We start from the raw sequence: 56387 nt of genomic DNA, 5'->3' as shown, positions 1-56387 counted from the left end.
AGAGCTGCCCCGCGGTCGCCGCCGCGGAGGACGGCGCTGCCGCGCTCGGCCCCCGCGCCGCGTCGCGCGGCCTCGGACCAGGCGCCGCGACCTCCGGCAGCGCCGCCGGCGGCGTCGAGCGCGCCGCCCCGCTCGGCCCCGCCGGCGGCGCGGCGGCCGCCGCGCGCTCGTCCGCAGGCGGAGCGGCCTCCGGGAGCGCCGCCCCGCGCGGACGGGACACCGCCGCGCGCACCGCGGGCTCGATCGCGCGGACGCTCGGCCGCGGCGCCGCCTCCGGGCGCGGACCGACGAGCACCGTGGCGGCGCCGGCCACGCCGCAGGCGAGCACGGCCGCCACGGCGCAGAGCCAGACGCTGCGCCGCAACCCGGCCCCGCGCCGCCCCGCGAGGCCGCCCTCCGGCCGCGCATCGCCGTCTCCGCGCCGGACGTCGTTGTCGGGTCGCACCCCCGCGCCCGCGCGCCACACCGCCGCGCCCTCGCCGCCCACGCCCGCGGGCCACACCGCCGCCCCCTGGCGCCGCAGATCGATCGCGACCCCGCCGAGCGCGGCGTTCGCGATGCGCGCGAGGAGCTCCGCGTCCCCGGGCTCCGCCGCGCCCACGGCGTCGAAATCCTGCGCGAGCTCCCAGGTGATCCGGCACGACTCGCAGGAGCCGAGGTGGGCGTCGAAGGCGAGCCGGTCGGGCTCGGTCGCGACGCCGCGGCGCACCCGCGTGAGGAGCTCGCTCCGGCAGTCCGCGCTCATGATTCCCTCCCGCGGAAGAGCTCGGCGAGCTTCGCGTTGTTGGCGAGCGCGCGCCGCAGCGCCTCCTTGCCGAGCCGGAGGCGGCTCCACACCGTGTTCGGCGACACGCGGGCCAGCGCCGCGATCTCGTCGACCGTGTAGCCGAGCACGAAGTGAAGGGCGAGCGCCTCGGCGGTCGACTCCGGCATCCTGTCGAGCACCTCGAGCACCATCTCGCGCCGCCTGTTCGAGACCGTCTCGGCGAACGGCGACGCGCCGCTCTCGTCGGGCGCGATCTCGACCGGCGCGTCCGGCTCGTCGAAGCGCTCGCGCACGCGGAGGCGCCGGCGCGCGCCGAGCGCGGTCATCACCGCGATACGGCTCGCGAAATGGAGCACGGTGCACTCGGCGCGGAAGGAGGGCAGGGCCTGGAGCAGCGCGAGCACGGCTTCCTGGGTTACATCCTCGACGTCGGGGTGATGAGGGCCGAGCACCTTCCTCACGCTCCTCAACATGGCCCCGCCGAGCTCGGTGATGAGCGTGCGGATGGCCGCGGGGTCGCGCGCCGCCGCGGCCCGAGCGAGCCCGAGCAGGTCGTCCGCCCGCGGAGCTGCTCCCTCCGGCGGCATGGGGAGATCGGTCGCGGGCTTTCGCACGTTGACGACAATGCACGAGGCCAGAACACCGGGTCAAGGCGCACCGAGAGCGCCGGACGCCCGCGGCCCGACGGTGAAGCTCGGGAGCTGCTTGGTACGAGCGGCGCGCGGGGGTTGCACACGGCCCTACTGCCCACCCTCACTCGCCGAATGGAGATGGGATGTCAGCGCTGGTGGCGAGGAGAGCACCGACGTTGGGAGTCTCACCGCTGCTCCAGGCAAACCGCCGTGCTCGCGTGGCGAACGCGGCTCGCACGTCACGGCCCTCCGGAGCGCGGCCAGCCGTCGCTGTCCCATACGAGCTCGGAGATCCGCAGCGTGGGGGCGCCGTTCGCCTGGGCGTCGTAGGCGTGATAGAGGTTGTAGGCCCGGCCGCCGTCGAACACGACCGCGTTGTGTCCGGGCCCCCGCCACCGTGCGTCGCCTTGGACGAGGAGGGTGCCTCCTCCGGACCTCATCTCCCTGCCCTCCTTGTCCACGTACGGTCCGGTGATGCTCGTCGAGCGGCCGACGGCGATCTTGTACGTGCTGTCCGTGCCGCGGCAGCACGCGTCGAACGAGACGAACAGGTAATAGAATCCGCAGCGCCGGACGATGAACGGCGCCTCCAGCGCCCCGCCGGCGTCGGGGCGCGAGGCGAGCGCGTGGATCTCCGCGTCGGCCCGCTCCCCCGACGGGGTGAGCTTCACCATCTTGATGCCGCTCCAGAAGCTCCCGAACACGAGCCACGGCGTCCCCTCCTCGTCGATGGCGACGTTGGGGTCGATCGCGTTCCAGTCGTCCCGCGTCCCGTCGTTCGAGCAGATGGCGGCGCCGCGGTCCGCCCAGGGCTCTCGGGTGTCGAGCGACACCTTCGTCGCGTGCCCGATGCACGACTTGTTGCTGCCGAACGTGGAGGCGGAGTAATACAGATGGTAGGTGTCCCCGAAGCGGGAGATATCGGGCGCCCAGAGGTGGTCCACGCCTGGCACCTTGTTGCTCAGCCAGGCGGGTTTCGCGTCGAACACCCGACCGGCATCCTGCCAGTCGACGAGGTTCGTGGAGACCTTCATGGGGAGCCTGTCCCCCGTCTGGAACAAGTGATATCGGTCGCCCGCCTTGATGACCACCGGATCGTGGGTCCCCAGGTTTCCGGACAGACGCAGCGCCTCGGGCGGGCTCGCCGGGTCGAGCGTCGCTTCTGCGCACCGGTCGCCGACCTCTCCGCCGCCGGTTCCCCCCGCGCCGCCGGTCGCCCCTGCGCCGCCGGTCGCCCCTGCGCCGCCGGTCGCCCCTGCGCCGCCGGCCCCGCCCGCGCCCCCGGCGCCGCCCACGCCCGCCGTCGCGCCGGCGTCACCTCCCGCGCCGCTGGTCGATGAGGCGGACGCGGTCGTCGCGGAGGTGGTGGCGCCGGCAGTGCCGCTGTCCTGACCACCGGAGCCGGCCCCCGGGCCGGGCGACTCCGAACTGCAATGGAGCGACGCGACGACGCTGAGCAGGCCCCACGCGCGCGCAGACCCCCGTCGTACCCGAAATCGGCAAAGCATGAAGCGCATCTGAGACTCCTGAAGACCCCTGACTGACCGATCGTTCATCGACGGACCGCCCGTGGGCGGTCAACGCACGGACCTCGCGTGCTCCCCCGCGGCCCCACCGCGCTCCCCGGCGGAGCGACGGTGAGGTTGGCTCCCTCTCCTGTCCTCGAACGTCATCGGGAACCTGTCCCTCCTCGTTTCCCCGTGGATCGGAGCGCCTGCAATCAATCACCGGTCGCTCGAATTTCTCGCGGTCAGCTCAGAGCATTTCATTACAGCAGCAAAATTGCACCAAGGAAGGACACCGCGGCTCCACGCGGCCGCGCGCGTGTGCCGCGGAGGGGTCGCCTGTGCGCGCGGCTCCTCCAGCGCCGCCCGCGTGCGCCGCGACCGCTACGGGGCCATCTCCGCGATGCGCGGGGCCTGAGCGTGCGGGGTCATGGCGCGACGCGGTGGGCTTCGTAGATATCCGCCACGTTGGTCCGTGTCGACGCGAAGAACAGGACGGAGCCGTCCGGGGAGAGGTGCGGATCGGTGTCGCGCTCCTCGGGGAGGTTCACCGGCTCCTCGAGCGGCGCTGCCTCCTCGAACGCCGCTGCGTCGCTTGCCCGTCGTGCCCAGAACAGGTCTCCCCCTCCCTGGCGGCTCGATCGGAACAGGATCTGCTTGCCGTCGTCGAACAGGAACGGGCCGCCCTCGTCGCCCGGGCCGTCCAGCCCGGCGATCGGGACGAGCGCGCTCCAGTCGTCCTCCGGGCGTTCGCGCGACGCGATCGCGAGGTACGTCTCCGCGTCCGCGGGCGTGACGCCGGTCACGACGACGAGCCCTGGGGGATCGACGTGAGGGCCCATCACCGTGGCGCCCTCGACGGCGAGGGCGTCCACGTGCACCGGCGTTCCCCACGGGTCGTCCCGGCTGGCGCGCTCGGCGAGCCAGATGCCCTCCGGCTCGCGCCTGCTGTAGAACCAGATGCGGAGCCCATTTCCGGAGACGCAGGGGGTATCCTCGATGCTCTCGGCCAGGTTGATGTTCTCCACGGCGTGCGGCGCGTCCCAGGGCGATCCCACCCCTGCCCGCCGCGACGTCCAGATGTCCCGGCTCCCCCCGCGATCGGACATGAAATAGATCTCGAGCAGATCGTCCGTGAGGGTCGGGTCCTCTTCCCTCGCGCTGCTGTTGATCTCCGTCACCGCCGTCGGCGCCTCGAACCTCGGCCGCTCTGGCGCGCCCGCGCCGCCTCCGCCCTGTCCGGGCGAGAGCGCGCCGATCACGACGTGCTGGTCCTCGCACCCCGCCCCGCCGATCGCGAGCCACAGCCCCGCCGCCGCAATCCTCCGGAACCCGCTCATCGATCTCCGCCGACGATCAGAACCCCGCGCTTCCCCATACTCCCCCTTTCACCATGGAAGGCCCCGTGAGGGGGAGCTCGTCGCGCGGAGCCTCACCCGATCCCGGCTTCGCTCGGCGGCGCGACGGCCTTATCGTCGGCCGCCTGGAGGGGCACATGGGGGAACCACAGCGCCACCACGAAGCCGACCAGGCCCATGCCCGCGATGATCCAGAACACCGTCGTGAGGCCCGACGTGAGCGCCTCCCCGAGGTGCTGCAAGATCGACGGATCGAGCCCCCGCGCCCCCTCTGCCGTGAGCAGCCGGCTCGCCGCGTCCGCGGGGATGGTCGGATCCTTGGCGAGCTCAGCCGTGAGCACGCCGCCCATGACACCGACCGCCACCACGCCGCCGAGCAGCCGGGAGAACATCGTGCTCGCCGTGGCGATCCCGCGCTGATCCCAGGCGACGCTGCTCTGCACCGCGATGAGCAGCGCGACGTTGGACAGCCCCATGCCCACGCCGAAGACCAGCGTCGTCGCGCGGAGCATCAGCGGCGTGTCGTGCGTCCCGCCGATCGCGAGCGCGAGCCCCGCCGCCGCGGTGAAGCCGAGGCCGGCCCAGATGAGCGGGCGGAACCCGACGCGCGGGATGAGCCGCCCGCCGATCGCGCTCGCGACCGGCCAGCCGATCAGCATCGGCGCGATCGCGCTCCCGGCCTCCGTCGGCGTGCCGCGGAGCACGCCCTGCACGAAGAGCGGCACGAACGTGATGGTGCCCATCATCGCGCCGCCCAGGATGGCGCCGGCCACGTTGGAGGTGAGCATCACCGGCCGCCGGAAGAGCGGCAGCGGGATCATCGGCTCGGGGGCCCGGCGCTCGACGGCGAAGAACACGGCGAACAGCGCCACCGCCGCGATCGAGGCGAACAGCGTCGTCCCCCCGCCGAGCCTCCCCGTGGCGAGGAGCAGCGCGACCACGGCGGCGGACAGGAGCCCCGCGCCGAGGAAATCGAGCGCGTGAGGCCGCTTGTCGATGCGCTCGTGGAACGCGCTCGCCACGAGCGCGACGGACGCGATGCCGAACGGGATGTTCATGTAGAAGACCCAGCGCCACGAGAAGTAGTGCACGATGAGCCCCCCCACCATCGGGCCGATGATGCCGAACAGCCCCCAGGCGGCCCCGAAGACGCCCTGGATGCGCGCGCGCTCGTTGAGATCGAAGATGTCGCCCGAGATGGTCATCGCCATCGGCTGCATCGCCCCGGCGCCGGCCCCCTGGAGCGCGCGGAAGGCGATGAGCTGCGGCATCGACCGCGCCGCGCCGCTCGCGATCGAGCCGATCAGGAACACGGCGATGCCGAACAGCATCACCGGCTTGCGGCCGTAGATGTCCGAGAGCTTGCCGCAGATGGGCACCAGCACCGACGAGGTGAGCAGGTAGGCGGTGGTGACCCAGGCGTACTGTTGAATGCCGCCGAGATCGCCGATCACGGTGGGCATCGCGGTGGCCACCACCGTCGACTCGAGGGCGGCCATGGCGAGGGAGAGGATCAGCCCGACGACGGTGAGGGCGCGGTGGGTCTTGCGTTCTGAAGCCATGCAGGTGGTTGGGGATGTGGTGTGGACGAGCCGGCGCGGCAAGCGTGACACCGCGCGGCGCCGCTCGTCGAGCCGCGAGGCGCGCGGCGCGCCGCGCGGAGCGCCCGCCCGCCTACGCCGGCATCCGCAGCGCGCGCCGCATCGCGGCCGTGATCTTCTGTCGGACCTCCCCGTAGCCGGCCCACGGGTCCTCCCGCAACGACGCCAGGCGCTCGGGCAGGCTCCTGAGCGTGAATCGGTCCGAGCGCATCTCGGGGCCGAGCTCATCCCAGGAGAGCGGCGCCGACACCGGCGCCCCCGGCCGGGCGCGCGTCGAGTACGCGGCCACCGACGTCGCGCCCCTCGTGTTGCGCAGGTAGTCGATGAAGATCTTCCCCTTCCGCTGCGCCTTCGACACCGCGATCGTGTACCCCTTCGGATCGCGCCGCGCGATGTCCCCCGCCAGCGCCTTCGTGAAGGCGAGGCACTCGTCCCACCCGCTCGAAGGCGTGAGCGGCACCACGATGTGGAACCCCTTCCCGCCGGTCGTCTTCACGAAGCTCTCGAGGCCGAGCTCGGCGAGGCGCTCCCTGAGCAGGAGGGCGGCCGCGATGACGCGCTCCCAGGCCACCGAGGGATCCGGGTCGAGGTCGAACACCACCCGATCCGGCTTCTCCAGCCGCGATGTCGTCGAGTTCCACGTGTGGATCTCCAAGATCCCCATCTGCGCGAGCGACACCAGGGCTTCGGCCGAGTCCGCGACGAGGTACTCGCCCGCCTTCGTCTTCTCCTGGATCGTCACGCGCCGGAGCGCCGACGGCCCCCACACCTTCGCGTGCTTCATGAAGACGCACTCGCTCTCCGCGCCCTCCGGACAGCGCACCAGCGTGAGCGGCCTGCCCTTCACCTGCGGCACCATCCGGCCGGCGACCGACGCGTAGTAAAGCGCGAGCTCGCGCTTCGTGATCCCCTGCGACGGGTACAGCACCCGGTCCGGGTGCGACAGGCGCACCCCCGCGACCGACGCGCCGTCGCCGTCCTCCGCGCCCCGCGCCTGCCGCGAGCGCGCCCCGGCGCTCTTGCTGGGCGCCGCGCGCTCGCTCGCCTTGGGCGCCGCGCGCTCGCTCGCCTTGGGCGCCGAGCGCTCGCTCGTCTTGGGCGCCGTCGCCTTCCCCTTCTTCCCCTTCTTCCCCTTCTCCCCGGCCGGCGCGCTGCTGCACGACGCGCGGACCCAGCCCGGACCGCGGCCGGGCACGTAGGGCGCGTCGACCCGCTTGGACACGATCCCCTTCAGCGACAGCTGGCACCCCTTTTGGACGACCTCCTCCCACGACCCCTCGACGTGATCGGCGTAGCGCAGGGCGCCCCCGCCCTTGCTCGCGTCGCGGAGGAGCCGCTCCAGCGCCTGCTTCCGCGCCGAGAGGGGCGACGCCATGAGATCGTGGCCCTCCAGGTACAGGAGATCGAAGACGAAGTAGACCACCTCGCCCTCCCGGGACGCGGCCTTGGCGCTGGACGGCGGCGGGGCCGTGGTGCCGTCGCGCCGGAGCACCGCCACCTCGCCGTCGAGCAGCGCGCTCTTCAGCCCGAGCCCCGCGATCGCCGCGGCGATGTGCTCGAAACGGCCCTCCTGCTCCTTCCCCTTCTCGTCCACGAGCCGCGCGCGCCCGTCCTCGACCCAGGCCATGATCCGGCGGCCGTCGACCTGGATCTCGTGCAGCCACCCCTCGCCCTCCGGCGCCCCCCTCGGCTTGCTCTTCGCCTTGCTCGCCGCGAGCCGCTCGGGCAGCTGCGGCCGCACCTTCTGCGGCATCGCCGCCTCGCGCGCGCCCTCCACCCGCCCCGCGACGCGCGCCCAGCCGCCGTCCCCCCGCGCCCCGCGCCCGCCGCCCGCCGCCTTCTTGTTCTTGGTCTCCTTCTCGGCCCGGTTCGAGTGCCACACCCGGTCCTTGGCCGCGGCGATCTCCTCGAGCTGCCGCCCGCTCGCCACGCTCTCGGGCCGGGCGTCCACGACGCTGTACTCCTTCGTGGCGCGCGCCTCCGCGTCGTCCTCCTTGATGAGCAGCCAGCTCCTCCCCTCGTCGTCATCCCGCCCGCGGGTCTTCACGAGGGTGAAGCCGCCGCGGAGCTTCTCACCCCGCAGGAGGAACTTCAGCTTTCCGGCGTGATATCCCTTGTGCGGGTTCTCGAGCGGCACCCACGTGCCCCGGTCCCACAGGAGCACTGTCCCACCCCCGTACTGGCCTCGCGGGATGATGCCCTCGAAGTCGCCGTACTCGAGCGGGTGATCCTCGGTGTGCATGGCGAGCCGCTTGACCTCGGGGTCGAGGCTCGGCCCCTTCGGCACCGACCAGCTCTTGAGGACACCCTCGAGCTCGAGGCGGAAATCGTAATGCAGGTGCGAGGCGGCGTGCTTCTGGATGAGGAAGGCCCGCTCCTCGCCCTCGGCGGGCGCGGCGGTGGCCTCTTGTCCCCGCGGCTCGGGTGTGATGGAGAAGTCGCGTTTGCGCCAGTACTCGCGCAGTCCCATGCGCTAGGGTTAGCAGAGGGCTGCACCCGCTGCAGCCGAGCTGCTGAGGACGCCGGGGGCTCCGGCCGCACCTCGGGACACGCATTCGAGCGGTCGACGGAGAAAACAAGGAGCATGTCCGGAATGGAACCCCCCTCGAAGGAGGGTAGGTTGATGGCGACCCTCGGGCGACTGCTCGAGCTCCCCGCGGCCGACCTCCGGCAATCGCTGAACCAGGCGAGTGAGCTCCTCGGGAGCGCGCTCGACGCCGACAAGATCGACATCTTCCTCTTCGATCCCAGCAGGAAGACGCTGTGCGCCGCCGGGACGAGCAACACGCCGATGGGCCGGCTCCAGCAGTCGCTCGGCCTCGATGTCCAGGCGGTGGCCAACGGCGGCTCGATTGCCCAGGTCTTCACGACCGGCGATCCCTACATCACCGGGCACGCGGACCAGACGCCCGGCGAGCTCCCGGGCGTGGTCCACGATCTCGGGGTCCGGTCGCACATCGCGGTCCCGCTCGTCGTCGAGGGCGAGCGGCGAGGGGTCGTCTCCGCGCAGTCCGCCCGGCCGGAGTTCTTCACCGAGGAAGATCTCCGCTTCCTGAGCGCCGTGTCGCGCTGGATCGGCGCCCTGACGCACCGGGCGGAGCTGGTCGAGCAGGTCACCACGGCCGCCGTCGCGCAGGGCCGGCGCCAGGCCGCCGAGGAGCTGATCACGGTCGTGGCGCACGATCTGCGGAACCACCTCGGCCCGCTCATGAACCGCATCGATCTGCTCCACCGGCGCGCGGAGATCGCCGGCCGGGACGACGACCTGCGCGACCTCGACCGGGCGAGCGACGCGGTCGATCGGCTCGGCCAGCTCGTCTCGGACCTGCTGGACGTCGGGCGCCTCGAGCAGGGGCTGTTCGAGATCGCGCCGGCGCCCGTGGATCTGGTGGCGCTGGCGCAGGACACCGCCAGGGCGCTCGGGTCCCCGAGCGTCGAGGTCCGCGTCGAGGGCCCGCCGGAGCTCGCCGTCGTGGCGGACAAGGCGCGCATCCGCCAGGCGCTGGACAACCTCGTCAGCAACGCGATCAAGCACTCGCCCCGGGGGAAGTGGGTCCTCATCAAGCTCAGCAGCGATCTGCGCGAGGGAAAGGAGCGCGCCCACATCGATGTGGTCGACCACGGCTCCGGCGTGCCGCCGGAGCTCCTCCCGAGGATCTTCGACCGCTTCGTCACCGGCGGGAAGGCGCCGGGGATCGGCCTCGGGCTCTACCTGGTCAGCCGGATCGCCGCCGCCCACGGGGCCACGTTGACCGTGAACTCCCCCGCCGGCGAAGGCGCGACGTTCCGGCTGAGCTTGCTCGTGAGCGGACCGCCGGATCACGCGAGAGGAGCGTGACCGGCCCTGCGCTGGCCTAGGCGGCCGCGCGGCGCATGGCGGCGCTCTTCGCCCCGGCGCGCAGCCCGATGTCCTTCATGATGCGCGCCGCGAGGCCCGGCGCGATCCGCTGGAGCACGAGCAGGCTGCGGTTGGACGCGCCCGCGAGGAAGCTGCGCCGGTCCCGGCGGAGCGTCTCGACGAGCTGCTCGGCCACCCACTCGGGCGCGAAGATCTGCGGCCCTTCCAGCGGCCAGTCGTCGCCGGCGGCGGTGCTCGTGTGCGGGGGCGCGAACACGGTCACCCGGACGCCGCGCCCCTCGAGCTCGCCGCGCAGCGACTCGGAGAACGCGACGACCGCGGCCTTCGCCGCGGAGTACGCCGCCGCGGCCGGCATGGGCACCCACGCCACCGTCGAGGCGATGTTCACGACCGTGCCCGAGCCCTGCGCCAGCATCGCCGGCAGGACCGCCCGCGTGACGCGCTCCATCCCGAACACGTGCACGTCGAACATCGCGCGCGTGAACGCCCCGTCCGTCGACTCCCAGAGCGACATCTTGCCGCCGTTGCCGGCGTTGTTGATGACGACATCGATCCGGCCGAGCCGCTCCAGGATCGACGCCACCGCCGCCCCGACCGACGCGTCGGAGGTGACATCCATCTCGACGGCCACGGCGCTCCCCCCCTCGCGCGCGATGCGGTCCGCCTCCGCCGACAGCCTGGCCGCCGACCGCGCGGCCAGGACCACGCGCGCGCCCTCGCGGGCGAGCGCCCTCGCGCTCGCGAGCCCGATGCCCGAGGAAGCGCCCGTCACCACGATCACTTTGCCTTTCGGTTCCATCTCCTCTGTCCTCCTCCCTCTGCCGAGAGCTCGCCGCGGGCGCGCTCGATCCACCGGAGCTCCGTGTCGCACCACGCGAGCCCGTGCTCGACGCTCAGCCGCCACAGGTCGCGCTCGCGCGAGGATCGCGCGAGCGCGAAGATCCGCGGGTCCCCCAGCCTCCCCTCATAATCGCTCTTCGTCGCCTCGAGCTCCCGGGCGTACCTCGCCAGGAGGTCGTCGAGCTTCTTCGGCGGCACCTGCGCCGCGAACACCAGCTTGAGCAAGAGCGGGTGCCGCAGCACCAGCGGCTCGAGCGGCTCCTCGAGCCACGCCTTGAGCGCCGCTCGACCGGGCTCCGTGAGCGAGTACACCTTCCGGTCGGGCTTGCCGTCCCCGGGCATCGTCGTGACCTCGACGAGCCCCTCGCGCTCCATCGCGTGCAGCTCCCGGTAAATCTGGCTCTGGGTCACGGACCAGAACGAGCGCACCGACCCGTCGAACCGCTGCTTCAGCGTGTAGCCGCTCGTCGGCTCGAGCGAGAGGAAGCCCAGGAGGGCGCCGCGGAGTGACATGACACACTCAACATAAGCCACGAGTGTCATATGTGCAATGTGATTTATGGACGCCCGGGCCGCTCTGGCGCGCCCGCGCGCCGCCCGGTGGCGGCCGCCGCGGGCTCGGCTACACCGCGCGGGTGCTCCGCCGACTCCTCGCCTGGCTCGGTCGCGCGCCCGCGCCCCGGGCGCCCGCGTCCCCCGACCTCGACGGCGTCGCCGGCCCGCCCGAGCCGCCCGAGCCCGAGCCGCCCGGCCCCGACGACGTCGTGGTCATGCCGATCGAGGACGCGATCGACCTGCACACGTTCGCCCCGCGCGACGTCGCCTCGGTCGTCGAGGAGTACCTCCACGAGGCGCAGCGGCGCGGCTTCCGCGAGGTGCGGGTCATCCACGGCCGCGGCAAGGGCGTGCAGCGCCGCGTCGTGCGGGGCGTCCTCGCGCGCCACCCCGCGGTCGAGGGCTTCCGCGACGCGCCGGCCTCGCGCGGCGGGTGGGGCGCGACCGTCGTGTGGCTCAAGCCCGCGGGCAGCGACGCCGCGCCGTGAGCCGCCCGCAAGGCCACCTGGAACGGCCAGAGGCTCCCGCGTAAGATGGCGCGCATGTCGCGTCCCCCCGCCACGCCCGACGACCCGAGCCCGACCAGCATCGCGGCCGCCACCGAGCCCCGCATGAAGGCCGAGGTGCTCGCGGTGCCCCGCCTCGAGCTCTGCGTCGAGCGCGAGGCGGGCAAGCCCGCGAGCCGGACGATGGTGCTCGACGGCGACTTCATCCGCATCGGCTCCCACCAGAGCAACGATCTCGTCCTCGCCGATCGCGCCGTCTCGCGCTTCCACTGCATCCTCGAGCGCGTGAAATCGACGTACCGGCTGACGGACGTCGGCTCGCTCAACGGGACGACCATCGCCGGCGTCCGCGTGCGGGACGCCGACGCGCTGCTGCCCGAGTGTCGCATCGAGCTCGGCGAGTCGGTCGTGCGCATCCGCGACGCCGCCGCCGTCGCCGAGACCGAGCTCGCGCGCGCCGTCAGCTTCGGCGCGCTCCAGGGCGTGTCGGTCCCGATGCGGCGCCTCTTCCCCGTCCTCGATCGCGTGGCGAAGAGCGCGCCCGACGTGCTCATCGAGGGCGAGAACGGCACGGGCAAGGAGGTCATCGCCACCGAGCTCGTCCAGCGCGGCGCCCGCGCCCACAAGCCGCTCGTCATCGTCGATTGCGGCGCCATCTCGCCGAGCCTCATCGAGAGCGAGCTGTTCGGCCACGTGCGCGGCTCCTTCACGGGCGCCTCGCGCGACCGCGCCGGCGCCTTCGAGGAGGCCGACGGCGGCACCGTCTTCCTCGACGAGATCGGCGAGCTGCCGCTGGAGATGCAGCCCAAGCTGCTCCGCGCCCTCGCCTCGCGCGAGGTGCGCAGGCTCGGCGAGAGCCGGGTGCGCAAGGTCGATATCCGGGTGATCGCCGCCACGAACCGGCGCCTCGAGCGCGAGGTGAACAACGGCCGGTTCCGCGAGGACCTCTATTACCGCCTCTCGGTGCTCACCGTGCGCGTCCCGCCGCTCCGGGAGCGCAAAGAGGACATCGGCCTCCTCGTCCACTGCTTTCTGAACGAGCTCGGCGCCGTCGACAAGGTGCACCTCTTCCCGCCCGACGTCATCGAGGACATGAAGCGCTACGACTGGCCCGGCAACGTGCGAGAGCTGAGGAACTACGTCGAGCGCCGCGTGGTGCTCGGCGAGGGCGCCTCCATGGGGGCGGCGGCGCCGTCCGAGCGCAGCTCCGCGCCCCCGGGCTCCGGGCCGCCGGGCTCCGGGTCCCAGGGCGCCGCGCCTCCGGGCGGCGCGCACGACCTGCCCGCCGCGAACATCGAGATGCCCTTCAAGGAGGCGAAGGAGGCCATCATCGACAGGTTCGAGCGGGACTACCTCGCCGCCCTGCTCGAGTGGTCGAACGGCAACGTGAGCCGCGCCGCGCGCAAGGCGGGGCTCGACCGGATGTACCTCCACCGCCTCCTCCAGCGCCACGGGCTGCGCCGCGCCGCCGCCCTCGACTGAGCGGCGCCGCGCCCGGGGCCGTGCGCGGCCGCGCGCGATCTTGCGATAGGAGAGGGCGCCGCCGCCTCGCCCATGTCACAGTCGCGGCGCAATGGCGCGACCCGTCCGTGTGCGCAACCTCGCAAAATCCCTAAACATTTCTGAAACAGAGATGCTCGTCTGGCTCGCGGAGAACGCGCCCGCGGCGGAAGTCCGTCACCCGGCGGACTTCCTCCCCGCGGAGATCGCGGAGCGCGCGCAGGAGGCGCTCGCCCGATCGCCGGAGCCCGCGCCGGCGCAGGAGCCGGTCGAGCGCCGCTGCGCCGACTGCATGAGGCTCCCCGCGAAGGCGGGGGTCCGCGCGGTGGAGATCGGCACCGACGCGGTTTGCGACATGTGCGGCAGCTCTGCGAACAAGCGGGCGGCGCTCGCGATGATCGAGGCGTTCCGCACGCGGGGGCTCCGGCGGCTGCTCGTGGTCGGCGGGGGGCCGGGCACGGCCGAGGACCTGCGCCGGCTGCTCGCGGGCGAGGTCGACATCCGCATCGTGGACGGCGAGGGCCACCGCAACGCGGCGAAGGCCGACGCCGATCTCCGCTGGGCCGACGTTGTCGCGGTCTGGAGCTCGACCATCCTCTCGCACAAGGTCTCGAAGCTCTACACCGATCGGCGAGACGCGTTTGGCGGCAAGCTCGTCACCGTGCCGAGGCGCGGCGTGGCCGCGCTCTGCATGGCGGTGACCGAGAAGGTGGGCTTTACTACAGGGTAGTCGCCTTTTCCTTCCTTATCGCCGGCGCCCGCTATCCCGCGCCTGCTTCGCCGGTCGCGCCCTCGTCGGGCCAGCTGCTCTTGTGCTCGGCGCTCGACTCCGGATTCAGCGGCTTGCTCCCGTCGAACACGCCGGGGATCGCCTCGTTGCTCGAGCCGCCCCCGCGCGGCGTATCCACGGGCCCCGCCGACGCGTCGCCCTCCTCGACGTCCTGGTCGCGGGCCACCTGCTCCCGCGCGTCCGGGGCGCCCTTGCGCCCCTCGGGCGCCGCCGGCGCTCCCTTCTGCCCCGCTGCGCTCGGGTCGCCCACGGTCCCCTCCGAGAGGCCGCCGTAGCCGGGCGGGCTCGCAGCGGGGCTCTGGGGCGCTCGCTCATTCATCGTGCGCTCGTCTTGAGCCATGGCGTATCTCCTTTGCGACGAGGTGCAGCAATGGACATGCCACCTTCGGCGCGGAGACGGGCGCGAGGCGGGCGGAGCGGAGAGGAGGCGCGGCGTGGATCGACCGGCGCTCACGCCGGGCGGCTGTTGAGCCGCATGCGGCGGAGGGTGCGCCGCGCGTGGGGCACCCAGCCACGGAAGTGCCAGCGCGCGGACATGGCGAGCCCGCGGACCCACTCGTCGGCGGCGTAGGCCACCCAGACGCCGGCGAGCCCCCAGCCAAGGCGGACGCCGAGCAGCCACGAGAGGCCGACGGCCACGGCGAACATCGAGAAGACGCCGAACCCGACCGGAAAGCGGGCGTCGCCGGCGGCGCGCAGGCCGTTGATCACGACAAGGTTGAGCGTGCGGCCCGGCTCGACGAGGAGGGTGAGCCAGAGCAGCTTGGAGCCGGTGGCGATCACCTCCGGATCGCTCGTGAACAGGCCGAGCAGGCGGGGGCCGAGCAGCGCGGTGGCGAGCACCAGGGTGACGCACACGCCGAACCCGACCGCCAGGCCGCCGCGCACCTGGCGATCGGCGCCGTGCAGCTCGCCCGCGCCGATGTGGTGCCCGACCACGATCTCGGTCCCGAAGCCGATCGCCATGCCGAACAGGAGCAGGAAGTGCACGATCTGCATCGTGTACGTATGCGTGGTGAGCGCCGTCTGCCCCATGTCGGCGACCATGGCGAGGATCATCATGAAGCTGATGCGATAGACCACGTTCTCGCCCGCCCCCGGCAGGCCGATGTGCAGCACCTCGCGGAGCTGCTCGCGGCGAATGCGCCAGAAGTCCTCGAAGGTCGGGCGGATGCCGAGGCGCGCGATCCACAGCCGCCGGTGCATCCAGAAGGAGCACGCGCGCGCGATCACCGCGGCGATCGCGAGCCCGTTCATGCCGAGCCCCGGCCACGCGCCGACACCGAACATGAGCGGCAGGCTGAGCGAGAGCTGCACGACGTACATGACGATGATGAGGCGCAGCGTGTCGCGGCCGTACGTGTGGGCGCGCAGCACCGAGCCCATCGAGAAATTCAGCGCGTCGAAGGCCAGCATCACGCCGACCGCCACCAGGTAAGGCTGCGCGATCGGGAACAGGGACGGCGGCAGGCGCATCAGCTCGAGCAGGGGCCTCGCGCCGACCGCGATGACCGCGCAGCTGGCGAGGCCGAGCCACATGCTGGCCGCGAGCGACGCCCGCGCGACCCGCTCCGCGGCGGCGCGGTCGCGCGCGCCGAGGCACTGAGTGACCACCACGCTCGCGCCGACGCTGACGAAGCGAAAGGTGATCATGAAGGTCAACATGATCTGGTTGGAGAGCCCGTACGCCGCGGCGGCCTCGTCGGACAGGCGGCTGACCAGCCACACGCCGAACACCCCGACGAGCATGTGCAAGAGGTGCTCGCTGAAGATGGGCCAGGTGATCTCGAGCAGGCGGGGGCGAGGAAGAGACGGAGCAGGAATGACCGATTGCAAGGCGCCGCATCCTACTCTGCCGGGCTGCCTCTCGCCATGTCGGAACACGGCTGGGCGAGCGCCAGCCGCCGCGCTGTCGAGCGCCGCCCGCCGCGCTGCCGACGAGCGGCGGTCGCCGCGCGATCGCGCGGCGCTGTGGTCCGCGCGAAGGCGGCTGGGTCCGCTGTCGCCTGTCTCCTCACGGTCCGCTCGGGTCGCACCGGCCGAACGGCGCCGGAGGCGCGGGGCGCCGCCGCCGCGCTCTCGCGGCGACGTAAGCGTGAGAGGGCGAGATCGAGGGGAGACGGCGAGACGTGTCGCCGCTCCCCTTCTTGCAGGGTTATCCCTTCCCGGCTCCCCCTCGCCTCGACTACCCTCGGAATGAGCGGAGCTGGGCGCCCTCGCCCCGCCGCGCCCGGAGGGTTCGAATGGTGAAGCTGCGTAACATCGCCGGATGGCTCCTGGCCGCGGCGGCCGTGGCGCCGGCCGTGGCGGCCGGGTGCTCTTGCGGCGATCCGAGCGGGGCGAGCGCGAGCGGCTCCGGCGCCGGCGGCGGCGGGGGCGCGGATCAGGGCGCGGGGAGCGGCCTCGGGGGCGACCCGTTCCCGGCCGGGAGCGGCGTATCCATCGTCGGGAGCGGCGGGTGCGAGGGGCTCGAGTGCCAGAAGATCGCCTGTCCGGGCGGCGGCAAGACCACGGTGAGCGGCACCGTGTATGCGCCCGCGGGCGAGCTCCCGCTCTACAACGTCATCGTTTACGTCCCGAACAGGGAGCTTGATCCGATCGCCGACGGGGCGAGCTGCGAGCCGTGCAACGTGACGCTCTCCGGGGACCCCATCGCGCTCGCGCTGACGGACACGGAGGGGCGGTTCGTGCTGGAGGACGTGCCGGTCGGCGAGGACATCCCGCTCGTCGTCCAGCTCGGCAAATGGCGGCGCCGGATCACGCTGCCGAAGGTCGAGGCGTGCGTCGACAACCCCACCGTCGACGGGGAGGTCCGGCTGCCGCGCAACACGTCGGAGGGCCATCTCCCGAAGATCGCGCTGACGACCGGCGGCGCGGACGTGCTGGAGTGCCTGCTCTACAAGATGGGTATCGACGCGTCGGAGTTCACGCCGGAGACGGGCGACGGGCGGGTGAACCTGTTCGCCGGGCGCGCCATCGAGGGGGACAGCGCGACGAGCCGGTACCGCGACGGGCTGAACGGCGGGGCGGCCTTCTCCCCTGCGCGGGAGTTCTGGGGGTCGCTCGACAACCTGCAGCAATACGACATGGTGATCCTGTCGTGCGAGGGGTCGGCGTTCCTGGCCGACAAGCCCGAGGCGGCGCTGCGGGCGATGTTCGACTACGCGTCGGCGGGAGGTCGCGTGTTCGCGTCGCACTGGCACAACACCTGGCTGCGGCTCGGGCCGGAGCGGTTCCCCGAGACGGCGGACTGGGACGAGGGCAGCGACCCCGACGACGGGCTCCCCGTGATGGTGGACACCACGTTCCCGAAGGGCGCGGCGCTCCGGGACTGGCTCGTCCGCGTGGGGGCGTCGACCGTGCCGGGGCAGATCGAGATCGACGATCCGCAGCACTGGGTCGACTCGGTGAACGAGGAGATCGCGACGCGGTGGCTCTACAACGACGCCGACCCGGCCTTCGACGCGCGGGCGGGGGTCAAGTACTTCACGTTCAACACGCCGATCGGCTCCCCGGAAGAACAGCAATGCGGCCGGTTCGTGTACACGGACATCCACGTGGCGGCGACCGACGTGGCCGGGGCGCCGTTCCCGAGCGGGTGCGAGGACCGCGACGGGGAGATCCATGAGCTGACGGCCCAGGAGAAGGCGCTGCTCTTCATGCTGTTCGACCTGTCGGCGTGCGTCACGCCGGACGACGAGCCGCCGCCGGTGCCTGTCCCGAGGTGACCCGAGGCGACGGAGCGCTCGCCGTCGTGGCGAGGAGCTCAGTGGCCAACGTGGGCACCGGTCGGCGGGTGGACCAGGACGGCACAGAGGGCCACGACAGGCGCGCTCGAGGCTTGACATCCCGGGCGCGTTCGTCATCGCTTTCACGAGCAATATTGACGCTCTGCGCATGGATGGGCGGTTGACCAGGGTGGTCGCCCGACCACCGAGAGGAGCGCGGTAGCTTGCGCAGCTCCTCGAGGGAAAGCCGAGGGAAAGAGGGAAAGCGGAGGGAAAGACGGCTCGCGCAGGCCACGGACGCACGGCGACACCGCCCGATTCGCGGGTCCAGCGGACTGGCATGCGTCTTGCGGAAATTTTTAGTTGCCTGCACACCACGGCTCGGGCACATCGACGCCCGTGATGGCCCCGCCTCACCCCTCCCCGGTGGCTGACGGCCGCTCACCCACGAGCGCTTCGCCCGGCAGCATGGTATTATGGCCTACATGCCAAGGCTTAGTTGTCTCTATTAACTTTTACCGCGTAGAGGGCTTGCCACCGGCGCTGAGCTGCCCTTTTAATGCCGCGCCATACGGTTACTTCCCTTGGAGGACATGATGAAGAGCGTTTCATTTCGCGGTGTGCTTGGCAGGTCGAAGTGGTCATTCGGCCTTGCGGCGGTCGCCCTGCAAGCAGCCGTGCTGATCGGCTGCGGCGACGCGTCGACGGATGAGGGCGTGGGCGGCGCCGGCGGCGCCGGCGGCGGCGGCGGGGGGACGACGACGGGGACCACGTCGACCTCGGCCAGCTCGACGACCTCGGTCAGCTCGACGACCTCGGTCAGCTCGACGACCTCGGTCAGCTCGACCACGACGGGGCCCGGGACGACCTCGTCGTCGACGACGAGCACGGGCACCGGGATGGTGCCCACGGACGGAACGCCGGTCGAGCGCCACGGCGTGCTCCGGGTCAAGGACGGCAACATCGTCGGTGAGCACGGGGCCCCGGTCCAGCTCAAAGGCATGAGCCTGTTCTGGAGCCAGTGGAGCAACTACTACAACGGGAACGTCGTCAACTCGATCGCCGACAACTGGAAGGCGACCGTCGTCCGCGCGGCGATGGGCATCGAGAACGAAGGCGGGTACCTCGAAGACGCGGGCGGCCAGAAGGCCAAGGCGAAGGCCGTCGCCGACGCGGCGATCGCGAAGGGCATCTACGTGATCCTCGACTGGCACGATCACAACGCGAACAACCACCTCGATCAGGCGAGGAGCTACTTCCGCGAGGTGGCGCAGACCTACAAGAACGTGCCCAATGTGATCTTCGAGGTCTTCAACGAGCCGCTCAACACGCACAACTGGCAGACCGTGAAGTCGTACGCCGAGGCGGTGATCGGCGAGATCCGCGGCCAGGGCGCGAACAACCTCGTCATCGTCGGCTCGCCGAACTGGTCGCAGGACGCGGACATCGCCGCGGACAACCGCATCAACGACCCCAACGTGGCGTACACCCTGCACTTCTACGCCGCGACGCACAAGAACACGCTGCGCGAGAAGGCCCAGCGCGCGATGGACAAGGGCCTGGCGCTGTTCGTGACCGAGTGGGGGACGTGCGACGCCAGCGGCGACGGCGCGCTCGATCTCGGCGAGTCGGGGACCTGGCTCAACTTCCTCGACGCGCACAACATCAGCTGGGCCAACTGGTCGCTGGGCGACAAGGCCGAGGCGTGCTCCGCGCTGAAGCCCAGGGCGAACACCATGGGCAACTGGACCGACAACGACCTCACCGAGTCGGGCAAGTGGGTGAAGGCGAAGATCGCGGAGTGATCCGCGGCCCCGGGCGCTCGCCCCGGGGTCATTCGCTGGTTCGCGCCGTGCAGTGGTTCAATGACAATGGAAGCGGCCAAGAGCGACGTAGCGCGGACGAGGCTCACCAGGAGACGGCGCGCATCGCTTTGCCCTGACCCTCAGCGAGCGGGGAGCGCGCGCCCGCCGAGCGCGCGTCTCCCCGCATCGCTCACGCGCGCTTCGGCGCCTTCTCCGAGGACAGGGGCCGCCCCGCACAGAAAGGGCACTGGTCGTCCGAGCTCCAGTCGTCGTCCTCGAGGCCGAGCGCCCGGAGCTGCTCGAGCTCCCACGCGCGCGCCTCGGGCGAAAGCGGGGCAGGACAGGTCGATGAGTGTTCTCTCGGGCGACGCAACATGGACGGTCCCGTTCGGTTGGGCTCCGGAGAGCGGCTCCGGGATCTATCGCGCGCAGCGCTGCAGCGCCCGCGAAATCGGCCGCGCCGCGACGCGTCTGTCCATCGTTGAGGCGAACGGAAAAGACCTCTGGACGAGGGTGAAACAGCAAACCGGCAGTTCGACCCGGAAGCGCGGATGCGCGCTGCCGGCGCATCCCGAGTCCGACCGTAGGCCCCCACGGGGGCCGGCGCCCTTCAGCGAGGCCCCCCAGCGCGCAGCCGCTCGGCGACCTCGCGGCGCCGCAGCTTGCCGCTCGTCGTCTTGGGCAGCTCGCCCGGCGGGAGCAGGACGACCTGGTCGACCGTGACCCCGTTCGCCCGCAGCGCCTCGCGCACGCGCTCCGTGAGGCCGGCGTGCTCGGAGGCCTCGGCGCGCGTCTCGGCGACCACGTAGACGGCCTCGGTCTGCCGCTCCTCGAGGAAGAGCCCCACCGCGACCACGCACCCGGCCCGGATGCCGTCGACCCGGGACGCGATCTCCTCGATCACCGCGGGGATCATCGTGTGACCGCCCTTGATGATCACCTCCTTCTTCCTGCCGGTGACGAACAGCGTCCCGCGATCGAGGAACCCGAGATCCCCCGTGCGCAGCCAGCCGTCGACGAGCGCCTCGGCGGTCGCCTCGGGCTCGTTGAAATATCCCTCCATCACGGTCTCCGAGCGCACCTCGATCTCCCCCACGGTGCGCTCCGGGACGGGGCTGCGCCCGGCGTCCACGACGCGGATCTCCGTGCGCGGGATCGGCCTGCCGACGCCGACGAGCTCCAGCGACAGCGGCCCCGGCGCGGCCTCCTCGACGCGGCCCTCGCGCTCGAGCAGGCCGCGATCCACCGTGAGCACGCGCGGCTCGGCGAGCAGATCGGGGAAGGTCACGGCGACCGTCGCCTCGGCGAGCCCGTAGACCGGGAAGAACGCCTCGAGGCGGAAGCCGCACGGCGCGAACGCCTCGGCGAAGCGGCGGAGCAAGGCGGGGGCGATCGGCTCGGCGCCGACCATCGCGCACCGCCACGCGCCGAGATCGAGGCCCGCCTCGACGGCGCGGCGGGCGAGCCCGACGCAGATGGCGTAGGCGCTGGGCGGCCCGAGCGAGATGGCGCCCCGGATGCGCGACATCTCCGCGAGCCACGAGAACGGCCGCGTCCGGAACTCGAGCGGCGAGAGCATGTGCACGGGGAAGTCGTTGAAGAGCGGGAAGAGCAGCCCGCCGACGAGCCCCATGTCGTGGTGGAGCGGCAGCCACGACACGCCCCCCGCGCCCTCGCCGCGCACCGGGAGCCGCTGGCTCATCGCGTCGAGGTGCAGCATGAGCCGCTCGTGCGGGATGACCACGCCGCGCGGGTGCCCGGTGCTGCCGCTCGTGAGCTGGATGAGCGCGGGGCCGGGCGCGCGGTCCGGATCGGGCAGCGAGGCATCGAGCGGCGCGTCGAGCAGCGGCTCGGCGGCGAGCTGCGTGAGGCCGTCCGCGCCGCCCTCGCCCTGCGCGAAGCCGAGCAGCGCCGACGAGACCACGAGCGCGCGGGCGCCGACCCGGGCGGCCGTCCGCCGGAGCTCGCCGAGGAACGCCGCCACGTCGGTGAGCCGGTACGGCACCCCGACCTGGATCGGCACCGCGCCGAGCACCCAGACGCCGAAGAGGCACGGCACCGCCACCTCGACGTCCGTCACGAGCATGAGCACGCGGTCGCCCGGGCGCACGCCCGCCGCGAGCAGCCCCGACGCCGCCGCGCGCGCGCGGCGCCAGTACTCCGCCCACGTCCAGCCGACGAACTCGCCTTGCTGCTTGTGGTAGAAGCCGAACCGATCCGGCGTGGCCTCGGCGCGCGCCCGGAGCAGGCCCGCGACCGTCCGCGCGGCGACTCCACCCTTCACGGCGCTCACGGCGCGCGCCCCGGCTCGGGAGAGGGCGCGACGCCGAGGCGCTCGCGGCCGCCGCCCTTCGTCGCCACGATCATGTACTCGAGCGCGGTGCGGCGCGCGAACGAGAGCCGGCCCACGGTCATGTACGTCTGGAGCAGCCGCGAGAAGCCGGGCGCGCGCGCGTCGATCCGGGCGCGGTTCGCGCGCACGTTGTCGATCCACCGGGCGACCGTGTGCACGTACGAGCTCGTGAGGTCCTCGACGCGCCGGACATCGAGGCCGGCCTGCTCGATCATCCCGAGCTCCTCGGCGAGCGAGATCAGGCGGCAGTAGCCGAGCGCCTGGACGAAGATGTACTGCGTGGCGGAGCTCTCCCGGTCGCCGCGGGCGCGCGCCGGGAAATAGCAGTCGGAGATGAGCAGCCTGCCGCCCGGGCGCAGCGCGGCGGCGATCTTCTGGTGGATCCGCTCGCGGTTGTGCATGTGCACGATGCTGCCCACGAAGAGCACCGCGTCGAGCGACTCGGGCTCGAGGTCGACGTCCTCGATATGGGCGAGGTCGATGCGGACCCGCGAGGCGACGCCGGCCCGGTCGGCGCGGCGGAGCGCCTCCTGCCGCTGCTTGTCGCTCAGCGTGACGCCCCGGAAGCTCCCGCCGGTGCGCTCGGCGAGATAGATGAGGTTCGAGCCCCAGCCGCACCCCACGTCGAGGACGCGCTCGCCGGGGTGGATATCGAGCTCGCGGCGGACCCAGTCGTACTTGCGCTCCTGCGCCGCCTCGAGGCTCTCCCCGGGATCGAGGAAGATGCCCGTCGCATAGGCGAGGCGGCTGTCGAGGACCATGGAGAAGATCTCCGGGTCGTTCTGGTAATGGGCGGCGACCTCCCGCCGCTCGTGCTCCCGCTGCTCCTCGGGCGTCCGGCCGGCGGCCTCGCGCTCGGCGCGCGTGCGCGGGGAGATCACGACGCCCCTCCCCGGCCGCCCCGCGCCGCGAGCTGCGCCTCGACGAAGGCGATCACGTCGCCCACCGTGGTGATCTGCGCCTGATCCGGCGCCGCGAAATCGGGCGCCACGATCTGGAATCGCTCTTCCAATGCGACGTTGACCTCGATGAGCGCCAGCGAATCCACGCCGAGGCCGCTCTCGAGCGACAGATCGGGAGTCACGGCATCGACGCTCATCCCACATCGCTCTGCAATGATGGTGCGGACCTCGCGGGCGATCTCCGGATCTCCCCCGCTCGCCGCCTGCGGCTGCTTCTCCAGCGCCGCCTCGCTCTTCTTCATCGCGCTCTCCAGTCCAGGGTTGGGCGCGCGCGACCTTCGATGCGCCGGCGCGAGTGGACTTCCATGCCAGCGCCGGTCACGGCCGGACTGGGCCGTACCATGATCGTCATTCGCCGTCCATGCCCGGACGAGCGCGCTCGCCCGCTGGGGCGGCGCGCTGGCGGCGTGGCGGCGCGGCGGCGCGCCAACGCCAGCGCGCGGCGGGCGTGGCGCGCGCCTGCGACGCCGGCGGCCGCGCCCGCGGCTCCGGCGCGAGCGGCTCAATCGCCGAAGTCGCCGAGATCGCCGCCGCCGTCGTCGAGCCCGCCGCCGTCATCGCCCCACGGATCGCCGTCGTCCGGCCCGTCGCCCTCGTCGCCCGCGCCCTCGTCGCCCGCGCCCTCGTCGCCGCGATCGGCGTCGTTCAAGAGATCGGGATTCGCCGCGGCCTCCTGCGCGGTGCCGAGCGGCATGCCCGCCGGGCTCACGAAGAGCACGTGGGGAGGCGAGAGCATGTGCATGAACGAGGAGATGAGCATCACGTCCAGCACCATGCTGAGCGGGCTCGGAGGGTAATAGACCATGAACGGGTCGTAGCCCGGGTGCGTGGGGCTCGCCGGCTGCGGCCCGGCGGCCGCGCCGTCGCCCGAGGGCGCGTGCACGACGCGCGCCTCGGCGTGGCGCTGCTCCACGCGCGCCTCCGGCATCGCCGCCTTGAGGGCGCCCTCGAGCCGCCCGACGAACGACTCGAACTGCAGCCGCGCCGTCTCGAACAGCGCCGGGTCCTTCGCGAGGGGCTCGACGCGGCGGCGGTAGTCCTCCGCGCCCTCGCCGGCGCGCGGCTCGAGATCGCGCAGGCGCCCGCCGACGGACACGATCCCCGCCGGCTCGTCCTCGGCGTGCTCGGTGCGGGCGCGCGCCTCGATCACGAGGTGCAGCCCCGCCTCCTCGTGCTCGGCGGCGAACTTGAGCTCGGTGAAGCCGCGCCCGAACACCGACGAGTGCTCGGACAGCGCGAGGACGAGATCGGGGAGGTCGTCCGGCTTCCCGTCGGTGTCCTGGAAGATGACGGTGTCGTCGATGACCAGCGAGAGCGCGTTGCCGACCCCGAGCTGGACGAGCGCCCGCCGCACCTGATCGACCACGGCGGTGGCCTCCAGCTCGACGCGCATGCGATCGGTGTCGAGGTCCAGCCTGGCGCCGAAGCCGCGCTTCAGCTTCTCCCAGAGCGTGGGGTCGCGCTGGATGATGCTGCCCTTGAGCGAAACGTGGATCTGTCCGATGAGCCGCATGCGCGCTCCTTAGCACCGGCGCGCCGCCGGAGGGCGGCCGACGCGGGCGCGGCGCCGAGGCGCCGGCCGGGCGCGCTTCGCCGGGGCGCCCCTCGGCGCTCGCGGGCGGGGCTAGCCGAACGTGAGCCGCTGCGCGACGCGCTTGTACGCCTGCTCGACGACGCGGCGCGCGTGGTGGATGGCGTTGGAGTGAGGGAACTGCAGCGACGGCGGCTCGCTCTCGTCGGCCTCCGGCGACGCGTCCGCGAGCCGGCGCGCGAGGGCGCCCACGGTGTCGACCTCGAAATCCCTCGAGTTCTCCTTGAGGAAGCGGCAGAGCCCGCGGAGCCGCTCCACGTTGAGCCGGTTCGGGTAGCCGCGGCGCGCCTCCGCCGAGTCGAGGAAGTAGAACTCGAACGAGTGGGTCACCAGCGTGACCTCCTTGACCCCGAGGGCGCGGTAGCGGAGGAGGCAATGCTTGATCTCGTCGAGCGTCACCGCCGTGATCTGGAGGTGCCTGAAGCGCTTCGTCGGCTCGATGAAGTTCGTGACCGGCAGCTCGTACACCCCCTTCTCGGGCGTCTCGAAGAGGCCGAGCCGCGCGCCGGGATACTGCATCTTGCAGTTCTTGTTGAAGTAGCAGGGGTTGTAGTTGCTGCTCAGCACGAGCCCCGCCAGCTTCATCGCCCGCCAGGTGTCGTTGTTCGCGCCGAAGTTGCCGGCGCGGTAGCCGAGCAGCTCGCTCGCCGGGACGCCCGCCCGCACGAGCAGGTCGCGCCCCTCGAGGAGCAGCCGCGCCTGCTCCTCGACCGGGTAGTCGGCGATGTCGTCCGAGACGCGGGCCTCGCCCCGCGTGTGCCAGTCCGCGCGCCGCTGCACCGGATGCACGTGCAGCTGCACGTCGTGGCCCCGGCTGTGCAGCGCCTGGCACACGTTCGTGAGGCCGTCCATCCCGAAGCTGTACGAGCCGATCGCCTCGACGAAGAACGTCCCCCGCTGACCGTGCGCCTCGAGCTCGCGCATGATGAGCTCGATGCCGAGCGGCTCGCGCTGGTTGACGAAGCGGCCCCAGATGCGGAGGTCGTAGCCCATCGCGGGAGATTTGCTGTCGCCCGTGATGCGCTCTTCGGCGCACTCCACGTCCACGGTAATGTATACCCGCGTCCTGCCGTCAGCCATCGCCTGCTCCTCCCTCACCGCGCTTCTGAAGAACCATCGTGATCGTCGGGGCAACGAAGCCCACGTGCATCCCCAGCGGACCGAGCAGCCGGTTCGCCACGGAGAAGGCGAGGAGCCGCGGCCCGGACATGCCCATCTTGGCCTTCAAATCGACGATCAGCCGGCCCCGATCCTGCTGCGAGATGTCCGCATAATCGCCGAACCCGCGCCGGAGCTGCCAGGGAAATACGCTGTAGACCGACGGGCCCGGAAACAAGGGGTGCAGCGGGCGAGGCACGTAGTTCATCAGCGGGCGGCGGCTGTGGAGCTCGACCGGCCAGAGGCGGTTGCTCGTGCCCAGGATCACGATGAACCCCCACGGCCCGAGCACCCGGTCGATCTCGCGCTGGACGGCCGGCAGGCGCTCGGGCGGGATGTACTCGAGCACGCTGTTGCAGGAGACGAGCTCGAACTCCCCGTCCGCGAACGGAAGCGAGGTCGTGTCGGGGACGTGAAGGACGCGCACCTTGTCGGACATCCCGTGGCGCTCGACGTTCAGCTGGGTCAGCTCGACGTACGTGGGGTCGACGTCGATCGCCGTCACGTCGGCGCCCAGCGTCGCGAGGACGATCGACGTCCCGCCCAGGTGGCAGCCGAACTCGAGCACCTTCTTGCCCCGGACCGACGTGAAGAGGTCGTCGTAGGCGTGGCGGCTGTGCCGCCACTCCCAGGCGACATAGCCCCCCACGAAGACGTCGTCCGGATCCCAGCCGTGGCGCTGGGCGCACTCGCGGAAGCGGCGGTCGGCGTCTGCGTCCCGGACAGCTGGCGGCGCGTTGACGTTCGGGCTCGGATCGCTCATCGGGAAAGGCTCAAGCGTCAGGCGTACCCCCCGTCTGCGTGGGCGCCCTGTAGATGGCGAACAGGTAGGGGGAAAACCAGGGGTTCGTCTCGCCAGGGACCACCCGGCTGGCGATCGCCCGGATCGGCCCGACGAGCTTCCAGACGACACGCCGCGCCAAGAGCGGCGCCTCGTCGTCCAGCCAGAAATCGAAGTGGCCGCCCGTGTAACGGGCCTGGACGATCTCGGCGCCGTTGCGGCGGGCGGCGGCCTCGAGGAACGGCAGGTTCATGATGCGGGTGTTGTGGCCGTTCAGGTTCTTGCGGTCGAACAGCCAGTGGAGCGCCTTCTGCCCGCCGGCAAAGTTCGGCATGGCCACGACCACGGTGCCTCCCGGCTTCACCAGCTCGAAGTGCCGATCCACCACCGACCCCGCGTCATCGAAGTGCTCGATGAACCCGAAGGAAGCTACAATATCGAATTTTTCCTCGGGCTTCCAGGAGAAGAAGTCCCCCTTCTCGATCTTGCCGACCTTGACGCCGCGCTTCGTGAGCTCCTGCTCGACGACCGCCGGGTCGCAGGCGAAGTCGAGGCCGTGGGCGGTGTAGCCGAGGCGCCCGCTGAAGTCGGCGAGGATGCGGCCCGGCGCACACCCGATCTCGAGGAACGACAAACCCTCTCCGCGCGGCAGGAAGGGAGCGATGTCGTCGTAGAGCTCGCACCCGCCGCCCATGTCCTCGGCGGCGGCGTTGAGCTTCCAATGGTTCTCCCAGTACTCCTGTGACGTGAGCTTCAACGTCGCCTCCTCGCTGCCATGACGGAGGGGGCGGCTCCACGGAGAGCCTCCCCGGAGGATCGCATTCGACCCGCCACACCGCGGCTGGTCGCGCTGGTCGAGTTGATCGAGTTGGTTGAATGCGATCCGCGTGCCATCCAGCGCGACGAATCCTAGAAGACGGGAAGGCCCACACGCAAGCCGGCCCTCCGGCTTCGCCCTGCGCCTCCGGCCATCGGGCGCGCGGGCCGGCGTCGCGGCGCGCGGGGCGCCGAGGCGTTTTTCCCCGGCGTTCTGCCCCGCGGGCCGCGCCCGCGCCGCCGGCGCTAGGAGGCCGCCACCTTCTGCAGGCGCTCGCGGAGCAGGACCTCGAGCTGGGCGAGCGCCTTCGCGAAGCCGTCGATCCCCTCGCTGAGCTTGTCGCTCGCCATCCGGTCGGCGCCGTGCATCGCGCGGAACGTCGCCTCATCCATCGTGATCTTCTCGATGTGCATGGCGCGCGCCGCGTCCGGGTCGAGCTTCCTCGGCAGCTCGCCGCGCGCGGCGGCGAGCTCGGCGAGCAGCTTCGGCGAGATCGTCAGGAGATCGCAGCCGGCGAGCTCCTTGATCTCGTCGATGTTGCGGAAGCTCGCGCCCATCACCTCGGTCTTGTAGCCGTGCTTCTTGTAGTAGTTGTAGATCTTCGTGACCGAGACGACGCCCGGGTCCTCGGCGGGCGCGTAGCTGGCGCGGCCCGTGTCCTTCAGGTACCAGTCGAGGATGCGGCCGACGAACGGCGAGATGAGCGTCACGCCCGCCTCGGCGCACGCGATCGCCTGGTGCAGCCCGAAGAGCAGCGTGAGGTTGCAGTGGATGCCCTCCTTCTCGAGGACCTCCGCCGCCCGGATGCCCTCCCACGTCGAGGCGATCTTGATGAGCACGCGCTCGCGCGAGACGCCGGCCTCCTCGTAGAGGCGGATGATGCGCCGGCCCTTCTCGATGGTCGCCTGGGTGTCGTAGGAGAGGCGGGCGTCGACCTCGGTCGAGACGCGGCCGGGGATGATCTTCAGGATGCGCAAGCCGAAATCGACGGCGAGCCGGTCGAACGCGAGGCTCACGGCGTCGCCCGGCTCCTTGCTCTGGCCCGCCTCCTTCTGGGCCCACGCGAGCGCGCCGCTCACGATGTCGGTGTACTCGGGCATCTGGGCGGCCGCGGTGATGAGCGACGGGTTCGTCGTCGCGTCTTGCGGGCGGAATTTCTCGATCGAGTTGATGTCGCCGGTGTCGGCGACCACGACGGTGTACGCCTTGAGGCGCTCCAGCAGGTTCTGGTCCATGGCGCCATTGTAGTACGAGCAGCCAGCCAGGACGCTTCAAAGCTTTCGTGGCCTTCGCCCGAAGGGCCTCCGCTGCCGCTGGATGCACGGCCCGCGCTGGCCTATGAACAGCGCCCCGTGGAGCCGCCCCCCAACGCCGCCGCGCAGCCGCCCCCCGACGCCGTCGCGCAGCGCGTCCTGTCCGCCTACGACGATCGCCTGGCCGTCCTGCGCGCCGAGGCCGGCGCGCTCGAGCGTCGGTCGAGGACGTTCTCGCTCCTGCGCGGCGTCTCGTTCGTGGCCGCGGCCGTGGCCGGGGGGTACGCGCTCTTCGGCGACGTGCCGCGGTGGGTCGCGTACGCCGCCGGCGCGGTGACCGCGGTGTTCCTCGGGCTGCTCGTGGCGCACGCGCGCCTCGTCACCCGGATGACGGAGGTCGAGCAGCGCATCGGCCTCTACGTGCGCGGCAAGCGGCGCGTCGCCGGCGACTTCGCCGACTTCCCCGAGCGGGGCGAGCGCTTCGCCGCGCCCGACCACGACTACGCGGGCGATCTCGACGTGTTCGGGCAGGCGTCGCTGTTCCAGCTGCTCGACGTGGCCCAGACGGGCGAGGGCGAGGCCACGCTCGCGGCCTGGCTCACCGAGCCCGCCCCGGCGCCCGCCGTGGCGGCGCGGCAGGAGGCGGTGCGCGAGCTCGCCGGCCTCGGCGCGTTCCGGGAGGATCTCGCCGTGGTGGGCATGCAGGCGGGGGCGCGCGGCCGCGAGGCCGGGCCGCTCATCGCGTGGGCCGAGGCGCCCCCGGCGCTGCTCGGCGCCGAGGCGCGCGCCGGCGGCCTGCCGGCGAGCGCGCTCTTGACCGCGGCGAAGGTGCTCGTGCCGCTGACGCTCGCGCTGCTCGCCGCGCCGCAGGTCGTCCCGGCGGAGCAGCTCGGGCTGCTCCGTCACGCCTGGCTCCTGCCGTTCGGGGCCCAGCTGCTCGTGCTGCTCCTCCTGCGGCCCGCGATCGAGCCGATCCTCGCCGCCGCCTCGTCGCGCGAGGCGCCGTTCGCGCGGTACCGGCCGCTCCTCGCGCGCATCGAGCAGCAGGCGTTCTCGTCGGCGCTGCTGAGCGAGCTCAAGGCCGAGCTCGCCGGCCCCTCCGGCGCGCTCGCCTCGCGCGAGATGACGGCGCTCGAGACCCGGGTGGGCTACTCGGATCTGCGCCACAGCGGGCTCATCCACCTCATCGCCGATCTCTTCCTGCTCTGGGACGTGTGGTGCGCGCTCGCCCTGGAGCGGTGGAAGCTGCGCGCGGGCCGGCACGTGAAAGCGTGGATGCGGACGCTCGGGCACGTCGAGGCGCTCGCGAGCCTCGCGACGTTCGCGCACGAGAACCCCGACTACGCCTACCCCGAGGTGAGCGTCGGGGAGCCGCGCTTCGCGGCGACGGGGCTCGGCCACCCGCTCTTGCCGCGCGACCGCCGGGTGACGAACGACGTCTCGCTGGAGGGCGCGGGCGCCGCGCTGCTCGTGACGGGCTCGAACATGTCGGGCAAGAGCACGCTGCTGCGCGCCATCGGGGTGAACGCCGCGCTCGCCCTCGCGGGCGCGCCGGTGTGCGCGTCGTCGCTGTCGCTGTCGCCGGTCCGCGTCCGGACGAGCATGCGGATCAAGGACTCGCTCGAGCAGGGCGTCTCGCACTTCTACGCCGAGCTGACCCGCCTGAAGCGCGTCGTCGACGGCGTGGGCCGCGGCGAGCCGGTGCTGTTCCTGCTCGACGAGATCCTCCACGGCACGAACGCGCGGGAGCGCCAGATCGGGGCCAGGGCGGTGGTGAGGCACCTGGTCGAGCGGGGGGCCATCGGCGCGGTGTCGTCCCACGACATGGGGCTCTCCGTGCTGGAGCAGGAGACCTCGGGCCGCGTGCGCAACATGCACTTCGAGGAGCTCGTGGTCGATGACCGGATGACCTTCGACTACAAGCTGAAGGCCGGCGTCGTGACGAGCGCGAACGCGCTGCGGCTCATGAAGATCGTGGGGATCGACCTCGACTTCTCGGAGGGCGAGCGCGGGCCGGCGGCCGCGTCACCGCCGCCGCCCGCGTCACCGCCGCCGCCCGCGTCACCGCCGCCGCCCGCGTCGGAGCGAGCGGCGGCGCCGGAATGAGCGCGACGCGCCGTCCGGGCGGCTCACCCCGCTACGACGCGGCCTGACCCGTGCCCTGCTCGAGCGTCGCGGCGCGCTCCCCGGGGGCGCCTGACGCGGTCGGCGGCGGTGACGCGGCCGCCGGCGCTCCCGCGCCCCTCGAGATCACCTCCCGCGCGAACGCGGCGATCCGCTCGGCGAACCGGCGCGGATCGTCGACGTGCGGGCAGTGGCCGACGCCTTCGGGCTCCTCGATCTCCGCGTGCGGCGGGAGGTGCCGCCGGTAGTACTCGAGGTTGCCGCCCGGCATGAGGCGGTCCGAGCGGCCCCAGATGAGCAGGATCGGCATCGACAGGGACCGCAGCTGCTCGGGCGTGAACGCGTGCTCGCACCGGGCCGAGCTCGTGAAGGAGACGATGGTCTCGCGCGCGAACATCCGCACGATGTCGCCGGCGACCAGCGGGGCGAACCACGGGACGCGGTGGTAGAGCCGCGCGAAGAACGCGTGCGCGTCGGCCCGCGACCGCAGCTTGAAGGCGCCGAGCAGCGCCGCGAGCTCGGCCTGCTCCATGCACGCGCCGGCCGGCGACGCGAGCACCAGCGCGCGCACGCGGTCCGGCGAGCTCAGCGCGTAGCTCACCGCGACCGCGCCGCCGAGGGAGTTGCCGACGACGATGGCCGGCGCGTCGAGCTCGCGGTCGAGCAGCTCGTTCATGGCGGTGGTGAGGCACTCCGGCGTGAACGCCGACGCCGGCGCCGCGCTCCACCCGTGCCCCGGCGCCTCCGCGGCGACGACGCGGCGGGCGTGCCGCCGCAGCCGCTGGAGCACGGGCGCGTACGGGAGCGCCGACGAGCCGATGCCGTGGAGCAGGACCACGGTCGGGAGCGAGCCGGTGCCGGGCGCATCGTAGAGGTGCAGGCGGCAGACCGACGTGTCGACCCAGCGGCTCTGCACCCCGGAGCGGTTCAGCGCCTTCTTGGCGAGGCGCTCGGCGAGCGGGAGGATGCCCATCCGCCGGGCATAGCAGATCGCGAGGGTCTCCGCGCGGACGGAAGCGCGGGCCCGCGCGGCGGGGCTGCTCCGCCGTGCTCCGCCGCGCGGGCCCGATTTCCGTTGAGCGCCAACGAGATCCGCGCCACATCTCCGCCGTGCGCTCGCTGCTCCTCGCTGCCGCCCTCTCCCTGGTCGCGTGCTCGCGCCCCGAGCCGCCGACGCTCAAGCCCGAGGTCGCCGCGGTGACCGCCGTCACCGCTCAGGGCATCGATCTGCGGGTCCAGATCCAGGCGTACAACCCGAACAGCGTCGATCTCTCGACGCGCTCGCTGAAGGCGACCGTGCTGCTCGACGGCAAGATCGACGTCGGCACGGTCACCGTGCCCACGCCGCTCAAGCTGCGGTCGAAGCAGTGGACGCGGATCGACGCGCCGCTCTCGGTGAAATGGCAGGATCTCACCAGCATCGCCGCGCTCGCGGCGCAGGGTCGGGGTGTCCCGTACCAGGTGAACGGCACCGTCGCGATCGGCGGGGAGACGCTCAACGTGGACCTGCCGTTCCGCCTGGCGGGGACGCTCACGCAGGAGCAGCTCGTCACGGTGATCGGGAACTCGCTGCCGGGCCTGCCGCTCCCCGGCTTGCGCTAAGGGATGGCCGTCCCGCGTGCGCGGGCTTCAGGTGAGCGGTCCGAAGCGCTTCTCGTAAGCCGCGAGCGCCTGCGCTCGCTCCTCCGCCGCGCGGGCCTTCTCCTCCTCGGCGCGATTTTACCAGCTTCCCGGAAGGCTGCAGCCGGAGGCGGCTCGACGGCGGACGCGCTCGGCCTGCGTCGGCTTACGCTGGCGACGCGCCGTCGTGCGGAGAACGCCGCGCGCTCTGTTGTCTCGGGCTCGCAAAGCTTGCAGAATCGCCGCGGAGGAGGCGCCCGTGCCCGTCGACGAGTCCATCCGCTGCCCGTGCTCGCGGTCGCTCGGCGAGCGCTCGCTCGCCGCCGGGTAGCGGCCCCATGTCCGGCGGCCTGATCTTCCACGACGGCGGCGGCGGGCCCGTCGCGCGCTGCGGGCGCTGCGGCGCCGAGGCGGCGGGGCCGTGCGCGCGCTGCCGTGCGCCCGTGTGCGGCGACTGCTGCGTGCTCACCGAGGGCGGCGCGCGGGTCTGGGCGATCTGCCTCGCGTGCGAGGATCGCGGCGGCCGCTCGCTCCGCCGGGGCTGGGCGATGGTCCTCGGGTGGATCGCGCTGCCGATCGCGGCGCTCGCGCTGCTCGTCGGGTTGCTCGAGTGGCTGCGCAGGTGATGGAGAGAACGGAGGCGTCATGTTCAGCGTGAAGCAGATCGAAGGTGCGATCCCCGCGGTGGAGCTCGTCGACGGCGGCGCCTCGAGCCGCGCCGTGCTCGCCCCGGCCCGCGGCGGGATCCTGACCGAGCTGACCCTCGGCGGGCGCGAGCTGCTCTACCTCGATCGCGCCACCTTCGAGGATCGCAGCGCCAACGTGCGCGGCGGCAACCCCGTGCTCTTCCCTTCCCCGGGCAAGCTCGCCGGCGACGCCTGGTCGTCCTCGGGCGCGCAGGGCCAGATGCGGCAGCACGGCTTCGCTCGCGCCCTGCCCTGGTCGCTCGACGATCGCGGCGCCGCCGCGCCCGACGGCGCCCACGCGCGGCTCGCCCTGCGCTCGAGCGAGGCGACGCGCGCGCAGTACCCCTGGGACTTCCGCGCCGAGCTCACCTACACGCTGCGCGGCAGATCGCTCCGGATCGACATCCGCGTGACCAACGAGACCGGCGAGGGCGCGCCGCCGATGCCCTTCGGGTTCGGGTTCCACCCCTACTTCGCCGTCTCCCAGGCCGACAAGCCCCGGGCCTCGATCGAGACGCGGGCGACGCGCGCGTTCGACAACACCACGAAGCAGGAGGTGCCCTTCTCCGGCTTCGACCTGACCCGGCCCGAGGTCGACCTCCACCTGCTCGACCACGGCTCCACCGAGAGCACGCTCTCGATCGAGGGCCCCCGGGCCGCGCGCATCGCCGTCCGCGGCTCGCCCGAGTTCACCCACTGGGTCGTGTGGACCTTGCAAGGCAAGGACTTCGTGTGTCTCGAGCCCTGGACCTGCCCCGGCAACGCCCTCAACACCGGAGAGCGCCTGATCCACCTGCCGTCGCGAGAGACGCAGGCGCTGTGGATCGAAATCTCTGCCTGAGGCGCAGCGCGCGCGAGGCGGGCCCTCGTGACATGAGGGCTGAAGCGAGGTGCGCACGGGCCGTGTTCGATGCCTGCTTCGCGGTTGACGGCGGGCTGGAAACAGCATGGAATCCAGCCCATGACTTCCAGAACCCACCTTACCGCACATCGTAGCCTTTTTCTCCGCTGCCGAGCGCTGCTCGGGCGGCGGTCGCGATTCCTGCTTTCCGCCTTGCCCGCCGCCGCCCTTGTCGCGACCGTCGCGACGGGCGCCTCGGCGGCGCCGGTCTGGACCGGAGACTTCGAGACGGGCGACCTGTCCCAGTGGAATACCTCGCTCAACGGCGAGCACATCTCGGTGGTGACGTCGCCTGTCCTGCAGGGGACGCGGGCCGGGCAGATCCAGCTCACCAACGACGCCCGCTGGTCCAACGGCATCAAGCGGGTCGAGCTGAACCACAAGCCGGCCGCCGGGCGCACGGCCGAGGGCGCCCAGACGTATTTCGCCTGGAGCTTCTACCTCCCCGAGGCGCTCGCGGCGGACCCGCCGACGCAGATCGGATACTGGGAGTCCGACGGGAGCTACAATCAGATGATGTCCTTCGAGGTCGTGGGACAGAACATCAGCTTCGCCACCCGCAAGCCCGCGAACAAGGTGCACTGGCAGGCGAACGGCGCGGTGACGCCCGGCGTGTGGCACCGCATCGCGCTGCACATCAAGTGGTCGACGAACCCGAGCCAGGGCTCCGTGGACGTGTGGTTCGACGGCGAGCAGGTCGTCACCGCCGGCCAGGCGCAGACCCTCGCCGACGGCAACCCGCACTTCACGCAGCTCGGCCTGCTGCGCAACCCGTCCGAGTTCACGGACAGCCCCATCCTCATCCTCGATGACGCCGTGGAGGGGGACACCCTCGAGGACGTGCGTCCCGCGCTCCCCTCCTCCGGGGAAGGCGGCGCCGGGGGCGCGGGCGGCGGAGGTACCGGCGGGGGCGACAACACCGGCGGCGCGGGCGGCGCGGGCGGGGCGACGAGCGGCAGCGGGGGCGCGGGCGGCGGGACCACGACGAGCGGCTCGGTCACATCGACGTCCTCGGCCGCGACCTCCGGCGCCGGCACCACCGGCACCGGCGCGGGGACCGGCGGCGCGGACGAGGGCGCCGACGAGGAGGGCGACGAGGGCGGCTGCAGCTTCCGCGCCGCCGGCTCGCCCGCGGCCCCCACGACGCTGGCCCTCGCCGGGCTCGCCGTCGCGCTCGCGTTCGCGCGGCGGCGCGCGCGGCGCTGAGCCGTCGCGAACGGCGCCGCTCGGGCCCCGCGCGGGCGGCGCCGAGCGCATCGTGAGCTCGGCTGGGTCTCACAACAAAATTGATTCACGAATCAATTTTGTTAAACCAGATGTTGACGTCGTTGATCCACGGGACATATTAGCTTCGTCCTGTGGCAAAATTTGTCGTTCGATGCCCGAGCTGTGACGGCGAGCTGCGCGCGACGCGGCTCGGCTGCCAGGCGTGCGGAACCAACCTGGACGGCCAGTTCGAGATCCCGGCGCTGCTCCAGCTGTCGCCGGACGATCTCGCCTTCGTGACCGCCTTCGTGCGCTCGTCGGGGAGCCTGAAGGCGATGTCGCAGCTCCTTCAGATCAGCTACCCGACGGTGCGCAACCGGCTCGACGAGATCATCGGCCGGCTGGAAGCGCTGGAGCAGGGCGTTCAGAAGCGCCGGCACGAGATCCTGGATGCGCTCGAGCACGGGCGCCTCTCCGCGAAGGAGGCGGAGGAGGCGCTGAGAAAGGTGGGACTCTGATGAGGATCACGCCCGACGAGAGGGTGCGCGCGCTCGTGCGCGACCACGTGATCGAGCCCGCGGAAGGCGAGCGGCTCCTGGCGACGATGTCGCCGCGGCCTCCCCGGACCGGATGGCGGCTGGCGCTGGACCCGTTCGAGCGCTTCGGCGGCGAGGTCGCGGCCGTGGCAGGGCTCGCGGTCGCCGCGCTGAGCGTCGCCATCACGCGCCTCGGCGTCCGCTTCGACGGCTTCCTCGACCTGCACATGGCGCCGGAGGTCGTCCCGACCACGACCGCGCTCCTCGAGCAGGTCGTCGTGTGGCCCCTGCCCGCCCTGCTCTTCTGGGCGTACGCGCGGCTCCTGCGGTGCCGCGTGCGGTTCGTCGATTTCCTCGGCGTGACCGGGCTCTCGCGCGCGCCGCTCGCGCTCGCGGCGGTCGTGCTCGGCCTGCTCGCCCCTGCGCCGCCAGCGGCGGGCGGGCCGGCGCTCACGCCCGCGGTGGCCGCCTTTGCCGTCCTGGCCGCGCTGTGCCTCGCGTGGTTCCTGACGCTGCTGACCCAGGGCTTCAAGAACGCCTCCGGCCTGCGGGGCGCTCCGCTGATCGCAGGGCTCATCGCCCTCGTGCTCGTCTCGGAGATCGTCTCGAAGGTCGCGCTCGCGCACCTCGGCTGACTCCATCCGGTCCGCGGCGCGCCGCCCGGTTCACGCGGCGCGCGCTCGACGACGCTCGCTCTGCCGCGAGGGCGCACCGGTGCGCCCGGGCGGCGTCGGCTTTCTCCTGCTGCTGGCATCTCCCCTGCTTCTTCGGAGGATCGTCATGTCATTGCGTTCGAATCACCTGGTCCCGGCGCGCCGCGCCGCGTTCGCTCTCTCGTGTGCGGTCGCGCTCGCGGGGTCGCCCTTCGGCGTGGGCTGCGGCGCCGCAGAGGGCGAGTCGTCCGCCGGCGGCGACGGCGCCCTCCCGGACGAGACGGAGCCGCCCCCGGGGCAGGACACGCCGAACCCGCCGGCGTGTCCGGAGGCGACCAGCGCCGATCTCACCGTCGAGAACGCCTACGGCGCGCTGGCGGGCACGCTCGAGGTGCCGGCCGGGTGCGGGCCGTTCCCCTCGGTGGTGATCCTCCCCGGCTCCGGGCCGACCGATCGGGACGGCAACCAGGCCGCCGCGGGCGTCGCTGCGGACACGTACCGGCTCCTCGCGGAGGGCCTCCGGGACCGGGGAATCGCGTCGATCCGCTACGACAAGGCCGGCATCGGCGGGAGCGCCTCCGCGGCGCCCCGCAGCGAGCAGGAGCTGCGCTTCGAGATGGGCGCCGACGACGCGGTCCTGTGGGTGAAGGCGCTCCGCGACGACGGGCGGTTCGCGACGGTCACGGTGGTCGGCCACAGCGAGGGCTCGCTGCTCGGCATGCTGGCCGCCCAGGCGATCGAGGTCGACGGCTACGTCTCGATCGCCGGCGCGGGCCGGCCCATCGGCGAGGTGCTGCGCGACCAGCTCGCCGGCCTGCCGGACGAGGATCGCGCGAAGGCGTACGAGATCCTGGGCCGGCTCGAGGCGGGCGAGCTCGTGGAGGATGTCCCGCAAACGGAGCTGTTCCTGGGCCTGTTTCGCCCGAGCGTGCAGCCGTACATCATCTCGTGGATGAAGCACGATCCCGCGGTCGAGCTCGCGGCCGTGAAGGCGCCGGTCCTCCTGCTGCACGGGACGGCCGATATCCAGGTGGGGGTGCAGGAAGCCGAGCGGCTCGCCGGCGCGCGGCCGGACGCAAAGCTCGTCCTCGTCGAGGGGATGAGCCACACGCTCAAGGAGGCGACGCTCTCGAGCGCGTCGCAGCGAGCGGCGTACACCGATCCGAGCCTGCCTGTGGTGCCGCGCGTGCTCGACGAGATCGGGGCGCTCCTCCGCGCGGAGTGACGCCGCGCGCCCGGTCGCTCGGCTATGCGTAATAACGCGCTTCGAGCATGTTTCCGTCCGGATCCTGGAAGTAGAACCAGTGCACGGAGGCGCCGCGCGCGCCGAACGACGGGTCGTTCGCCGTGTGCATCGCCACGCGCGCCGCGCTGAGCCGGGCGGCCAGGGCGTCGAACTCGTCGCGATCCATCGCAAAGCAGACGTGGTTGATGGGCCCGCCGGCAGCGGACGGCCTCGTCTCGCCGGTGGCCTTCCGGACGAACTCGGTGATGGAGACGGGCATCAGGTCGAGGATCGACGTCTCGGAGAGGCGGACGCTCGGAAACGGCGCCTGCCCCGCCCGGAACTCCTCGGCGCGGACGCTGGTGAGGCCGACCACCCGGGTATAAAACTCGAGCGCGCGGAGCGGGTCCTCGACCCACAGGACGACGTGATCGACGTGGAGTGCCATGAGGAGGAGAAGGCTACCGCGGCGGGCCCCGCCCGGGCTACCGTGGGCTCTCGCCATCAGGCATGACCCGGAGGATCTCATGTCGGGTTCACGTTGCACGCGACGCGCCCTCGCCGGGGCGCTCGGTTTCGCCCTCGTCCTGGGGGGCTCCGGCTGCAGCGGCGACGCGGCGCGCGCGCCCGGGCAAGCGCAGCCCGGCGCCGGCGGGGCCGGCGGCCAGGGCGGCGAGGAGCAGGAGCCCTCTCCCGCGCCGGCCTACACGATCGCGGCGTTCGAGGAGGTCCGGATCACGAGCGACGCCAGTCAGCCGAACTTCCAGCAGGCGAACGCGGACATCGATCTGCGCGACGGGCCGTTCGCGAGCGTGAGGCTCGTCGTGGAGCTGGAGAGCACGTGTTATCCCTTCGAGACGTGGGAGGACAATCCTCCCCCGGAGGGGCAGAGCTGGCCCGCGGACTGCGACGCGTTCGACCGGAACTTCGAGCTCTCCCTGGACGATCCCGTCGATCCTGCGGCGGATCCGCCGGGCATCGAGCTCGTCCGCGCGATCACGCCGTTCGGGGGGCCGCTGCGCCTGGACGTGGACATCACGGACGTGGCGAACGGGCTCCCCGCGGGCCAGCACCGGCTGAGGGTGGTGATCCCGACATGGTCCGACGGGAGCGGTCAGGTGAGCGGCTCGAACGGCGGGTGGAACGTGAGCGCCGTGATCGAGGCGGTGCCCGGGCCGGCGCCGAGGAAGGTGCTGGCGGTGGTCCCGCTGTTCAACGGGTCGCAGACGACCGCGGACGGGCCGGGGCCGCTCGCCGTGGAGGTGCCGGAAGGGACGGTGAGCTCGCGCGTGGAGTACCGGATCACCGGCCACGGCGGCGGCGAGTCCGGGTCGGGGTGCATCGGACCGGCCGAGGAGTTCTGCCGGCGGATACACACCCTCTTCGTGGACGGGAGCGAGCTTGCCCGCATCAGGCCGTGGCGGACCGACTGCGCGGCGCTCTGCACGATCGCGCACCACGGGCCGGAGGACGGCGGGTTCGATTACTGCCTGGAGAACCCGTGCGGAGCGATCGAGAGCGTTCGGGCGCCGCGGGCGAACTGGTGCCCAGGGAGCGAGTCGCCGCCGTTCACGTGGGACGCGGACGCGCTGCGGGTGCCCGGGCGGCACACGCTGGCGTGGGAGATCTCGACGATCGCGGAGGGCGGCTCGTGGAGGGTCTCGGCGACGTACTTCGCGTTCGGCGAGTAGCGGCGCCGCGAGCGGCCGCGCGCGTCGCGCCGGCCTCTCGCGCGCTCCGCCGCGCTACGGCGGCAGCTCCTCGAACTGGGGGAGGCCGTCGGTGATCGGATGCCACGCCGCCTTCGAGCCGACGTAGATGTGATGATCCGGCCGTCGCTCCGGCGCCTCGGAGAGCGCGCCGAGCTGCACGTGAGCGAACGTGTTCCCGCGGACCGTGTCGTACAGCGGCGAGAAGCATCGATCGCACAGGCCGCGGTACCCCTCCTCGGACTCGTCGACCTTCAAGAGGTGCTCGCGACCCGCGGAGATCTTGACCTTGTCGAGCGGGATCCCGCCGACGGCGGAGCAGGCGGCGCCGGTGCGCCGCCGGCACCTCGAGCAATGACAGTAGAAGGCGTAATCGAACGCATCGTCGACCTCGAAGCGCACGAGGCCGCAATAGCAGCTGCCCGTCAGCATGACTCCTCCACCTCTCTCGATCGCCGCCCGAAGGCCGAGAGCCGGCCGGCCCCGACCAGCCAGGTCCGCGGGTGATGCGGCAGCCCGTCGCGCGGCCGCCGCGCGGCCGCGGCGACGAAGGCGTCCTGCAGCGCCTCGTCGCTCGACGAGCTCAGCGCTTCAGGCACCAAATGTACGAGACCTACGTACTTCATGAGACCTCCGGCCCTGGCAGTCTTGGTGGATCGTGGGTCATCCAGTCCATGGTTGTCCGGCGCGCCCTCCGATCGACTCCGATCGCACGAGCGCTGTTCTTTTGCTGTACCACGGGTCGCCTCGGGCAGGCGCCCGCGACTGGCGGCCTCTGCGGTCGACCGCGGCCCGACCGTCCGCGCCGCGTACGCCGTCGCGCCGGGCGGCTCCCGCATCCGCGGTTCGGCCCGGCGATCGCGGTGCGCGGGCGGCTTCTGGGGAGCCCGGCACAGGGCGGGTATCGGCGGAGAGAGCGCGCCGGCGCGATGCTTGCAAATGCAAAAGAGCGTGCCTGACCGGAGCTCGGCACAGGGCGGGTATCGGCCGCGGGCGATCCGGCGCGATGCTTGCAATTGCAAAGGAACGTGCCTGAACCGTTCCGATATCAATTGATGTTTGAACCCCATCAAAGGCAGAGATTCTTTGTGCGTGATGCGCGCGGACGACTACAATGCCGTCGCGACCGGGGATAAACCGGCGAGCACATCCGTGATCAAGAGATCGCTGACAGGGAATCACGAACTCAAACCAGGAAACGGCGGAGCTCGCGGGGCGTCTTTGATTCACTTATTCATCTTGAGCAGAACCCCGTGAATTTGCCGATCTGACATGGAGAACTTAATGCGTATGAATCGCTTACTTGGCTACATCTCCGCTTCGCTTGCATGCAGCCTGCTTGCCTGTAGCGCTGGTTCGCAGAGCGATGAGAACAGCGGCGCGTTGGGCTCCGCGCTCGTGAGCCCGGATGGCACGATGACGGCGGAGATCACCGTGCCGTCGGACTGGAAGAGCGGGTACTGCGCGAGCGTGACGATCAAGAACACGGGCAGCAGCGCGGCGACCTCCTGGGGGATGGTCATCGGGCTCAACGGCTCGACGTTGAACCACGCGTGGAACACGCGCATCACGCCGTCGGACGGGCAGCTGAGGGCCGTCAACGAGTCGTACAACGGGAGGCTGGACCCGGGCGCCTCGACCATGTGGGGGTTCTGCGGGACCGGCACCGGCAGGCCCACGCTCGTCTCGGTCGACGGCACCGGAGGCCCGGACGTCACCACGAGCACGTCCGTGAGCAGCAGCGTTGGGTCGGGCGGCGCCACAGGGGTCGGCGGCAGCGGCGGCGAGGGCGGCGAGGGCGGCGGCACGACCACCGTGGGCGCCGGCGGCGAGGGCGGCGGCACGACCACGGCGACCACGACGGGCGCCGGCGGCGACGGCGGCGCTGGCGGCGGCACGACCACCGCGACCACGACGGGCACCGGCGGCGAGGGCGGCGGCACGACCACCACGACCACCGCGGGCACCGGCGGCGGCGGCGAGGGCGGCGCTGGCGGCGGCACGACCACCACGACCACGACGGGCACCGGCGGCGACGGCGGCGCTGGCGGCGGCTCCACCACCGCGGGCACCGGCGGCGCACCGCCGCTGGATCCGGCGTGCGGCCCGGATACCGCGACCTTCGCCGATGTGGCGCCCATCCTGGTGAAGAGCTGCGCCAACCAGTTCTGTCACGGCAACCCCACCTCGCCGGCCGGCCGGCTCGACCTCCGCGAGAGCACGGCGGTCGGCGCGCTGGTCAATCAGGACGCCGGCTCGTGCTCCAGCGAGAAGGCGCTCGTCGTGCCGTTCATGCCGAGCAGCAGCTACCTGATGAACAAGCTGAAGGACGTCGGCCTGTGCGACCCTGACGAGAGCAGCATGCCCCCGGGCTCGTCGCTGCCCGAGGCCGAGCTCAAGACGATCAACGACTGGATCTGCGCGGGCGCCCCCGACCGCTGAGCTCTGCGCGCACCGGGCTCAACCCGGGTCGGCGCGTCGCCTTCTTCCTGTGGGCGAGATCGATCGCAGCATCGAGCGACGAACGCAGCTCCTTGCTGTCAGCGAACCCCTTCCACTCGACCAGCACCGCCTGGATGTCGGCCTCCCAGGAGACGGTGACCCATCGCTCGTCCACGTGGATCAAGAGCTCCTCCTATCGGACCACTCTAACCGAATCAGGCGCCCACATCGCCGACTTCAACGCCCCCCATCTCGCCCCATCGCCGCTCGGCCGGCCCGCCGCTCCCACCGCCGTGCCCCGATGCCCGCGGCGCGAGCGACGCTGGTTCCACAGCAGCGCCGTCGCCCGTCATCGTCCTACCCGCGCCGCCCGCCGGCTCTAGCTCACCTGCTGGCCCGTCCGCCGGGCGGGGATGAACCGGAGCGGCAACGCGATCGGGCCGCGGACCGTCAGCGTGCGGTTGTAGCGGAGCTCGTGCGGAACGCGCTCGACCCGCTCGAAGCGCGCCATCACCGCCTCCAGCGCCACCCGCGCCTCCATGCGGGCCAGCGCCGCGCCGATGCAGAAGTGGACGCCGTGCCCGAAATGCAGACCTCCCTGCGAGCCACGGTGCAGGTCGAACCGATCCGGATCCTTGAACCGCGCCTCGTCCCGGTTGGCCGACGCCATGATCGGGAGCACCAGCGCGCCGCGCGGCACGGTCACCCCGGAGAGCACGACGTCCGCGGTGGCGATCCGGGGGAGCGTCTGGACCGGGCCATCGTAGCGGAGCATCTCCTCGACGAAGAGCGAGATCAGGCCGGGCTCGGCGTGCAGCCGCTCCATCATGTCCGGGTGGTCCGCGAGGAACAGCAGCGAATTGCTGAGGAGATGCGTCGTGGTCTCCAGCCCGCCGATCAGGAGGGTGACCAGGAACTCGACGATCTCGGCGTCCGTCAACCGCTGCCCGTCGAGCTCGGCGCGGACGAGATCGCTCACCGTGTCGTCGACCGGCGCGCGGCGCCGCTTCGCGATGACCTCCATCAGGTACCCGGTCAGCTCCGCGAGGGTCGTCTTCACGCGCTGGGCGTCCTCGGGGCTCGGGAGCTCGGGCGTGATCGACACGATGTCGTCGGCCCAGCGCTTGAACTTGGCGTGGAGCGCGTGATCGAGGCCGAGGATCTCGCCGATGGCAAAGGCCGGCAGCGGGTGCGCGAAGGCCTCGACGAAATCGGCCTCCTCCACGAGCCGGTTCGTGAGCTCCGTCGCGACGGCGCGGAGGCGCGGCTCGAGCCGCGCCACGGTGGCAGCCCCGAACGCGCGGTGGATCAAGCCGCGCAGCCGCGTGTGCGCCGGCGGGTCCATGGCGAGCATCGAGTTGGCGAACGGGTTGTAGCCAACCCAGGGAGGCTGCCACGCCACCTTGAAGCCCTCGGAGGAGAAGAGCCCCGGGTTCTTCATCACGAAGAGCACGTCCTCGTACCGGGTCACCGCCCACATGCCGCCGGGATCGACCTGGCAAACCGGGCTGGTTCGCCGCATCTCGGCATAATAGGGGTGCGGATTCGCACGTAGACCTGGCGCCAACACATCAATCAGAGAACTCATCGCGGCTGCCTCCGGTTCGCCGGTCCAGCGAGGCACGCCCTGGGCTGCCAGCGGGTCGATGGTCGTCCCCCACAGCGACCGAGCGCGTGATCCACAGCACTACGGCACACCACACGTTTGCCATGAAATACGTCTTGTGCGCAATAGCTCATTCGCGTGTGCGCAGCCGACGAGGCGGCGGGGGCCTGCGAGCTCCCCATCGCGGCAGCATGACGAGAGACGATGTATGTCGTTGTGAGGAAGTCCGGCGCCGCTCGTGGTTCGGTCGGCGCGGGTGAGCTCGGCGCATCGCCCGGGCGCAGCAGCGTCGACCCAGGTTGCCGGCGGCGGGCGGCGACCCGACCCGGCCTCGCTCCCGGAGCGGTGTCCCCCGCGGTCGCGGCTACACCCGCGCCGTCTCCTCGAGCTCCTTGCCGCGCGTCTCGGGCAGGAGCCGCAGGATCAGCGCCAGGGCGATCACCGGGAAGATCGCCGTCGCGGACACCGCAGGTCCCCAGCCCATCCGCTCTGCGGCGACGCCCACGCCGACCGGAGAGAGGATGTAGCCGATCCGGCCGAGCAGGTTGTTGGACCAGGCGAGCGCGTCGCCCCGGAGGTGCGTCGGGAAGAGCTCGGCGTTGTACGCGTTGAGCACGGGCAGCACGCCGCTCGCGCCGAAGATGGCGAAGACCAGCGCGACCGTGAGCCCGGCGCGCGAGCCCAGGGAGTAGGCGCCGAGCACGCCGACCGCCGCCAGCAGATAGATGATCACCGCGCCCGCGCGGCGGCCCATCACGTCGAGCAGCTTGCCCGAGACGAAGATGAGCGGCATCGACACCAGCGCGGCGAAGGTGATGCTGGCGCCCACCTCGGCGTCGGTGAACCCGCGCTCCCGGAGCGCGAACGTCTTCCAGAACGTCACCGCGTTCTGCGTGCAAACGTACGTCAGGCCCCAGATGAGCGCGAGCTGCAGCATCCGCCCGCGGTACGGCGAGCGCCAGATGCGCATGAACGGCTGCGCGCCCTCCGCCTCCCGCGCGGCGGCCGCCTGCTCGAACCGCGCCGTCTCGCGCAGCCCGCGCCGGGCCACCGCCATGACGAGGAGCGGGATCCCGCCCACGAAATACACGCTGCGCCAGCCGTACGAGGTCGAGAGGAGCAGCGGCACCACCCCGGCGCACACGATGGAGCCCAGGCTCGAGAACGCCTGGATGACGCCGATCACCATCCCGCGCCGGTCGCTCGGGTACTCCTCGGCCGCGTACACCATGCTGACCGCCCACTCGCCGAGGAGGAAGATGCGCGCGAGGAGCTGGAAGACGGCGAAGACATAGACGTTCGGCGCAAACCCCGTGAGCACGGAGAAGAGCGTGTAGCCCAGGATCGTGATCGTGAGCACCCGCCGCCGGCCCCACTCGTCCGCCTTGCGCACGAGCAGGTACGCGATCATCGTCCCCGCGTTGATGAACCCGACGAGCAGACCCTCGTGGCGGGCCGCGAGGCCCATCTCCGCGCCGATGTTCGGCAAGATCTGCGTGAGCGCCAGGTAGTCGTAGCCCTCGAAGAACGAGGCCACGCTGAGGAACCAGAACAGCCGCCGCTGGTAGGGCGTGAACGGCGTCTTCCGTTGCGGGGCAGCTGTCGTCATATCACCTCTTCCCTCAGAGCGGGCCCTCGTAGACGCGGTAGCGCCGGTAGACGGAGCACCCGGCCGACTCCACGATGTGCCGCATCGGCGCGTTGTCCTCGTGGATCAACGAGGCCTCGAGCCGGTCGTACCCGGCCGCCCGCAGGCCGTCCACCACGTGCTGCACGAGGAGCGCGTACAGGCCCGTCGACCGGAACGCCGGCACCACGCCGATCAGCTTGAAGCTCGCCGTGCGGACGCGGCGGAGCGCCCAGGCGGCGCGCGCCCACCCGAGCGGCAGGAGCCGCCCGCGCGCCGCCGCGAGCGCCTCGTTCAGGTCGGGGAGGCACACCGCGAACGCCGCGGGCTCGCCGCGCACGGTCGCGATCTGCAAGAGGCGCGGGTTCGAGAGCAGCGCGAACGCGCGCCCCAGGTTCACGAACTCGGCGCGCGACATGGGGACGACCTCCGGCACGCCGCGGTACGCCTCGGTGAAGGCCGCGTGGACGATCTCCATGTCGCGCGAGATGCGATGGACCGCCGCGCGGCGCACCTCGAGGCCAGGGATGCTCACCGCCGCGGCCTTCCGGCGCAGCGCCCCGGGGAGCTCCCGGCTGCGCCCAGCGGCGTCGAAGAGCGCGGTGTCGTAGGCGAGCATGTCGTAGCGCTTCGAGAACCCCTCGGCCTCGACGAGCTCGCGGTAATACGGCGGGTGATGGCCGGCGAGCATCGGCGGCCGGGAGCCGTATCCTTCGATGAGCAGCCCGATGTCCTCCACCCGCGTCACGTTGCGCGGGCCCCGCAGCGACGTCGCGCCGAGCGCCCGCGCGCGCTCGCTCACCGCGCCGAAGAGCGCCCGCGCCGCCTCGGGATCGCGCTCGCACTCGAAGAAGCCGAAGAACGCCGTGCGCTCGCCGCTGTGGCGGTCGTGGCGCCCGTCGACGAGGAGCGAGATGCTCCCGACCGTCTCGCGCCCGCGCCGCGCCCGGAACAGGCGGAGGCTCGCCTCGCGGAAGAAGGGGTTCTTCGGGTCGAGCCGCCGGAGGACGAGCGGGCGGAAGGGCGGCACGTAGCCCGGATCGGCCGCGTGGAGGCGCAGCGGCAGATCGAGGATGTCGGCGAGATCCGCGGCGCTCTTCGCCTCCTCGATCGCGATCGACATCGAGGCGCTCAGTACCCCGCGAGCCGCTTCAACCGGAAATACAGCGGCGTGGGGCTGTTCTCGTGCTTCTCCTTGAGCGGGCCGCACATGAGCGGCAGGTACATCACGCGCCGCTGGCTCGCGTCGCCCGTGGCCGTGGCCTGCGCGACGCGGTGCCAGATCCGGCCGTCGTGGATCGTGAGGTCTCCCGCCTCCGCCTCGAGCGCGTACTCGTCCGGGTCGGGCCTGTGGTCGAGGAAATACGCCTTGCGGGTGATCATCTCGAAGAGGCCCTGGCGGTGCGACGAGGGGATCAGCCGCACGCCGCCCTTCGAGAGGGGGGAGTCGTCGAGATAGAAGCCGACGTTGAGGTAGCGGCGCGGCCGCTCGAGATAGAACACGTCGCGCAGGCTGTCGGTGTGCCAGCCGAGGCGCTGGTACGTCGAGCCCTCCTCGCGGCGATAATGGTTGATCACGAGCCCGTCGCGCTCCCGCTCGGCGATCCGATAGCCGGGCCCGGCCACATCGAGGATGGCGCCGAAGCGAGGATCGCGCAGGAACGCGCGCAGGCGCTCGCCGAAGAGGGACGCGAACACCATGCGCTGGATGTAGCGCGACCCGTCCTTCCTCGTGCCGAGGATGAGCGGGACGCCGTTGATGTGCGTCCTCCCCTCCCCGACGAGCCGGCGATCGATGGCCTCCACCTCCTCGATGAGCGAGCGCACCGCGTCGCGGCCGGCGAAGCCCCGGAAGCGGATGAAACCGTGGGTGTCGAGGAAGCCTCGCTGCTCGGCCGTGAGTGCGCCGCCGAGCGTAAAGTCCGGGAGCCGGACTCGGCCGTTCGCCGGAGGGAGCCCGGCGGCGGGCTGCGGCTCGCGCGGGGCGGCGGCGGGCTGCGGGGCGCGCGCGGTGTTCATGGGGCGTCTCCTTCCCCGTCACTAGCGCAGCCGGGCCGCGGCGGGAACAGCCGTCCAACGCCGACGCGGAATCTGCGCCTCGGCGCACGGTTTGCAGGTTCGTCACCTGCGGTGCCGCCTCACCGCGCCGATCCCGGCGCAGCGGTCAGCCGTCATGTCGAGTCCGTTCATCGCCCGCGGCGCCGCCGGGCTGCACCGCCGGGCTTGTCGATCACCGCCCTGCCGGCGCGGTGGCACCTGCCTTGCAAACCGGCGCCGCGACCGATGAGCGATCCGCCGGGGCCCGTGGTCGAGGAACAACAGCGCGGTGAACCGCCGGTCGCGCCGGTCCGCGGGAGCGCGCGCCGCGCGCGCGGCATCCTCTCGTGGGGCTTGCCGCTCGCGCTGTGCGTCGCGCTCGGCGCGGCGGTCGGGCTCGGCGGCTACACGTTCCTCTACGCGAAGGGCGCCTCGTACCTGCAGAACGATCCTTCGGCGTGCGCCAACTGCCACATCATGAACGAGCAGTTCGACGGGTGGCAGCGCTCCAGCCATCGCGCAGTGGCAGGATGCAACGACTGTCACGCGCCCCACACGTTCCTGGGCAAATATGCCACGAAGGCGTCGAACGGGTTCTGGCACTCCTTCGCCTTCACCACGGGCCGCTTCCCGGACCCGATCCGGATCAAGCCCGGCAATCTGCGCATCACGGAGGAGGCCTGTCGCGGGTGTCACGGCGACGTCGTGCATGCGATCGACAGCGAGCACGGCGGCGCGCCCCGGCTCTCGTGCGTGCGCTGCCATGAATCGGTGGGCCACCTGCACTGAGGCGCGCCCGCCGCTCGAGGGATGGAGACGATGACGGAGCCCAAGGACGAACGATCCACGACCGAGAGCGCGAAGAAGCCGGCGTTCCAGCGCTACCTGCCGCTCATCACGGTCGCGGCGGCGGCCGCGAGCGCGGGGACCGCGGCGCTGCTCGTGAACATCTTCGAGCACAAGCAGGAGGCGAAGAGCCCGTTCTATCGCGTCGTCGAGCTTGACGACACGATAGAAGACCCCGCGGTCTGGGGGAAGAACTTCCCCATCCAGTACGACGGCTACCGGCGGACGGTCGACCAGAAGCGGACGCGCTACGGCGGGAGCGAGGCCGTGCCGCGCACGCCGACCGAGGCCGATCCGCGCAGCGTGGTCGCGCAGTCGAAGCTCGAGGAGGACGGGCGGCTGAAGACGATGTGGGCCGGCTACGCCTTCGCGCGGGACTTCCGCGAGGAGCGCGGGCACGCTCACATGCTCGAGGATCAGGTGTACACCGAGCGGCAGATCGCGACGAAGCAGCCGGGCACCTGCATCCATTGCCACGCGTCCGTGTACGTGCCGTACAAGAAGCTCGGCGGCGGCGACCTCATGCGCGGTTGGGAGGCGATGAACCAGATGCCGTTCCCCGAGGCGCGCAAGCTCGTGACGCACCCGGTGTCGTGCATCGACTGCCACGACCCGGAGTCGATGCAGCTCCGGGTGACGCGGCCCGGGTTCCTCGAGGGCATCCGCGCGCTCAAGGCGTCGATGGGCGAGGAGGGCTACGACGTCAACACGATGGCCACGCGCCAGGAGATGCGCTCGTACGTCTGCGGCCAGTGCCACGTGGAGTATTACTTCAAGGGTCCGGAGAAGCGCCTCGTGTATCCGTGGGCCAAGGGCATCAAGGTCGACGAGATCTACGCCTATTACGAGGAGACGGGCCACGCGGACTGGACGCACGCGGAGTCGGGCGCGAAGGTGCTGAAGGCGCAGCACCCGGAGTTCGAGATGTGGAATCAGGGGGTGCACGCGCGCTCCGGCGTCGCCTGCGCGGACTGCCACATGCCGTACCAGCGGGTGGGGGCGGCGAAGGTCAGCGATCACCACATCCAGAGCCCGCTCCTCAACATCAACCGGGCGTGCCAGACGTGCCACAAGTGGCCCGAGGACGAGCTCCGGCAGCGCGTGGAGACGATCCAGGGGCGCCACGCCGAGACGCGCGATCGCGCGATGGACGCCGTGACCGAGCTGATCGGCGACATCCGGCGCGCGAAGGAGGCGGGCATGGCGGACGAGGCGCTCGCGGAGGCGCGCGCGGCGCAGCGGAAGTGCCAGTTCTTCGTCGACTTCGCCGAGGCCGAGAACTCGTCCGGCTTCCACGCGCCCCAGGAGGCGATGCGGATCCTGGCGTCCGCCATCGACACCTGCCGCCGCGGTCAGCTCGCGCTGCGCGACGGCGCCCCGGCCGGGGCGGCGGGCGCGATCGCGGCGCCGACGGAGGCTGCGGCGGACGCGGGAGCGGCGGCGCCGGCGGCTTCCGCGGCGCCGAAGGTAGGCGCTCCCTAGCGCTCTACCGCGCTCTCACCGTCCTCAGGAAACAATACATTTGCCTTCAACCGCGCGCTGAAGGAGCGACTTAGCTCGCTCCTTCTCCTCCTCCTCGCGAAACATCTCCCGTCGTTCCCGCGCAGCGTCGTCCATCCGGGTCACGAATTCCTCAGTATACCCAAGGAGGTCCAGCCGCTGGACCATCCTCTGGTCCGTGCAACTGCCTGTCAGACGTTGTCTCAAGTCTCTATATGACTCACTCGGCCTCCGCGCAGCCAACACCTCCTCCAATGACGCGTATTCAAAAATATCGATGACAACTTCGTCGTTCTGGGCTCTCATTCGTCTTACCCTCGCTTCAGGTGACGCGACGCCTCCGCGTTCCGTTGGAGCTATCATGATCGATTAACGGGAACGCACCTACCATTGAACGCTCGCCCGTCGCGCACGTCAAGCGTGGGCAAACCGCTGACGCGACGTCACACTTCCAGGAGGGACGGAGCGCGCCGAGGGGTGGCGCTGTCGACGCGGGCAGGCCGCGCAGCCGGGTTTGACGTTCTCCAAGCGTTCGTTTCGTATTCCTTCTCCACTCAGCGTCTCTCGTGAACCCGAGATCCGCAACACGGAGCCCTGTGCCATCCGCCAGCGCCGAGCCCGATGGCCTGCCTCTTTCATGCAGGTCCTCCGGCATGCACGCCCTCCGGCCCAACGAGCTGAGCCGTGACTCCATATCTCAATCCGATCGCGTTTGTATCCTGCCATGCATCCGAGGCGACGTGAGTCGGCGTCGACCTCATCGCGAGATATTTCTTGGTTTCTCGAGATGAGATCCGTAGGGTGGCCCCAAAAGGGGAAGACACCATGGCTACACGCCGCAATCGCTCCTGGGCCACCGCCGCTGGATGTGCCGTCCTCGGGCTGGTCTCGGCCTCGTGCGCTGCCGGAGATCCGAGCGCGCCAGCAGCTGAACAGCTCCACGTCTCGCTCGTGGGCAAGGACACCGTCACGACGTTCTTGAATCGCCTCGCCACGACAGACGGCCAGGTCGTCGTGACCCGCGCCACCGTCGATGGCGCCCGGCAGAGCGTCGCGCTCGGGGAAGAGCCCGGCGCCTCGCTGCACCTCGTCGAAGGGCCCCTGCCCGCCGCGCCCCTGCCGGGCGAACGCGCGCGCGTCGGCGGGATCGCCGTGGTCGCCATCCCCGCTGGCCGGGAGCCCCACGGCTGGCTCGGCTCGCACCGCTACCACACCGAGCCGATCGCGGAGACCGAAGTGGTCCTGTCGGGCGCGCGCGGCCGGCAGGGGGCCCCCGCTCCGGCCGGGAGGCGCGCGGCGTTCGAGGGCGAGGCCGCCGACGTCCGCATCGACGCCGAGTTCCTCGAGGCGCGCCTCAAAGAGCTCTCCGGCGCCGCGCCCGTGACCCTCGGCGGCCGGACGGTCACCCTCCGCGAGCGCGGCTCCGAGAGCGGGCGATCCCTCGCCCGCGCCTGGCTGCGCCAGCAGTACGAGGCGCTGGGGTTCACCGTGCAAGAGCACCCCTATCGAAGCGGCTGGAGCCAGGGCGTCAACGTGACGGCGGACAAGCCCGGGGCCGATCCGTCGCGCGTCCTCATCCTCTCGGCCCACTACGACTCGGTCAGCAACGCCGGCGCCGACGACGACGGCTCCGGCGTCGTGTCGTCGCTCGCCATCGCCCGCGCGCTCAAGGACGCGCGCCTGAGCATCGGCCTCCGCGTCGTCGCCTTCGATCAAGAAGAGACCGGCCTCCTCGGCTCGAAGGCCTACGCGCGCATGCTCGACCAGAACGGGCAGCTCGACCAGGTGGTCGGCGTCCTGGATCTCGAGATGACCGGATACGACTCCAACGACGACGGGCGCTATCACGCCATCCACTGCAACGAGAACACGTCGTCCGAGCTCGGCGCGCTGGTCGAGGCGGCCGCGACGCGCGGCGAGCTCGGCCTGAGCCGGGTCGACGCGTGCACGAACCGCAGCGATCACGCGGCGTTCTGGCGCTACGGCACGCCCTCCGTGGCCGTGTCGCAGAACTTCTTCGGCGACGACGGCAATCCCTGCTACCACGCGCGCTGCGACACGGTAGCTCAGCTCAACTGGGACTACATGCGGCGGCTGACCCAGGCCGTCGCGCTCGCCGCCGCCGATCTCCTGATCGAGTGACGCGCGACGCCCGCGCGACAACCGCGCGGCGGACGAGCGGCCCCGGGTCGCCGCCGGCCCCCTGGCGCGCCGATTGCTGGTCGCCGCGGATCACCGCCAGCACCGGCGCGCGACAAGGAGCCCAGCGGACCCATGCGGAAGCTCGCGATCGGCTATCACGCCTCCCACGAACAGCTCGCCCCCTCGGCTCTGCTCCGGCACGTGCGCCACGCCGAACAGGCCGGGTTCGCGGCGGCCATGTGCTCGGACCACTTCCACCCATGGAGTGAACGACAGGGCGAGAGCGGCTTTGCGTGGGCGTGGCTCGGCGCGGCGCTCGAGGCCACGTCGCTGTCGTTCGGGACGGTGTGCGCCCCCGGATACCGCTACCACCCGGCGGTGATCGCGCAGGCGGCCGCCACGCTGGCCGAGATGTACCCGGGCCGCTTCTGGCTCTCCATCGGGAGCGGGGAGGCGCTGAACGAGCATATCACCGGGGAGAAGTGGCCCGATCACGCCGAGCGGACCGCGCGGCTGGAGGAGTGCGCCGAGGTCCTCCGCGCCCTGTGGCGCGGCGAGACCGTGACGCACCGGGGCCGCGTCGTCGTGGAGGGCGCGAAGCTCTACACGCGGCCAGCGGCGCCGCCGCTCCTCCTCGGCGCGGCGATCTCGCCGGCCACCGCGGCGCGGGTGGGCCGGTGGGCCGACGGGCTGATCACCGTCTCGCAGGCCAACGAGCAGATGCGCGAGGTGGTGCGCCGCTTCCGCGAGGGCGGCGGCGAGGGCAAGCCCATGGTGCTGCAAACGAAGATCGCCTACGACGCCGACGAGGGGACCGCGCTCCGTGAGGCCCACGAGCAATGGCGGACCAACGTGCTCCCGTCGAGGCTCCTCGCGAGCCTGATGGCGCCCGAGCATTTCGACGCGGCGGCCTCCTTCGTGCGACCCGAGGACGTGGCCGCGCAGGTGCGCGTCTCCTCCGACGTCGCCCAACACGCCGCGTGGCTGCGCGAGGACGCGGAGCTCGGCTTCGACACCATCTACGTGCACAACGTGGCCCTGGATCAACAGGCCTTCATCGACGCCTTCGGCGCGCGCGTGCTCCCGGCCTTGTCCAGGTAGCGGCGCGGCGAGCTCAGCCCCACGACACGCTGGCGGCGGGCCGCTCCCGCCGGCGCGACACGAGGCGATCTGCCTCACGTGGCGCGGATCTGCGCGGCGCCCGGCGCTGGAACTGAGCGCCCGTCTGTGATTTCAATGGATCACGATGAGAGTCCAGGCAGGCGACGTCCGGCTGTTCTTCGAGGTGGAAGGGACGAAGCTCGTCCCCGACGGGCCCGGGATGCGCGAGCGCCCCACGGTGATCCTGCTGCACGGCGGGCCAGGCGTCGATCACACCGATTTTCGGCCCTTCGGCTCGGCGCTCGCCGAGGTGGCGCAGGTCGTCTACCTCGACCACCGCGGCTGCGGGCGCAGCGATCGCAGCGGGCCCGAGCGGTGGAACCTCGCGACGTGGGCGGACGACGTGCGGGCGTTCTGCGACGCGCTGGAGATCCAGCGGCCCGTGGTGCTGGGAAACTCGTTCGGCGGCATGGTGGCCCAGGCGTACGCGGCGCGGTATCCCGATCACCCCGGCAAGCTCATCCTGACGAGCACGACCGCGAAGCTGCGCCTCGATCGCATGCTGCCGGTGTTCGAGCGGCTCGGGGGCGCGCGTGCTGCGGACATCGCCCGGCGGTTCTTCGCGGACCCGATGCCCAATTTCCACGACTACATCCGCGTGTGCTTCCCGCTCTACCGACAGACGCCAGCGGACGAAGGAGCGCTCCAGCGCGCCGTCATCCACCTCGACGTCGGCGGCTACTTCGTCGGGGGCGAGATGCAGACCTACGACCTGCGCGCGGATCTCGCGCGCGTCCGCTGCCCTACCCTCGTGCTGTCCGGCGATCTCGACCCGTTCGCGACCAGCGCGGACGCGCGCGATCTCGTGGCGGCGCTGCCCGGGGAGCTCGTCCAGGCGAGGCATTTCCCCCACGCCGGGCACGCCGTGCTCGCCGACGCGCGCGCGGAAGCGCTCGCGGCGATCCGAGCGTTCCTGGGCGCGACCTGAGCGACCCGGGCGCGATCGCACGCGCCAGGAAACAGCGCCCCACGAACGCCGGAGGGGGGCGGGAGGTCGTCGCTCGTTCCTCCCACCTCCCCGCCTTCCTGCTCGACCGACTGCCATCGTCCGGCAGGGCAAAAAAAACAGAGCGCCTGCTCGACGGCGGGGGGGGGGAAGCCGTCACAGGCGCTCTGCTCTGTCCATACTAGCAGGATGCGGGCCAAGTCCGTCCATGCGAGTTTCGCGGGATCCTGCTCGCGGACGGCGCTCGCTGTCTTTCACTCCTGAGATCGGCGCTTGCAAACCTGGCAGCTCGGCGGCTCCCGGAGAGGGCGCGGCCCCACGGCGTTACCGGGCGCGTGACGCGTCGGTGCGGGCGCGCGCCGCGGGGGCGCCCGGCCGGCTCGCGTAGAGGACGAGGTGCTCGTAGGCGATGGTCGCCCCGGCCAGCGCGGTGATCCCCGCGGTGTCGTAGGCGGGCGCGACCTCGACGACATCCGCGCCGACGACGTCCACGCCCGCGAGCCCGCGCAGGATCTCGATGGCGGTCGCGGTGCTGAGCCCACCGCAGACGGGCGTGCCGGTGCCCGGCGCGAAGCTGGGATCGAGGCAGTCCACGTCGAACGTGACATAGACCTTGCGCCCCTCGACCAGCTCCCGGACACGCTGGACCACGGCCGCGGCGCCGTTCCGGTGCACCCAGGGCGCGTCGAGGATCTGGAATCCGTGCGTGTCCGGATTGAAGGTGCGAATCCCGATCTGCACCGAGCGGGCCGGATCGACGATGCCCTCTCGCGCGGCGTGGAGGAACATCGTGCCGTGATCGATCCTGCCGTCGTCGTCGCCGACGCTCCACGTGTCCGAGTGGGCGTCGAAGTGGATCAGCGAGAGCGTGCCGTGCTGCTTGGCGACCGCCCTCAGCGCGGGCAGCGTGACGAAGTGGTCGCCGCCGATCGACAGCGGCGCGGCCCCGCCGCGGAGGATGCCCGCGATGTGGGCCTCGATCGCGGAAGGCACCTCGAGCGGCCTGCCGAAATCCCACTGGCAGTCGCCGTAATCGACGATGGCCAGCTGATCGAGCGGGCTGACCGCGGCGCCGTAAGGGCGGCCTTCGAACGAGAGCAGGGCCGACGCCTCCCGCACGGCGCGCGGACCGAAGCGCGCGCCGGGCCGGTTCGTCGTCGCCGTGTCGAGCGGCAACCCCGTCACCGCGACGTCCACGCCCGTCAGATCGCGCGAGTACTTCCGGCGCAGGAACGACAGCGCGCCCGCGAAGGTCAGCTCGAACGACGCGCCGACGAGGCCCTCGGCCGTGAATGCATGATCGCCGCGCACGCTATTCCCCATCTCCACCCGCTCTCACCCCCGATGAACCACCGCTGAGAGATATCATGTGCCGCGCGGCGGGACACGGCATCTTCGCCGGCGACGCCCGGCAGCCCGACCCCGTCCGCCCGGTCACCGCCCCGCCCGGGTGAGCTGGCGGATCGCGGCGGCGAGCGACTGGAAGACGGCGATGTCGCGCAGCTCGATGCCGAGGCTGACCATGCGCTGCGCCATCGTGGGCCCCACGCCGACGAGGCTCACGCGGGCTCCGAGCAGCCGTGTGGCCTGCGCCGTCTGCGCCAGGGCCGCCGCGGTCGCCTCGTCGACGAGCGGCACGCCGGTCAGGTCGAGCAGCACCCACCGCGCGCGCTCCCGCGCGACGCCCGAGAGCACGGCCTCGAGGATCTGCTGCGCCCTCGCCGCGTCGATGGCGCCGATCAGCGAGATGAGCAGCACCCCAGGCAAGAGGGGGATGACGGGACAGCCGAGCTCCCGCACCGTGCTCGCGAGCGCGCGCTCGCGCTCGTAGGCGGCGGCCAGCATGTCGCGCTCCTCCTGCAGCGCGGTCTCGATTTCGTGGCGCTCGAACGCCGCGACGAGGAGCGACACCCACATGGCCAGCGGCTGGAGGTTGTCCGCGAAGCTCTCGGTGTGCAGCCCGCCGAGCACCAGCGTGCCCCAGTCGCGCCGCGCGGTCGCGATCGGGATCATCACGCAATGGCCGCCCGCCTCGTCGGGCTTCGCGGCGTCGAGCAGCTCGGGCGGCGGAAACTGGCCGGCCGGGACGCGGCGCCCCACGAGCGCGGCCACGGCCGGATCGTCGGTGTACACGCTGTCGATGACGACCGCTCGCCCGCCCGGACCCGGGTCGTCGGCCCAGAGCGCGAGGCACCCGACGCGCACGGAGGTCTGCCGCAGCCACGCGAGGCGCTCGTCGGCCCGCGCCTGCTTCGAGGCGAGGAGCCTGCTCATCTCCATGTTGGCGCGGATCAGCCGCTCGAGGCTCTGCACGCTGCTCCGCTCCGACGTCACGAGGGCCCGCTGCTGCGCGAGGCGCACGCGGCCGAGGAAGGCCTGCGCTCGCCGCGCCGCGCCCGGATCCGGCGCGTTGCCGAGCTGCCGCGCGGCGGCCTCCTCGACCAGCATCACCGCCGCGAGGAGGACCTCGATCCTGCCGCTGTGCGCGACCGCGGGGGCGAAGGCGCGCTCGAGCGTCCCCACGTCCGGAGGCTCCGCCCCGGCGAGCGCCGCGCCGAGGCCGCGCGCGATCACCTCGGCCTCGGGCCAGACCAGGAAGCGCGGCGACGGCGCCGGCCCCTCGACCAGACGGCTCAGCTGCCGGGACAGCCCGCGCCGCCAGTCGCCGCCCGCGTCGTCGAGCTCCAGCGCGGGCGGCGCGGCGTCCCACGCGGCGCTGCCGCACGAGCGCCGCACCACCAGCTCGGCCGAGCCGCGGGTCACGGGCTCCGGCGGCGGGATGCCGCGGATGAGGTCGACGATCCGCTCGACGGCGATCCTCCCGAGCAGCGCGGGGTCCTGCCGCATCGTGGTGAGCGGCGGGTCGCAGTGCTGGGCGACGCTGACGTCGTCGAACCCCACCACCGCGATGTCCTCGGGCACGCGGTAGCCGTGCGCCTGGATCGCGTGGATGGCGCCCATCGCCATCTCGTCGTTTCCCGCCACGAGCGCGGTGCAGAACTTGCCGTCGCGCTCGAGGAACTCCCGCAGTCGGCGCTCGGTGTAGAACATGGTGCACTC

At 71.9% G+C, this 56387-nt stretch carries 53 protein-coding genes (2 of these 53 running past the window's edge); 21 read left to right on the top strand and 32 right to left on the bottom strand.

The window, feature by feature from the left end:
* From WMF33_RS09680 to ligD, 6 genes are all read right to left on the bottom strand, one after another.
* Positions 1–745: the 5' portion of a tetratricopeptide repeat protein gene (locus tag WMF33_RS09680; RefSeq protein ID WP_437336880.1), read on the bottom strand. The gene continues 359 nt to the left of window position 1, outside the view; only the first 745 of its 1104 coding nucleotides appear in the window; its start codon is at positions 743–745; the stop codon falls past the left edge of the window.
* Entirely contained in the window at positions 742–1380 is a 639-nt protein-coding gene (locus WMF33_RS09675) for an RNA polymerase sigma factor (protein ID WP_437336879.1), read from the bottom strand. Before WMF33_RS09675 ends, WMF33_RS09680 begins: the two co-directional genes overlap by 4 nt.
* A gap of 257 nt (positions 1381–1637) precedes the next feature.
* Positions 1638–2906, bottom strand: a complete 1269-nt coding sequence (locus WMF33_RS09670) for an arabinan endo-1,5-alpha-L-arabinosidase (RefSeq protein WP_437336878.1) — start codon at positions 2904–2906, stop codon at positions 1638–1640.
* Positions 2907–3331: 425 nt separating this feature from the next.
* Complete coding sequence (locus tag WMF33_RS09665) at positions 3332–4243, bottom strand: hypothetical protein (protein ID WP_437336877.1); 912 nt, start codon at positions 4241–4243, stop codon at positions 3332–3334.
* A gap of 92 nt (positions 4244–4335) precedes the next feature.
* Positions 4336–5823: an MDR family MFS transporter gene (locus WMF33_RS09660; RefSeq protein WP_437336876.1), complete on the bottom strand. Its 1488-nt coding sequence runs from the start codon at positions 5821–5823 to the stop codon at positions 4336–4338.
* A 112-nt stretch (positions 5824–5935) separates the two neighbouring features.
* Entirely contained in the window at positions 5936–8332 is a 2397-nt protein-coding gene (gene ligD, locus WMF33_RS09655) for a non-homologous end-joining DNA ligase (RefSeq protein WP_437336875.1), read from the bottom strand.
* A gap of 153 nt (positions 8333–8485) precedes the next feature.
* On the opposite strand from ligD, the gene WMF33_RS09650 reads away from it, so the two are divergent.
* Positions 8486–9700: an ATP-binding protein gene (locus WMF33_RS09650; protein WP_437336874.1), complete on the top strand. Its 1215-nt coding sequence runs from the start codon at positions 8486–8488 to the stop codon at positions 9698–9700.
* 16 nt (positions 9701–9716) lie between these two features.
* Here WMF33_RS09650 and WMF33_RS09645 read toward each other — a convergent pair whose 3' ends face one another.
* Positions 9717–10520, bottom strand: coding sequence for an SDR family NAD(P)-dependent oxidoreductase (locus tag WMF33_RS09645; protein WP_437336873.1), 804 nt, complete (start codon positions 10518–10520; stop codon positions 9717–9719).
* Positions 10499–11074 carry a PadR family transcriptional regulator gene (locus tag WMF33_RS09640; RefSeq protein ID WP_437336872.1) on the bottom strand — a complete coding sequence of 192 codons (576 nt, stop codon included), beginning with the start codon at positions 11072–11074 and terminating at the stop codon, positions 10499–10501. The genes WMF33_RS09645 and WMF33_RS09640 overlap by 22 nt, the downstream gene beginning before the upstream one ends.
* Positions 11075–11196: 122 nt before the next feature.
* On the opposite strand from WMF33_RS09640, the gene WMF33_RS09635 reads away from it, so the two are divergent.
* The 3 genes from WMF33_RS09635 (at position 11197) to WMF33_RS09625 (ending at position 13852) form a co-directional block, all read left to right on the top strand.
* Entirely contained in the window at positions 11197–11604 is a 408-nt protein-coding gene (locus tag WMF33_RS09635; protein ID WP_437336871.1) for a Smr/MutS family protein, read from the top strand.
* Between the two features lie 54 nt (positions 11605–11658).
* Positions 11659–13104: a sigma 54-interacting transcriptional regulator gene (locus WMF33_RS09630; protein ID WP_437336870.1), complete on the top strand. Its 1446-nt coding sequence runs from the start codon at positions 11659–11661 to the stop codon at positions 13102–13104.
* 151 nt (positions 13105–13255) lie between these two features.
* Positions 13256–13852 carry a hypothetical protein gene (locus WMF33_RS09625; RefSeq protein WP_437336869.1) on the top strand — a complete coding sequence of 199 codons (597 nt, stop codon included), beginning with the start codon at positions 13256–13258 and terminating at the stop codon, positions 13850–13852.
* A gap of 31 nt (positions 13853–13883) precedes the next feature.
* Here WMF33_RS09625 and WMF33_RS09620 read toward each other — a convergent pair whose 3' ends face one another.
* On the bottom strand, positions 13884–14231 hold the full coding sequence (locus WMF33_RS09620; RefSeq protein ID WP_437336868.1) for a hypothetical protein: 348 nt from the start codon (positions 14229–14231) through the stop codon (positions 13884–13886).
* Between the two features lie 131 nt (positions 14232–14362).
* Positions 14363–15748, bottom strand: coding sequence for an MATE family efflux transporter (locus WMF33_RS09615; protein ID WP_437336867.1), 1386 nt, complete (start codon positions 15746–15748; stop codon positions 14363–14365).
* A 407-nt stretch (positions 15749–16155) separates the two neighbouring features.
* Here WMF33_RS09615 and WMF33_RS09610 point away from each other — a divergent pair, with 407 nt between their 5' ends.
* Positions 16156–17640 (top strand): carboxypeptidase regulatory-like domain-containing protein, encoded by a 1485-nt coding sequence (locus WMF33_RS09610; protein ID WP_437336866.1) that lies wholly within the window; start codon positions 16156–16158, stop codon positions 17638–17640.
* A 556-nt stretch (positions 17641–18196) separates the two neighbouring features.
* On the opposite strand, the gene WMF33_RS09605 is transcribed toward WMF33_RS09610, so the two are convergent.
* On the bottom strand, positions 18197–18529 hold the full coding sequence (locus tag WMF33_RS09605; protein WP_437336865.1) for a hypothetical protein: 333 nt from the start codon (positions 18527–18529) through the stop codon (positions 18197–18199).
* A gap of 10 nt (positions 18530–18539) precedes the next feature.
* On the opposite strand from WMF33_RS09605, the gene WMF33_RS09600 reads away from it, so the two are divergent.
* Positions 18540–19445 carry a glycoside hydrolase family 5 protein gene (locus WMF33_RS09600; protein WP_437336864.1) on the top strand — a complete coding sequence of 302 codons (906 nt, stop codon included), beginning with the start codon at positions 18540–18542 and terminating at the stop codon, positions 19443–19445.
* Positions 19446–19635: 190 nt separating this feature from the next.
* Here the strand turns inward: WMF33_RS09600 and WMF33_RS09595 are convergent, their stop codons facing one another.
* From WMF33_RS09595 to WMF33_RS09555, 9 genes are all read right to left on the bottom strand, one after another.
* Positions 19636–19821, bottom strand: coding sequence for a hypothetical protein (locus tag WMF33_RS09595; protein WP_129573982.1), 186 nt, complete (start codon positions 19819–19821; stop codon positions 19636–19638).
* 234 nt (positions 19822–20055) lie between these two features.
* Positions 20056–21738 (bottom strand): AMP-binding protein, encoded by a 1683-nt coding sequence (locus WMF33_RS09590; protein WP_437336863.1) that lies wholly within the window; start codon positions 21736–21738, stop codon positions 20056–20058.
* A complete protein-coding gene (locus WMF33_RS09585; RefSeq protein WP_061625707.1) occupies positions 21735–22679 on the bottom strand; it encodes an SAM-dependent methyltransferase in 945 nt (314 codons plus the stop codon). The genes WMF33_RS09590 and WMF33_RS09585 overlap by 4 nt, the downstream gene beginning before the upstream one ends.
* Entirely contained in the window at positions 22676–23002 is a 327-nt protein-coding gene (locus WMF33_RS09580; protein WP_061625706.1) for an acyl carrier protein, read from the bottom strand. Before WMF33_RS09580 ends, WMF33_RS09585 begins: the two co-directional genes overlap by 4 nt.
* Before the next feature lie 260 nt (positions 23003–23262).
* Entirely contained in the window at positions 23263–24273 is a 1011-nt protein-coding gene (locus WMF33_RS09575; protein ID WP_437336862.1) for a hypothetical protein, read from the bottom strand.
* A gap of 111 nt (positions 24274–24384) precedes the next feature.
* Complete coding sequence (locus WMF33_RS09570; RefSeq protein ID WP_061628550.1) at positions 24385–25431, bottom strand: polysaccharide deacetylase family protein; 1047 nt, start codon at positions 25429–25431, stop codon at positions 24385–24387.
* Complete coding sequence (locus tag WMF33_RS09565) at positions 25424–26272, bottom strand: class I SAM-dependent methyltransferase (protein ID WP_437336861.1); 849 nt, start codon at positions 26270–26272, stop codon at positions 25424–25426. Before WMF33_RS09565 ends, WMF33_RS09570 begins: the two co-directional genes overlap by 8 nt.
* Positions 26273–26282: 10 nt before the next feature.
* Entirely contained in the window at positions 26283–27047 is a 765-nt protein-coding gene (locus WMF33_RS09560; protein ID WP_437336860.1) for a class I SAM-dependent methyltransferase, read from the bottom strand.
* A 305-nt stretch (positions 27048–27352) separates the two neighbouring features.
* A complete protein-coding gene (locus WMF33_RS09555; protein ID WP_061628549.1) occupies positions 27353–28342 on the bottom strand; it encodes a transaldolase in 990 nt (329 codons plus the stop codon).
* A 117-nt stretch (positions 28343–28459) separates the two neighbouring features.
* Here WMF33_RS09555 and WMF33_RS09550 point away from each other — a divergent pair, with 117 nt between their 5' ends.
* Entirely contained in the window at positions 28460–30466 is a 2007-nt protein-coding gene (locus WMF33_RS09550; protein ID WP_437336859.1) for a MutS-related protein, read from the top strand.
* A 31-nt stretch (positions 30467–30497) separates the two neighbouring features.
* On the opposite strand, the gene WMF33_RS09545 is transcribed toward WMF33_RS09550, so the two are convergent.
* Positions 30498–31457 carry an alpha/beta fold hydrolase gene (locus tag WMF33_RS09545; RefSeq protein WP_437336858.1) on the bottom strand — a complete coding sequence of 320 codons (960 nt, stop codon included), beginning with the start codon at positions 31455–31457 and terminating at the stop codon, positions 30498–30500.
* 137 nt (positions 31458–31594) lie between these two features.
* On the opposite strand from WMF33_RS09545, the gene WMF33_RS09540 reads away from it, so the two are divergent.
* From WMF33_RS09540 to WMF33_RS09510, 7 genes are all read left to right on the top strand, one after another.
* On the top strand, positions 31595–32086 hold the full coding sequence (locus WMF33_RS09540) for an LEA type 2 family protein (RefSeq protein WP_437336857.1): 492 nt from the start codon (positions 31595–31597) through the stop codon (positions 32084–32086).
* A gap of 356 nt (positions 32087–32442) precedes the next feature.
* The gene (locus WMF33_RS09535) at positions 32443–32730 is read left to right on the top strand and encodes a hypothetical protein (protein WP_020733898.1); all 288 of its coding nucleotides are present in this window, start codon (positions 32443–32445) and stop codon (positions 32728–32730) included.
* 19 nt (positions 32731–32749) lie between these two features.
* Positions 32750–33631 (top strand): galactose mutarotase, encoded by an 882-nt coding sequence (locus tag WMF33_RS09530; protein ID WP_437336856.1) that lies wholly within the window; start codon positions 32750–32752, stop codon positions 33629–33631.
* A gap of 213 nt (positions 33632–33844) precedes the next feature.
* Positions 33845–34897, top strand: a complete 1053-nt coding sequence (locus WMF33_RS09525; RefSeq protein ID WP_437336855.1) for a polysaccharide lyase — start codon at positions 33845–33847, stop codon at positions 34895–34897.
* 152 nt (positions 34898–35049) lie between these two features.
* Positions 35050–35415 carry a DUF2089 domain-containing protein gene (locus WMF33_RS09520; RefSeq protein WP_061621987.1) on the top strand — a complete coding sequence of 122 codons (366 nt, stop codon included), beginning with the start codon at positions 35050–35052 and terminating at the stop codon, positions 35413–35415.
* Positions 35415–36068: a YIP1 family protein gene (locus tag WMF33_RS09515; protein WP_437336854.1), complete on the top strand. Its 654-nt coding sequence runs from the start codon at positions 35415–35417 to the stop codon at positions 36066–36068. Before WMF33_RS09520 ends, WMF33_RS09515 begins: the two co-directional genes overlap by 1 nt.
* A gap of 145 nt (positions 36069–36213) precedes the next feature.
* Positions 36214–37311: an alpha/beta hydrolase gene (locus WMF33_RS09510; RefSeq protein WP_437336853.1), complete on the top strand. Its 1098-nt coding sequence runs from the start codon at positions 36214–36216 to the stop codon at positions 37309–37311.
* Positions 37312–37333: 22 nt separating this feature from the next.
* Here the strand turns inward: WMF33_RS09510 and WMF33_RS09505 are convergent, their stop codons facing one another.
* Entirely contained in the window at positions 37334–37759 is a 426-nt protein-coding gene (locus tag WMF33_RS09505) for a VOC family protein (RefSeq protein ID WP_437336852.1), read from the bottom strand.
* A 79-nt stretch (positions 37760–37838) separates the two neighbouring features.
* On the opposite strand from WMF33_RS09505, the gene WMF33_RS09500 reads away from it, so the two are divergent.
* The gene (locus WMF33_RS09500; RefSeq protein WP_437336851.1) at positions 37839–39002 is read left to right on the top strand and encodes a peptide-N-glycosidase F-related protein; all 1164 of its coding nucleotides are present in this window, start codon (positions 37839–37841) and stop codon (positions 39000–39002) included.
* Positions 39003–39056: 54 nt separating this feature from the next.
* Here the strand turns inward: WMF33_RS09500 and WMF33_RS09495 are convergent, their stop codons facing one another.
* Complete coding sequence (locus WMF33_RS09495; protein ID WP_437336850.1) at positions 39057–39452, bottom strand: GFA family protein; 396 nt, start codon at positions 39450–39452, stop codon at positions 39057–39059.
* Positions 39446–39619, bottom strand: coding sequence for a hypothetical protein (locus WMF33_RS09490; RefSeq protein ID WP_437336849.1), 174 nt, complete (start codon positions 39617–39619; stop codon positions 39446–39448). Before WMF33_RS09490 ends, WMF33_RS09495 begins: the two co-directional genes overlap by 7 nt.
* An 817-nt stretch (positions 39620–40436) precedes the next feature.
* Between WMF33_RS09490 and WMF33_RS09485 the strand changes: the two genes are divergently transcribed.
* Positions 40437–41462 (top strand): cellulose binding domain-containing protein, encoded by a 1026-nt coding sequence (locus tag WMF33_RS09485; protein WP_437336848.1) that lies wholly within the window; start codon positions 40437–40439, stop codon positions 41460–41462.
* Here WMF33_RS09485 and WMF33_RS09480 read toward each other — a convergent pair.
* The 5 genes from WMF33_RS09480 to WMF33_RS09460 form a co-directional block, all read right to left on the bottom strand.
* Positions 41425–41646, bottom strand: coding sequence for a hypothetical protein (locus WMF33_RS09480; protein WP_437336847.1), 222 nt, complete (start codon positions 41644–41646; stop codon positions 41425–41427). The genes WMF33_RS09485 and WMF33_RS09480 overlap by 38 nt on opposite strands.
* Before the next feature lie 195 nt (positions 41647–41841).
* Positions 41842–42984 carry a cytochrome P450 gene (locus tag WMF33_RS09475; protein ID WP_437336846.1) on the bottom strand — a complete coding sequence of 381 codons (1143 nt, stop codon included), beginning with the start codon at positions 42982–42984 and terminating at the stop codon, positions 41842–41844.
* Positions 42985–43432: 448 nt separating this feature from the next.
* Positions 43433–44677, bottom strand: a complete 1245-nt coding sequence (locus WMF33_RS09470) for an MFS transporter (protein ID WP_437336845.1) — start codon at positions 44675–44677, stop codon at positions 43433–43435.
* Between the two features lie 13 nt (positions 44678–44690).
* On the bottom strand, positions 44691–45818 hold the full coding sequence (locus tag WMF33_RS09465) for a hypothetical protein (protein ID WP_437336844.1): 1128 nt from the start codon (positions 45816–45818) through the stop codon (positions 44691–44693).
* An 8-nt stretch (positions 45819–45826) separates the two neighbouring features.
* Positions 45827–46714: a phytanoyl-CoA dioxygenase family protein gene (locus WMF33_RS09460; protein WP_437336843.1), complete on the bottom strand. Its 888-nt coding sequence runs from the start codon at positions 46712–46714 to the stop codon at positions 45827–45829.
* Positions 46715–46978: 264 nt separating this feature from the next.
* Between WMF33_RS09460 and nrfH the strand changes: the two genes are divergently transcribed.
* Both nrfH and WMF33_RS09450 read left to right on the top strand, forming a co-directional pair.
* Complete coding sequence (gene nrfH, locus WMF33_RS09455; RefSeq protein WP_437336842.1) at positions 46979–47521, top strand: cytochrome c nitrite reductase small subunit; 543 nt, start codon at positions 46979–46981, stop codon at positions 47519–47521.
* 30 nt (positions 47522–47551) lie between these two features.
* Complete coding sequence (locus WMF33_RS09450) at positions 47552–49060, top strand: ammonia-forming cytochrome c nitrite reductase subunit c552 (protein WP_437336841.1); 1509 nt, start codon at positions 47552–47554, stop codon at positions 49058–49060.
* Positions 49061–49084: 24 nt separating this feature from the next.
* On the opposite strand, the gene WMF33_RS09445 is transcribed toward WMF33_RS09450, so the two are convergent.
* Entirely contained in the window at positions 49085–49384 is a 300-nt protein-coding gene (locus tag WMF33_RS09445; RefSeq protein ID WP_437336840.1) for a hypothetical protein, read from the bottom strand.
* Positions 49385–49903: 519 nt separating this feature from the next.
* Here WMF33_RS09445 and WMF33_RS09440 point away from each other — a divergent pair.
* The 3 genes from WMF33_RS09440 to WMF33_RS09430 all read left to right on the top strand — a co-directional run bounded on the left by WMF33_RS09440 (position 49904) and on the right by WMF33_RS09430 (position 53309).
* Positions 49904–51220: a M28 family metallopeptidase gene (locus WMF33_RS09440; protein ID WP_437336839.1), complete on the top strand. Its 1317-nt coding sequence runs from the start codon at positions 49904–49906 to the stop codon at positions 51218–51220.
* 132 nt (positions 51221–51352) lie between these two features.
* Positions 51353–52321, top strand: a complete 969-nt coding sequence (locus tag WMF33_RS09435) for a TIGR03885 family FMN-dependent LLM class oxidoreductase (protein WP_437336838.1) — start codon at positions 51353–51355, stop codon at positions 52319–52321.
* 145 nt (positions 52322–52466) lie between these two features.
* Positions 52467–53309: an alpha/beta fold hydrolase gene (locus WMF33_RS09430; protein WP_437336837.1), complete on the top strand. Its 843-nt coding sequence runs from the start codon at positions 52467–52469 to the stop codon at positions 53307–53309.
* Between the two features lie 342 nt (positions 53310–53651).
* On the opposite strand, the gene speB is transcribed toward WMF33_RS09430, so the two are convergent.
* Together speB and WMF33_RS09420 are read right to left on the bottom strand one after the other, a co-directional pair.
* Positions 53652–54650: an agmatinase gene (gene speB, locus WMF33_RS09425; RefSeq protein ID WP_437336836.1), complete on the bottom strand. Its 999-nt coding sequence runs from the start codon at positions 54648–54650 to the stop codon at positions 53652–53654.
* 111 nt (positions 54651–54761) lie between these two features.
* Positions 54762–56387 carry the 3' portion of a substrate-binding domain-containing protein gene (locus WMF33_RS09420; protein WP_437336835.1) on the bottom strand. It continues 486 nt past the right edge of the window, so only the last 1626 of its 2112 coding nucleotides appear in the window; its start codon lies off the right edge, out of view; it ends in the stop codon at positions 54762–54764.

This window comes from Sorangium sp. So ce394 (genome assembly GCF_051474665.1).
GTDB classification, from domain to species: domain Bacteria; phylum Myxococcota_A; class Polyangia; order Polyangiales; family Polyangiaceae; genus Sorangium; species Sorangium cellulosum_D.
The sequence above is the reverse complement of the archived record's forward strand: the minus strand, read 5'-3'. Positions and strand labels throughout refer to the sequence as shown.

What these genes read in the sequence shown, in the direction of transcription:
- WMF33_RS09670 (WP_437336878.1), bottom strand. Translation starts at nt 2,906, where the DNA reads ATGCTTTGCCGATTTCGGGTACGACGGGGGTCTGCGCGCGCGTGGGGC.
- WMF33_RS09665 (WP_437336877.1), bottom strand. Translation starts at nt 4,243, where the DNA reads ATGAGCGGGTTCCGGAGGATTGCGGCGGCGGGGCTGTGGCTCGCGATC.
- WMF33_RS09660 (WP_437336876.1), bottom strand. Translation starts at nt 5,823, where the DNA reads ATGGCTTCAGAACGCAAGACCCACCGCGCCCTCACCGTCGTCGGGCTG.
- ligD (WP_437336875.1), bottom strand. Translation starts at nt 8,332, where the DNA reads ATGGGACTGCGCGAGTACTGGCGCAAACGCGACTTCTCCATCACACCC.
- WMF33_RS09650 (WP_437336874.1), top strand. Translation starts at nt 8,486, where the DNA reads ATGGCGACCCTCGGGCGACTGCTCGAGCTCCCCGCGGCCGACCTCCGG.
- WMF33_RS09645 (WP_437336873.1), bottom strand. Translation starts at nt 10,520, where the DNA reads ATGGAACCGAAAGGCAAAGTGATCGTGGTGACGGGCGCTTCCTCGGGC.
- WMF33_RS09640 (WP_437336872.1), bottom strand. Translation starts at nt 11,074, where the DNA reads ATGTCACTCCGCGGCGCCCTCCTGGGCTTCCTCTCGCTCGAGCCGACG.
- WMF33_RS09630 (WP_437336870.1), top strand. Translation starts at nt 11,659, where the DNA reads ATGTCGCGTCCCCCCGCCACGCCCGACGACCCGAGCCCGACCAGCATC.
- WMF33_RS09625 (WP_437336869.1), top strand. Translation starts at nt 13,256, where the DNA reads ATGCTCGTCTGGCTCGCGGAGAACGCGCCCGCGGCGGAAGTCCGTCAC.
- WMF33_RS09620 (WP_437336868.1), bottom strand. Translation starts at nt 14,231, where the DNA reads ATGAATGAGCGAGCGCCCCAGAGCCCCGCTGCGAGCCCGCCCGGCTAC.
- WMF33_RS09610 (WP_437336866.1), top strand. Translation starts at nt 16,156, where the DNA reads ATGGTGAAGCTGCGTAACATCGCCGGATGGCTCCTGGCCGCGGCGGCC.
- WMF33_RS09600 (WP_437336864.1), top strand. Translation starts at nt 18,540, where the DNA reads ATGGTGCCCACGGACGGAACGCCGGTCGAGCGCCACGGCGTGCTCCGG.
- WMF33_RS09595 (WP_129573982.1), bottom strand. Translation starts at nt 19,821, where the DNA reads ATGTTGCGTCGCCCGAGAGAACACTCATCGACCTGTCCTGCCCCGCTT.
- WMF33_RS09580 (WP_061625706.1), bottom strand. Translation starts at nt 23,002, where the DNA reads ATGAAGAAGAGCGAGGCGGCGCTGGAGAAGCAGCCGCAGGCGGCGAGC.
- WMF33_RS09575 (WP_437336862.1), bottom strand. Translation starts at nt 24,273, where the DNA reads ATGCGGCTCATCGGACAGATCCACGTTTCGCTCAAGGGCAGCATCATC.
- WMF33_RS09570 (WP_061628550.1), bottom strand. Translation starts at nt 25,431, where the DNA reads ATGGCTGACGGCAGGACGCGGGTATACATTACCGTGGACGTGGAGTGC.
- WMF33_RS09565 (WP_437336861.1), bottom strand. Translation starts at nt 26,272, where the DNA reads ATGAGCGATCCGAGCCCGAACGTCAACGCGCCGCCAGCTGTCCGGGAC.
- WMF33_RS09555 (WP_061628549.1), bottom strand. Translation starts at nt 28,342, where the DNA reads ATGGACCAGAACCTGCTGGAGCGCCTCAAGGCGTACACCGTCGTGGTC.
- WMF33_RS09545 (WP_437336858.1), bottom strand. Translation starts at nt 31,457, where the DNA reads ATGGGCATCCTCCCGCTCGCCGAGCGCCTCGCCAAGAAGGCGCTGAAC.
- WMF33_RS09535 (WP_020733898.1), top strand. Translation starts at nt 32,443, where the DNA reads ATGTCCGGCGGCCTGATCTTCCACGACGGCGGCGGCGGGCCCGTCGCG.
- WMF33_RS09530 (WP_437336856.1), top strand. Translation starts at nt 32,750, where the DNA reads ATGTTCAGCGTGAAGCAGATCGAAGGTGCGATCCCCGCGGTGGAGCTC.
- WMF33_RS09515 (WP_437336854.1), top strand. Translation starts at nt 35,415, where the DNA reads ATGAGGATCACGCCCGACGAGAGGGTGCGCGCGCTCGTGCGCGACCAC.
- WMF33_RS09510 (WP_437336853.1), top strand. Translation starts at nt 36,214, where the DNA reads ATGTCATTGCGTTCGAATCACCTGGTCCCGGCGCGCCGCGCCGCGTTC.
- WMF33_RS09505 (WP_437336852.1), bottom strand. Translation starts at nt 37,759, where the DNA reads ATGGCACTCCACGTCGATCACGTCGTCCTGTGGGTCGAGGACCCGCTC.
- WMF33_RS09500 (WP_437336851.1), top strand. Translation starts at nt 37,839, where the DNA reads ATGTCGGGTTCACGTTGCACGCGACGCGCCCTCGCCGGGGCGCTCGGT.
- WMF33_RS09495 (WP_437336850.1), bottom strand. Translation starts at nt 39,452, where the DNA reads ATGCTGACGGGCAGCTGCTATTGCGGCCTCGTGCGCTTCGAGGTCGAC.
- WMF33_RS09485 (WP_437336848.1), top strand. Translation starts at nt 40,437, where the DNA reads ATGACGGCGGAGATCACCGTGCCGTCGGACTGGAAGAGCGGGTACTGC.
- WMF33_RS09475 (WP_437336846.1), bottom strand. Translation starts at nt 42,984, where the DNA reads ATGCGGCGAACCAGCCCGGTTTGCCAGGTCGATCCCGGCGGCATGTGG.
- WMF33_RS09470 (WP_437336845.1), bottom strand. Translation starts at nt 44,677, where the DNA reads ATGACGACAGCTGCCCCGCAACGGAAGACGCCGTTCACGCCCTACCAG.
- WMF33_RS09465 (WP_437336844.1), bottom strand. Translation starts at nt 45,818, where the DNA reads ATGTCGATCGCGATCGAGGAGGCGAAGAGCGCCGCGGATCTCGCCGAC.
- WMF33_RS09460 (WP_437336843.1), bottom strand. Translation starts at nt 46,714, where the DNA reads ATGAACACCGCGCGCGCCCCGCAGCCCGCCGCCGCCCCGCGCGAGCCG.
- nrfH (WP_437336842.1), top strand. Translation starts at nt 46,979, where the DNA reads ATGAGCGATCCGCCGGGGCCCGTGGTCGAGGAACAACAGCGCGGTGAA.
- WMF33_RS09450 (WP_437336841.1), top strand. Translation starts at nt 47,552, where the DNA reads ATGACGGAGCCCAAGGACGAACGATCCACGACCGAGAGCGCGAAGAAG.
- WMF33_RS09445 (WP_437336840.1), bottom strand. Translation starts at nt 49,384, where the DNA reads ATGAGAGCCCAGAACGACGAAGTTGTCATCGATATTTTTGAATACGCG.
- WMF33_RS09440 (WP_437336839.1), top strand. Translation starts at nt 49,904, where the DNA reads ATGGCTACACGCCGCAATCGCTCCTGGGCCACCGCCGCTGGATGTGCC.
- WMF33_RS09435 (WP_437336838.1), top strand. Translation starts at nt 51,353, where the DNA reads ATGCGGAAGCTCGCGATCGGCTATCACGCCTCCCACGAACAGCTCGCC.
- WMF33_RS09430 (WP_437336837.1), top strand. Translation starts at nt 52,467, where the DNA reads ATGAGAGTCCAGGCAGGCGACGTCCGGCTGTTCTTCGAGGTGGAAGGG.
- speB (WP_437336836.1), bottom strand. Translation starts at nt 54,650, where the DNA reads ATGGGGAATAGCGTGCGCGGCGATCATGCATTCACGGCCGAGGGCCTC.